The following is a 57,671-nucleotide window of genomic DNA, read 5'->3' on the forward strand; positions in this document are numbered from 1 at the left end:
GTCAAGAAGTTACTATCACCATCACCGATGTTGATGGCAAGTCAGAAAATTATACCGCGACAGTCACTGGTGGCGAATGGACTCTCACAAGTCAAGATTATTCAGCCTTCGCTGAAGGCACTTTAACGGTAGAAGCCACGGTTACAGACATTGCGGGCAATACAGCGACCTCCAGTGACACAGTTGTCAAAGATACGTTGGCGGACATCAGTGTCAATTTCGATGGTTTTGGTGACGAGTATTATAACTCCGCCGAGGTCAGTAATGGCGCATTAGTTGGTACGGTGACCAATGTTGAAGATGGTCAAGAAGTTTCAATCACTATCACTGATGTTGATGGCAAATCAGAAAATTATACCGCGATAGTTTCTGGTGGTGAATGGACATTAGTCGGCCAAGACTATTCGGGTTTTGCAGAAGGCATTTTAACCGTTGAAGCAAGTGTCACGGACGTTGCAGGCAATATTGCTACTTCTAGCGATACCATCGTCAAAGATACGTTGGCGGACATCAGTGTGGATTTTGATGGTTTTGGTGATGAGTATTACAACTCTGCCGAGGTCAGTAATGGCGCATTAGTTGGCACGGTGACCAATGTTGAAGATGGTCAGGAAGTTTCCATCATTATCACCGATGTTGATGGCAAGTCAGAAAATTATACCGCGACAGTCACTGGTGGCGAATGGACTCTCACAGGTCAAGATTATTCAGCCTTCGCTGAAGGCACTTTAACGGTAGAAGCTACGGTTACCGACATTGCGGGCAATACAGCGACCTCCAGTGACACAGTTGTCAAAGATACGTTGGCGGACATCAGTGTCAATTTTGATGGTTTTGGTGATGAGTATTATAACTCTGCCGAGGTCAGTAATGGCGCATTAGTTGGTACGGTGAACAATGTTGAAGATGGTCAGGAAGTTTCAATCACTATCACTGATGTTGTTGGCAAATCAGAAAATTATACCGCGATAGTTTCTGGTGGTGAATGGACTCTCACAGGTCAAGATTATTCAGCCTTCGCTGAAGGCACCTTAACGGTAGAAGCTACGGTTACCGACATTGCGGGTAATCCAGCTACTTCTAGCGATACCATCGTCAAAGATACGTTGGCGGACATCAGTGTCAATTTTGATGGTTTTGGTGATGAGTATTACAACTCTGCCGAGGTCAGTAATGGCGCATTGGTCGGCACGGTTACCAATGTTGAAGATGGTCAAGAAGTTACTATCACCATCACCGATGTTGATGGCAAGTCAGAAAATTATACTGCTACGGTCACCGCTGGTGAATGGACATTAGTCGGTCAAGACTATTCCACTTTTGCTGAAGGCACCTTAACGGTAGAAGCTACGGTTACCGACATTGCGGGCAATACAGCGACTTCCAGTGACACAATAGTCAAAGATACGTTGGCGGACATCAGTGAGGATTTTGATGGTTTTGGTGATGAGTATTACAACTCTGCCGAGGTCAGTAATGGCGCATTAGTTGGCACGGTGACCAATGTTGAAGATGGTCAGGAAGTTTCCATCATTATCACCGATGTTGATGGCAAGTCAGAAAATTATACCGCGACAGTCACTGGTGGCGAATGGACTCTCACAGGTCAAGATTATTCAGCCTTCGCTGACGGCACTTTAACGGTAGAAGCCACGGTTACCGACATTGCGGGCAATACAGCGACCTCCAGTGACACAATAGTCAAAGACACGCTGGCGGACATCAGTGTCGATTTCGATGGTTTTGGTGACGAGTATTACAACTCTGCCGAGGTCAGTAATGGCGCTTTAGTTGGCACGGTGACCAATGTTGAAGATGGCCAAGAAGTTTCAATCACTATCACCGATGTTGATGGCAAGTCAGAAAATTATACCGCGACAGTTACTGGTGGCGAGTGGAGTCTCATTGGTCAAGATTATTCAGCCTTCGCTGAAGGCACGCTAACAGTAGAAGCTACGGTTACGGACATTGCGGGTAATACTGCAACTTCTAGCGATACCATCGTCAAAGATACGCTAGCGGATATCAGTGTCGATTTTGATGGTTTTGGTGATGAGTATTACAACTTAGCCGAAATTACTAATGGTGCCTTGGTTGGCACGGTTGAGGATGTTGAAGACGGTCAAACGATCACTATTACCCTTACCGATAGCCTTAATGTCTCCCAAGTTTATACGACCACAGTAGTTGGCGGAAATTGGACGCTGACAGGTCAAGACTATTCGGGGTTTGCAGAAGGAATCTTAACCGTAGAGGCTAGCGTTACGGATGTTGCGGGCAATACTGTTACTTCTAGCGATATAATCGTTAAGGATACTCTGGCAAGTATCACAGCAAAATTCGATGATGCCGACAACATACTCAACACTGAAGAGGTTCAATCTGTTCGTCTACAAGGTGTTGTTAAAAATGTAGAAAATGGACAGCCTATTACCGTCACAGTTTCGGATAGCAATAATCAGTCTATCACGTTACAAACCGTAGTTGTTGCAGGGGCTTGGAGCATCGATGATGTCGATCTGTCTGCATTTGCGGATGGCAACATTACCGTAGAAGCAGTTACCGTTGATATTGCAGGTAATGAAACAACGGGCACAGACTCGACAGGAAAAATTGATACCGTCCCACCTGTTATCGATATTGATACCTTATCTGGTTTCAACATCTTAGATTTTCGTAGTGGTGATTTAACCACCATGCAGGGTACAACCAATGTTGCAGAAGGTTTACCGGTTTACATTGAAGTAAACGACGGGACTCAGACACTGGTGTTCGAGGGAGTTGTTGATTTCGCAGGTAACTGGGTGGTGGAGAATATTGATATATCTACCTTAAATTCTTCTGCGGAATGGACGATCGACGCAAAAGTTTTCAATACAGTCGGCAACGAAGCCATCGATGACATGCCGACGATTATTCTTCCTGAATCAGTGGTGTTTTCGGAAAACATCATCGGTATTTTTGGAGACGAAACACAAACTTCTGATATTAGGATCGATTTTGCGGACTTCTCGTTTAGCGCAGATCAAACTATAGCTGAGTCATTAACCTCTCAAAGCCTGTCGATCACTATCGCGGTATCGTCTAACAAGCAAAGCCTTATTGGAACCCGAAGCGATGGCCAAATTGTGTTCGACGCTTCAATTTCTGGCAGCAACGTAAATATCAATTTTTATAAGGCGATTGACCAAGAAGCAGGATTAGATTCAATTCAGACTGCGCTGGTTATTGAAGGTTTACAAACGGATGCGGACGGCACTACTGAGCTCGTCATCGGTCATCTACCTATAGTGGTCAAAGACTCGGAACCACTCATTTTTGATGAGTCTTATGAAGTAATTGAAGGTGAGGTCACGTCAGGAAATGTACTGAATAATGATATCGATCTTGATACACAGCTGACAATAAAAAGTGTTGAAGTTGATGGGACGACACAAACAATATCCGGGAGTGCGCCAGTTTCTTTTACTTTGGATGAAGGTGTTTTGACCGTTTTTTCCAATGGTCATTGGACGTTCGTCGCCAACAGAAATTTGGACCACACCGTAGCTCAAAACATCACTTTCAACTATGTTGCAGGCGACAGCAGTAATGACTTCGGAAGTGGCACTGCGGTGATCGATATTTTTGATGGTGATGCAGGGTTAGTTGTTGATGGGACAACAACCAGCTCTGAAGGTGATGTGTCTGATGGAGTTCAAACTGTCGTTGGTCAGTTTACCGTTTCCGCTGGCTCAGATAATCCAGATCCTGCTTCTATTGTATTTAATGCTAATACTCTGGTGCAGCTAGACGCCTTGGGCTTGACGACCGGAGATGAGAAGTTCCCTCTAACCTACACGTTAGCGAATGATGGTAAAACGATTACCGCGCAAGCAAACGGTGAAACGATATTCACGCTAACGTTGAGTGCAGTCGCTAGTGGTATCGATGTTCTAGCAGATGTCACATTAGTGTTAGAGCAGCCTATAAACCACCTGTTCAGCAATGACTCCATCACCCTGCCACTTATTATTGATGGAACGGATTTAGATGGTACTTCTTTAGAGCAAGGGCAATTCGATTGGATCATCCAGGATGGAGCCGACCCAATATTAACTTCAACTAGCAATGCTGCTGTGGACGAGTCAGATCTTATTCACGGCAGTGTTTCAGATACTGGCACTTTCAACCTCAACGTCGGAAGTGACTTTGTTGAGTCTGTATTTTTTGATGTTGGAGATCAGCCGCAGTTGTTTAGTGGGGGCGTACAGATCATCTATGTAGTCTCTGCAGGCGGAAATGAACTTACTGGTTATGTTGGCTCTGAAAGTGCTGAAAATAAAGCGTTTACCTTGAGCTTCACCTCTTTGTCAGGTGAGGCCGATACTGATGTCACTTACACCTTTGAGCTATTCAAGGGGCTCGACCAAACGAATGGAACCGACCAAATTCCTTTTGTCATCACAGCAAAAGATGATGACAACGATGAAACCAAATTAGCCTTAAATGTGTCAGTGACTGATGGCGGTGAGCCAACGATTGGTTCTGGAACGGTTGAACTGAGTGAAATCCCTGTAGCTGATAGCACGCTGTCGGGAGTTGGATCAACAGCAAACGTGAGCTTGGCGGTTACCGCTGGTAATGACCCTCTTGTTTTCTTAGGGTTGGATGTGATCACTGGCCAAGCTGTTCTTGATAGCGATGGTGTTGCGGTAACCAGCAATGGTGAAGCGTTGACTTGGCGTGACAACGGAAATGGTACATTTGATGCTGTTCTTGGCAATGGTGATGCTGTTTTAAAAATCAAGCTTCCAGATGACTTTAGTCTTGAATCAAATGGTTCGACAAATGTTGATGTTGTTATTGAGCTATATCAGTCCATTGATCACGGCTCTGGTACAAAAGACACCGAGCTGACAATACCAGCTGCTATCGTCACGATTGACTCTGATGGATCAAGAGATACGCAAGAATCCGACATCAAAATATACGACGGTAAGGATCCTGCATTCTCGATTGTAGGCAGCATATCTGTCGATGAAGATGGACTCATTGGTGATAAGGAACAAACAGGGACTGAAGAACCAAGCCCATCGATAGCGATTATTCAAGGATCGGACGATATCGCATCCGTTTCAATCAACATCGATGCTTTTGATGCCCTCGGTTACAGCAGTGGCGGACGAGCGATATCCTTGCAAGAAGCGAATGCCGATGGTTGGTATTACGCTCAAGATACGTCGGGTAACGATATCTTCCGAATTCGTTTTAACAACGATGGCACAACAGAGTTCAACCTATATGCACCTCTTGATCATGCAAATGCTGATGGAGAGAATAATCTAGCCCTCAATTTCGAACTGACAGTCAACGATGCGGATGGAGACAGTTCTGATCCTGCCATTTATATAGTTAATGTCACGGATGCCATTCCAACTTCACGAAGCGGTTCTATTGAAATGGTTGAGGGTGATGACCTCAATGGACAGTTCCTAACGGAAGAGTTCGCAGGTGCCGATGGAGCAACTATTGTAAGTTTCGATTATCGCGGTACTACCTACACCTTTGTGGATGCTGATACTCCAATAACCATTGATCTAATCAACGATTTTGACAGTGGTAGCGTATACGGCCAATTTACCCTTTCACCTGATGGTAGCTATCAACTAACCACGAATCCCAATGTAACGACCAATCCTGCCGATCCTAAGATCGTCGATGATATTGATTATTTGGTGCGAGATGCCGACGGCGATGAAGTGGTAAGTAACGCGGAGCTCATACTGGATGATAACGAAGGCTTTATTCGTTATGAAGATTCAGAAACCACAGAAGATAACGACGCCATTATTGTTGTGAGTGTTTCTACTGGAGACGTGGACCAAAGCGAAACTGTTGCTGCTATTGAATTCTCAGAAGATTCTTTGCAAGGCGGTAGCCTGTATTTAGATGGCGTATTGCTTCAAGTGGTTGATGGCAAGGTGACGCTTTCAGGCAATCAGTTAACAGCGATTGACAGTCAGTTTACCGGCCCGAATGGCCAGTTGACTTATCGACCAGCACTTCATGAATCGAATACGACCTCAACGGTTATTCTAGCGATCAACGCGATCATTAGTACTGACACGGTTCCAAAAGAGCTGACCGCAGATGTTTCTGTTTCTGTTTTACCCGTAGCGGATGCCCCGGATTGGTCCGATTCTGTATTTACATACCAATCCGTAGAAGACGACGCAGATCCAATTAAATTAGATATCGCCGCTCAGTTGGTTGACCAAGATACATCTGAAGAACTGTCTTATACCATTAGCGGAATTCCAGATGGGTTGAATATCACCTTGAATGGTAGCGCCGTTAAAGAGGGTAAGGAATACACCCAGACCCAAATCGACAAAATGGAAATCAGAGCCGATGAAAATCTAGCGGGTCGATTCGAGTTTGAGATTACTGCGATTGCAACCGAAGCGGGAAACACCTTCGCTGACCCCGATGATAAAACTGCCGATATTGTTAATACCGTAGTTGTCGAGATTTCAGCGGATGCGGATACCCCAATTTTATCTGTCAAAGATTACAAAGGTCTGGAAGATGAAAGCATCTTCCTAAAGAACGTAATCAATGGTGCGTTGACTGATACTGACGGTTCTGAATCGTTAAGTTACCAAATTGAAGTACAAGACGGTTGGGTAATTCAAGGTGGATTGTTTGACTTAATTGGCCCTAATACTTATCTCGTTTCTGCTGAAGCGATAGAGAATGGCACCGCTTATCTAATACCAAAAGAAGACATCAGTTCCTTTACGGAAAACCTATTTATTAACGTGACTGCCGTTTCTTATGAATCGACAGTTGACTCGTTAGACCCTGTTAATGTGACCGCACTTAGCGATACCAAAACCATCAATATTTTCCTCAAAGGTGTCGTCGATGAGCCGATTGTTGTGGATGGTGGCAATGCGCACTGGGAATATGACAGCGATACAAAAATTATCAGCAATCAATCTGTCCTCAATGAAGATGGTTTGATTCGTCTCGATTTTGTAGTCCAAACCTCAGATGACGATGTTTCAGAAGAAATTAATATACTCTTGACCAATATTCCTGATGGCACCTTGCTGGTGGATTCATTGGGTGAGCCAGTGTCATTAACCATCGCCTACATTGACGATGTAACAGGGCCAGTATTCCAAGTCTCTAACGCCCAACTGAATGATTTGTATCTCAAGCCAATTCCGGATTTTAGTGGCGAGCTAGAGCTAACTGTTACTGCTATCTCGACAGAGCCTGATGGTGATTCGGGCGAGTTTCCGATGACGTTGAAAGTAGAGTTAGCGCCCGTTGTTGATCAAGAAGATGGTCAAACAGTTAGCACTCAAGGTATTGAAGACAGCCAAATTGGATTGAATCTAGAGCCATCAGTGAATCAAGATGTTGATGGTAGTGAGTCTTTAACGGGTTATGTGATTGATAGCCTTCCTGCTGACCTGACTCTCTATTTCGATGGCAGTGTTATTGATGTGCCGGTTTCAGGGTTAGATTTAGAAAGTTTATTAGACTCTACGACGCCAACACTGTCCGAACTTTTAAGTAGCGGAAGACTATCCGTCACCGCTACTGAAGATTTGAGCGGTACATTTTCGGTCCCAATTACCTATGAAGTTACCGACACTTCGCCGACAGGCGCGACTGATGTAAAGGATATTTTAGGATCAATCAGTGTCACTGTAGATGCAAGGGTCGAGTCAGATACTCGTTTGGAAAGTTCTGGTCAGCTATACCTCAGTGAGGACGGTTCTCCAGTCAACGTGTCGGATGCAGTTACTTTTGTTGACGCAGATATGGATGGCTCCGAGTACTTAGATTATATCTTGATCGATGTGCCTGATGGCTATTCGCTGATTATCGATCACCCCAACGGAGCCGCTCAAGATGTTTCAGGAAACTGGATTATCTCTGCGAACGGTCTTACGAGTGACTCGATCCAAGAGTTGGCGCAAGAAGTCTTGAGCGGTATGACGATCTCCAGCCCAAGCGATACACCCGTTTTAGATATTGTGGTTCGTGCTCGTGTGATTGATGGTGAAGATTCAAAGTATATTGATACTTCATTCCAAATCCAGATCACTGGCCATGACGGCGGTGGCGGTTCTTGTGACCCTGTTGGCCCACCAAGCCCGATTCAACCCGATGGCGAAATTAAAACACCTGAAGGGGAAGATATTGATCTCACTGGCTTGCTAAACACCGATGTTGGCAGTGACCCAGACAATACGATCTCTTTCTATATTCCTGCCGATTCTCTTCCTGAGGGCGTCGAGATTTCTGGTGATGGCGTTATTGCTGAATATGATGCATCTGGCGAAGTAGTCGGTTACTCGATTACTGCCGATGGTCTCTCGAAACTGACGTTAACTGGATTGGATGAGGATTTCGCTGGATGTATTGATTTCACGATAGAGACGATTGAAACCTCACCGTGTAATGGTGAAACCGTAACGACAGCTCAAACTATTAGTATTCAAGTCTTGCCTGTTGTGGATGACATCACCGTTGCCACGGATTCGACAACGATTCAAGAAGACATCGCCACGGATCTTAATCTTGAGCTTGTTCTTGGAGATAGCGTTGAAGACGGTCAGTTAATCACGGGTGAAGGCAATAGTGCTACTGGCAAGGAGACAGTTAACTCTCTGACCATCACAGTATCAAATGGTGTAACACTATCGGAGAGTCCTGCTGATACTGGCTTGTTGGTTGATAACGGCAATGGTACTTGGACGGTAACGGATCCTAGCCGCTTGAGTGATGTGTTGGTAACGCCACCTGAGCATTACAGTGGTGAAATTACCCTCACTGTGACAGCAAATATTACCGACAAAGCGGATTGCGTAACAGAAACGGATACGCAAGATAAAACGACTGTGGTCACGATCACCGTTGAGCCAGTTGCTGATGCGGCGAACTTGGTGACAGAGGATATAGTCGGCGACGAGGATAACTACATTTCATTGTCATCACTTAGCGCAGAGCTCATTGACCAAGATGGTTCTGAAAACATGTCGCTTTCGTTAAAGGGAGTTCCTGAAGGCGCAGTTGTCGCTATTAAAATCGGAGACAACTATGAGTTGGTTCCAAACAATGGTGCTGATGGCGGTACCTTCGATGGAAACCCTACCTATAAGTGGCAGTTAGATCCAAGTCAGTTATCTAATCTAGTCATTCTGCCACCAAGAGACTTTAGTGGTGACATTAATCTGTCTCTAGAGGCGATTACTCAAGAAATTGGTACGACGGATATCCGTTATACACAATCTGAATTTACTGTAGGTGTTAACCCTATAGGTGACAAAGTTGAGTTCTTCGATTTACCTGAACAGCTCACTGGAAGTGAAGATGATGGCATCGTGATTCCTCTTGATGCCAATAGCTTTGAAACTAACAGTGATGAGTTTTTAGCAATTACGGTAACAGTGAATGGAACTTCGGACCCATCAGGGTTAGTTGGGTTAGACCGAATTCGAATTGGATCAGAAACCAGTTCTTTCACCAGTGTTGGTGGCATCATACAGGCGACTATCCTCGTTAAAGCAAGTTCTGTTGATGAGCTCGAATTCTTTGCAGGCGATGCGTTTGGTAACCTCGATATTACGATTACCGGCCGAACGGTTGATCAAAATACGGTACTCGGTGAGCTAGTGGTCGACACGGGTGACCCGAGCTCGCAAGACATGACGCTTATTATCACACCAGAGCCTGATGCACCGTTATTGAGCGTTGAATACTCTTCGATCGTGGCAGAAGCAAGTGGCACGATTCCTCTTGGTTTAGACCTTTCTCTTGTAAACCCTGCTGATTCAGAAGTGGGCTTCATTACAATTTATGATATTCCCGCAGGTTTGACGTTCTCACACGGCTCTATGGTCGATGGTCAATATGTGGTGGACTTGGCAGATGTACCGAATCTAGCGATGACAGGTGGCTATGATGGCGTTGACCCATTTGAACTCACCATCGAACCTTCTGCTGAAATAGGCAACAACCAAGCGGTAGGATTACCTCAAACGGTATCGGTTGAATTTGTTGCTGAAGGGGACTCTACGATTACCGCGACAGATGATAACGACCTGCTGATTGGCGGGACGGGCTCAGATAATTTTGTGTTCGCATCTTCAGGTTTAGGGAGTGCTGAAGCACCAAGCTACGATGTGATTCAAGATTTTGATGCGTCTCCAGATACTGATGCAATTGACCTCTCGGGTATTTTGGGAAGCCTAGGGCTTAATACAGGGCTAGGGGCAACACAATATCTAGATTTAGAAGAATCTGGTGAAGGCGTGACCATTTCTATTAAACCTAATGGCGACGAAGACGTTCAACAAAACATCTTAATAGCCGATGTCACGTACGACGATCTGTATCAAGGTGACAGTAGCAGTGCATTAGAAGCACAAATTTTACAAAAAATGATAGAAGACAATAATTTAACGCTGTAAGTTGGATGTACAGTCTATAAAAGGAAGTTTAGATTGGTAGAACAAAAAGACAGCTGGCTAGGTTGTGTTGAATGGTTATGTGAGCATTTTAATGTTCGCAGCCATCCTTCCAAAATAGTGTCTGGCCTACCTTTAAATGAAGGAAGGCTCAATGAATCCCTTTTCCCAAGAGCCATTGAGAAATCGGGGTTAACTTTGAGCCACGTTAAAAAAGAATTACTGACTCAATGTCAGTTCCCCGTTGTTGCTGTTAATTCTGCGACAGGGAGTCCCTTTGTCGTCACTCAAGACTCCGGTGGCCACTTTCAAGTATTGGATTGTGAAACCAATTCAAGCCAAGAAACATCGTTAAAAGACTTGGTTGCTCAAGTGGAATCGTATGTGTGGCAAGTGGGTGCTCAAGCGCTTGATGATGCGCGTGTTCAATCCCATGAACGTAGCGAGAATAAGTCCAACACCCGTTGGTTATGGCGTGTTGTCAAGGAAGTAAAACCCTGGTACAGAGACCTGTTTATCGCTTCATTCTTGATCAACTTGCTCGCGCTAGTCGTGCCTCTTTTTACCATGAATGTGTACGATCGTGTGGTGCCAAACCAAGCGTTTAACACGCTTTGGGTGTTGGCGGCAGGCGTTGGTATTGTCGTTATTTTTGATTGGGTGTTGAGAAGCTCACGAAGCTCTGTGACCGACATGGCTGGGCGCTATATTGATAACAAGTTGTCTTCTCAACTGTTCTCTAAAGTCCTTGGTATGAAGCTGGAAAATCGACCTCAATCGGTAGGCGCATTTGCCAGACAGCTTCAAGATTTCGATAGCGTGAAAGATTTCTTCACTTCTATTTCTTTGGTTACTTTAGTCGACCTGCCATTCACCTTGTTATTCCTATTCCTTATCGGCTGGCTCGGTGGTGCGATGATGTTCATCCCTGTCGCGATCATGTTGGTCTTGATTGTGCTGAGCATTGCGATGAAAGGCAAAGTAGAGAAAACATTCGATGAAACCGCACGTCTCTCTACACAAAGACAAGCACAGCTGTTTGACTGCTTAACAACCCTTCCGGACATCAAGCAAAACAACGCTGAGGGAATCACCCAGAAACGTTGGGAACAGACGATTTCATCGCTCTCTCAATGGCAGACTCAATCTCGTCATTACTCTAACATTGTGACTCATTCTATTCAGTCGAGTCAGCAGATCGTCACCATTACTCTCATCATATTCGGTGTGTATCAGATCTCTGAAGGCTTGCTGAGCATGGGTGGCTTGATAGCGGTGGTGATGTTGAGTGGGCGTGCTGCGAGCTCAGTGAATCAACTTTCTCTTTTAATGTTGAGGTTCCAACAAACCCGTTCGGCAGTTGAAGGTCTCAACCAGATCATGGACTTACCGCAAGAAGAATCTAAGCACCAAGTGATCGACAAGGGTGATTTTGCTGGTGGAGTTAGATTAGATGATGTCACGTTTACCTATCCTGATACTCAAAGCCCTGCATTGAAAGAGATTTCTCTTGATATTAAGCCGGGCGAGCGAGTTGGTCTTGTCGGTGCGGCAGGCGCCGGAAAAACCACACTTTTATCGATTGTGGCTCGTCAGTATTTACCAACAACAGGGCAAGCTTTTTACCAAGAGATTGATGGACAATTATGGCCTACCAGTGTCTTGCGTAGCGGTATGGGGTGGGTTGGACAAACCACTAATCTTATCTTTGGCAGTGTTTACGACAACGTTACTTTGGGTGCGATCAACGTTGATGAAGAAAAGCTAAGACAAGCGCTGCAACAGTCGGGTTTGAATGGTTACATGGGGCGCCTAAGCAATGGCCTTGAAACACCTGTCGGTGAGAGTGGTCGGTTACTTTCTGGTGGTCAGCGCCAAGCTGTGGCTATCGCAAGGGCGCTTTATCGCTGTCCAAAATTACTGATCATGGATGAGCCAACCAGCGCACTTGATAATCAAGCCGAGATACAGTTCTTCAATGCACTTCAAAGTATGCCAAGAGAAACTTCAATGCTGATCAGCTCACACAAATCTTCATTCTTGATGATGTGTGACCGAGTGGTTGTGTTGGATAAAGGTCAAATCGTAGCTGAGGGTGAGCCAAAAGATATCCTCTCTCTACAGAAGAAAAGTGTACCTAAAGGTACGAGCCGCTTTAAGACGGTATCTGTGGTGAAGGGAGGTCGTCATGAGTAATGATATTCAATGGACCAACAACCACTTGGCATTCCGCTCTCGTAAGCTGATTTGGTTGAGTGCTCTACTCATTGTCTCAATTATCGGTTGGGCTACGTGGGCAACATTAGAAGAAGTCGTGATCGGTGAAGGTAAAGTCGTTCCAAGCCTTTCGGTGCAAACCATTCAGAGCTTAGAAGGTGGACTGGTTCAAGAGATCATGGTGCGACAAGGCCAATCTGTAGTGAAGGGGCAACCTCTAGCTAAGTTAGAAGACACACGTTTTAAGGCGGCTTTTTTAGAGTCGGCTCAACAAGCGGATACCTTACTGGCCCAACAATTAAGATTGAAAGCAGAGCTGTCGACCGTTGTTTTAAATAACGATGCAAAACAGTGGTTTGAACGAGTTATCTTGGTGCCACAAGATATTGTCATCGATGTATCGAGCCATCCGGCATTAATGAACGCCAAAGCCAACTATCGAGAACGTTTAGGTCAGTTGAAATCGGAACTGGAAGAGGCGGCACTTCGCATTGAGCAACAAGACCAAGCTCGTGTCGATACGTTTAACAATATCCAGACTCTTGAAAGCAGCCTCGAGATTGTGATTCGTGAGCGCAACATGCTGAAAGACGTGGTAGCGAGCGGTGCTGTTGCGGAAGTTGAGCTACTTAAACTCAACCGTGATGTAGTCAAACTCAAAGGTGATATTGCTAGCTCAAAAGTAGCAGCGCAGAAGCAGATAGCTGCCTACTCAGAGTCGATAGCGGATCATCGAAGTATCGCTTTAGATTTTCGTACCAAAGTGCAAGGCCAGTTGAATGAAGTGGCGAGCAAGATAGCGCAGCTGAACGAAAGCCAGCAGGCGATTGCCGACCAACTCAAGCGTACTGAAATTGTCGCGCCCGTTGATGGCACAGTCAAAGAGATCTTTGTGCGTACCATTGGTGGTGTAGTTCGTCCCGGCGAGCCGATCATTGAGATCATTCCATCAAACAGTGACCTGATTGTTGAAGCGAGAATCTCTCCGCAAGATATTGCGTTTGTTCATAACGGGTTAGGTGCAACAGTGAAATTCACGGCCTACGATTTCGTCATTTATGGCGGACTTAAAGGCGAGGTGATTTACGTGAGTGCCGACGCCTTACAAACGGAAGACGGAAACGCCTATTATCGTGCCCATATTCAGTTAAACGAAGACCAGCAACAAAACTCTGCCTTTAGCATTATCCCAGGGATGCAAGTCGCGGTCGATATATTAACCGGAGAGAAAACAGTATTGAGTTATTGGTTAAAACCTATTTTACGAGCTAAGGAAAACTCACTTCGTGAACGATGAAGTGGGTTAAAGCATAAATATAAAAGGAAGTGTAATGCATTCAAAATTCTTACTCTCTTCGTGCTTGCTAATGAGTGGGCTGTCTCAAGCAGCTTCATTAGAAGAGTCCGTGGCCTTTGCCATCGACTATAGCCCAGAGATATTGGCGCAATACTCCCGATACCAATCGGTGGTCAGAGACGGAGACGCGGCGAGTGGTTTGTATATGCCGCAAGTGAACTTGTACGCGGCAGCAGGTTATGAAGAAACGCGCTACAACAGTGGTAGCAAACTTGATAGCGATGATAGAGGCCTAACGAGAACGGAAATTGGCGTTAAAGTATCCCAGTTACTATTTGATGGTTTTAAAACCACATCGAATGTCGATCGACTGACGTTCGAAGCAGAAGCTGAGCGTCTAACTCTGATTTCGCGAGCTGAAAACGTATCGTTAGATGTGGTGAGAAATTACCTCGATATCCTAAAAGCAGAGACGCTACTTGAATTGTCTAAGCGTAATGTAAAAGAGCACCAAGAGATCTATCAAGATATCCAAGATAAAAAGAGCAAAGGCTTGAGTAGCAACTCGGATCTGGCTCAAATCTCCGCCCGTGTCGCGACCGCGCAGTCTTCACTTATCGCCGCTCAGAACAACCTGTTTGATTTGCAAACTCAGTATCTACGCTTGGTTGGCAAACCTGCGGTGAACTTGGTTTACCCCCGGTTTGATTACGCTCTATTACCAAGCTCAGCACAGGTCGCACTTGAACAAGCTGTCGAGAATCACCCTGAAATCAAAGCCTCTTTGCTTGATATCGACGCGGCTCGTAAAGAGATGCGCCGCGAGAAAGGGGATTACTACCCAGAACTAAAACTTGAGCTTCATGCCAATAAGAATGACAACGTATCTAACCCGCCAGGCGGTGTCGATGAAGATGCACGTATCATGTTGACGATGGATTATGACCTGTTTAATGGCTTCTCTACCGACTCCAGGGTTGAATCGTCAGCTTGGCGAGTGGAAGAGGCAAGGGCGATCCGATTACGAACAGAGCGTGAGGTTCGAGAAGGTACACAACTGGCTTGGAACGCTTACAAAATGCTTGAGCAGCAAAAATCCTTACTTCAACAGAATGTTGATGCAGCGAAAATTGCAGAGCTTGGCTATATCCAGCAATTCAATGTTGGCAGACGAAGCCTTCTTGATGTACTGGATGCAAAAGTAGAAGTGTTTTTGGCTCGAAGAAACTTCATCAGCACTGAATATGATCAAACGTTAGCGGCTTATCGAGTGTTAAATGCGATGGGTATGTTGACGTATGCGTTGAGGATTGAACATCCAGAAGAGTGGCAAGGGGAGAATAAGTAATGAGATATTTTAAACTAGCGCTACTTAGCTCTATCTTGCTAATGGGATGTGCAGAAACGCCTGATACGACAATGACACGCCACCAAATTGATGACTTAGCGGATAATGACCGAGATGGTGTGATTAACCAGCGAGATCTATGTGCCGATACGCCAGAAGGTGTAACGGTAGACATTAAAGGGTGTGCTAATTGGAAAATTGTCGAAGATGTTGAAGTATTAAGTGTGGCATTTGATTTTGATAAGTATGACCTTAAACCTGATCATACCGCTGTATTAAATGAGTTGGTGCGTTTACTAGGAGAGCAGCCTGATGCTTCGGTTACCTTGGTCGGAGATACCAGTGCTGAAGGTACAAACGTGTATAACAAAGCATTGGCCAAGAAAAGAACGGGCGTGATTCGAGACGCATTGATTGATAGAGGCATCAATGGTGAGCGAATCTTTGAACAAGAGTTTACTCAGATAACCAGCTTAACTCAGCATCTTCACAAGCGTAAGCGTAGAACGATCGCGGTGATTAAAACAGAAAGCATGGAAGTGAACCCATCTTGGAACATCTTCACTTCAGAAATGCAGCTCGATAGTAATAGCGATGTTGAGTCTAAAACGTCGATTGATCCAGTAGGAGGCCAGTAATGAAATGTCTAGCTAATAAATCGGGCTTGCTGCTTGCTGCTGTACCTGCGTTGTTCTCTGTATCGACATTTGCGAATGATGCCAGTGACATTGGTTTGGTCGCGATTGAGCCGAATATGCAGGGGCTTGTAGAAGATCTGCTTAAGAGCCAAGAGATCGACTTAGAAATCTTGTTGAGTGACAGCGTCCCAGAACAGATGATCATGCAGCGCTCGCGTGTTGGTATCACTTCCAAAAAGTGGACTGACAAAGAGATGGCAAGGTTTGATATGCGTTACGGTTATAGGCCAACAGAGCTGATGTTTACCGCTGACGTGATTGCGATTCTAGCCAATGAAAATAACCCTGCGACATCAATCACCGTCGCTGAATTAATTGATGTGTTTGGTTGTTCTAACGATCCTAAACATCCAAAATGGTCAGCAAGTAGTGATATTCGTAACGGTGAAAGCCTAGATACTCATATGTTGCCCTTTGCCATTGATCACAACCTGAAAGGCCATACTACCTTTTCAAGTTGGGTCGAATGTGGAACAGAAGGAGAATATGCCCATACTCAGTTCTTAGCGGATTTACCTGATCTGATTAATAAGATTGAAGACGAAGATGCCGCCATTGGTTACACCGTTTACTCAGATCAGATCTCTGATGTGAAATGGTTGAGCGTGGTTGATAACCTAGGTGTGAACTACGACCTAAACAAAGAAACGATCCTCTCTGGTCGTTACCCGTTAGCAACGGTTTATTACATGTACTTGAATATTCCAGCGCATCGCAAAGGCTTTACGGAACAAGAGGAGTTTTTTGTTGGGCTTACCTTGTCACAAGATCATCAAGTCGTTTTGAACCAATACGGCTTCATCAGCTTGCCGCCAGAAGCTATTCAACGTAACAAAGTCAGATTGTCGCTTGAAGAGCCTGCTATTGAAGGTGGCTACAAGTAATGGGTATGTCATGTTGTAACTGTTGTGGGAGAGTGATATTCTCTCTTTCGTAATGGTTCTCAACGTGACGGATTACGTTATTCGGTGATGAAATTATCTAGCGGGCATGTATGCCCGTTTTTTTTCGCCTAAAATTTGCGACTCGAGCAGTTGTTTGTCGTTTGGTCACGTATAATGGACACTTCATATAGCGCTAAATAAGCCCAGTCGATGAAAATCTTTCAAGTTCTAATCTTGCCTCTAATGCTGTCCCTCAATGCTATTTCATTTTCAGCGCAAGCAACCGAAAGCTGGTGGCTAAGAACAGTATTTAACAGCAGCCCAAGTCTGCCGAATTCTCAAAACTATATTAATGATATCGAGTTGATGGATTGTGGTGAGATCGAAGGTACTTTGTTGTGCAGTGACTTAACCCAATATTACGACCTGGATGTGTATGTTGAACTGGAGTTGGGGGACTCAAGTGTCGAAACGGTTCGCTTAAACCTGCCATATTCGGACCTAAGTTACACAAAGCTTCAGGCATACCTTCGCCAAGATGGCTTTGCTCTCAGTTCAATTCGTATTGGTGAAGATGAATTCGATGTTACAGCTCAACTCGAACAAGCTCGAAATGAAGGTGTTGGTTTCGATAAGGTGGATAAACAGCTGGTCGAATTCATCAACGCGCCTCACGGTTCAGCAGAGCAACTGAGTGTGTGGAATGTGCCTAGCTTATCTTCTTCTAGCTCTACTTCTCCTTGGATTCAGTTACAGAGTGATGGTGACAACTTAACGGTTGAACTTAATCGTTTTTAATTGCTCAAATTTATAGATAGTTTCGTTATTTATTAGGCTAAACAAGCCTTTCAGGAGAACGGCTCGCGGGCAGACAGCAAGTTATAATTCATTTAAGTGTTCGTTTTTCTGCGGCTCTCACATTTTTAATAAGCGTTTAGCTTTGCCATTTGTTATACGTTGAGCCTTCGGTAAAACGAGCTTAGGATACGTTCAGTATTGATAAAGGAGACAACCCATGGTTGCAAGAGTAACGATAGCGCCACAAGGCCCAGAACTTTCTGAGCTGGTGCAAGGATACTGGCGTACAGCAGAGTGGGGCATGACCCCGCAACAACGCCTGACTTTCCTGAAGCAACATATTGATCTTGGCATCACAACTGTTGATCACGCGGATATTTACGGTAACTACCAATGTGAAAAGTTGTTTGGTGAGGCGTTAGCGCTTGAACCAAGCCTTCGTGATGATATTCAAATCGTCACCAAGTGCGATATCAACCTATGTGGTGACCACACTCCAGATCGTAAGATCAATCACTATGACACCAGCGCGCAGCATATTTACCAATCAGTAAATAACTCATTAGAGCACTTAGGTGTTAACGATATCGATGTATTGTTGATTCACCGCCCTGACGTGTTAATGGATGCCGATGAAGTAGCAGAAGCGTTCGCAGAGCTACACAAAGTAGGTAAAGTTAAGCACTTCGGTGTTTCTAACTTTTCACCGCGTCAGTTCGAACTGCTTCAATCTCGACTCGGTAAGCCGTTAGTGACCAACCAAGTTGAAATCAACCCATTGAACTTCGAAGTGGCTCATGATGGCACGCTAGATCAACTGCAGATGAACCGCATTCGCCCGATGGCGTGGTCTTGTCTCGGTGGTGGTAGCATCTTCAGTGGTGATTCAGCGCAAGCGGTTCGCGTTCGTGATGAGCTAGAGGCGATTCGTCAAGAAGTCGGTGCAGACAGCATTGATCAAGTGATTTACGCTTGGGTTCGTCGTTTACCATCTAGTCCAATTGCAATTATTGGTTCTGGTAAGATTGAGCGTGTGAAGACGGCCGTTGATGCACTGAAAATCGAGCTGACGCGCGAACAGTGGTATCGCGTATGGGTGGCATCTAAAGGTCACGGTGTGCCATAGAAAGCAATTCGTATAGAAGTCAAAGCCAGTTAAGTAAGCTGGCTTTTTTGTGTTCGCCTAACATGTTTCTCCAAAACTGTGATTAAGGTGGAATAATTTTCAAAAACACTCATAATGCACTCTGTTTTTCACCAGTTGGATATTTCCATTGAGCACTTCAAAATTCTCTTCAATCGCCCTTAAACCAGAGCTTCTAAACACGTTAGATTCTCTTGGTTATACTGAAATGACGCCTATCCAAGCGTTAAGTCTTCCTACTATCCTAAATGGCAAGGACGTTATCGGTCAGGGTAAAACGGGTTCAGGTAAAACAGCTGCTTTCGGTTTAGGCGTGCTGCAGAACCTACGCGTTAAGCGTTTCCGTGTTCAGTCTTTAGTGTTATGTCCGACTCGTGAGCTTGCAGACCAAGTAGCAAAAGAGATTCGTACTCTTGCTCGTGGTATTCACAACATTAAAGTGCTGACACTATGTGGCGGTATGCCAATGGGCCCACAGATTGGTTCACTAGAGCATGGCGCACACATTCTTGTAGGCACACCTGGTCGTATTCTTGATCACCTAGAGAAAGGCCGCATTGACCTGTCTGAGCTGAACACACTTGTGTTAGATGAAGCGGATCGCATGCTAGAGATGGGTTTCCAAGACGCTTTGGATGCTGTGATTGAAGCGGCGCCAAAAGAACGCCAAACTCTGCTATTCAGTGCGACTTTCCCTAAACAGATCAAATCTGTTGCAGACCGCATTATGCGCAATCCAGAAATGGTGAAGGTTGAATCAACACACGATCACTCAAGCATCCAACAACACTTCTACAAGTTAGAAGGTTCTGAAGCTCGTGATGACGCTCTAGAGCTGCTGTTGTTGCATCACCAACCGGAGTCTGCGGTTGTGTTCTGTAACACTAAGAAAGAAGTGCAGAACGTAAACGATGAGCTAAGCCACCGCGGTTTCAGTGTTATCGAACTTCATGGTGACATGGAACAGCGTGAACGTGACCAAGCTTTGGTTCAGTTCTCAAACAAAACCATCTCGATTCTAGTGGCGACAGACGTTGCGGCTCGCGGTCTTGATGTTGATAACCTAGATGCTGTGTTCAACTTTGAATTGTCTCGCGACCCTGAAGTTCACGTACACCGTATTGGTCGTACTGGCCGTGCAGGAAGCAAAGGCGTAGCGATCAGCTTTTTTAGTGAAAAAGAGATGTACCGTGTTGCTCAAATTGATGAGTACATGGACATGCCAATCGAGCCATCTGAACTGCCAGCAAAACCAATTGCTAAGCCGTACTACTCAAACATGGTTACCATCCAAATTGATGGCGGTAAGAAAGCTAAGCTTCGTGCTGGTGATATTCTTGGTGCACTGACGGGCCAAGGCGGCATTGATGGTAAATCAGTAGGTAAGATCAATCTGTTTGCAATGCGTGCTTACGTAGCGGTAGAAAGATCTGTGGCTAAAAAAGCACTGAACAAAATCGAATCAGGTAAAATGAAGGGTCGTCAATTCCGCGCCCGAATCCTGAAGTAATTCGAGACTGAATCCCTTTGCTGCGATATGTCTAATTAACGACATTGCTAATTAATGGCATTGCAGTAAAGGGTGTTCCACAAAATGCCACTTAAGTTTCTTATCTTAGGTTTATCGACCTAGTCCTCTATACCAAAGCATTATTCATCGGGTCTTATCGAATAAAGATCGTTGATATGTTTTCCTTCGCTAAGATACCAAGTCATCGCTTCCTGTCGATTGTGAACCAATATCGTGATTGTGGTTATTGAACCATCATCAAAATAACAAAGCTCATATTCTAAATCGCTTGGATGATCAGGAATAGCGGCCATAGCTTCCCTCCCAAATATCAATCATTTTAAATACGTCAACCCAACTCATTTATAGGGTTCGTATCACGTCAAATGAGTAATAAAATCAAGTCACATCACTGCCATTAATTATTTTTAGTTTAATCATTTGCCTAAATAGCTAGATTAGCAAGTTTGGGTCTCAATTTATCTCAAAGTTCTTACGACCACTGTTTATTAAGACTACTTTTATAAGAGCTAGAATTAGCGTTATAAAAACTGGGCTAACCTTAAAGGGATGAGTTAATCGGTTTGTGGCTTTGTTGAATGTCGTGAGAGGGTAGAATGAGAAAGTGCCGGTGGTTAGTTTTAGTGATCTGTTTTCTATTTACTGGGTGCGGGACCAAGTTCGCCTATAACAATATAGGTTGGTTTGTCGTTAGCTATATAGAAGATTTTGTTTCCCTCTCAAATAGCCAAGAATCAGAGCTTGAAGAGCGATTAGATATATTACAGAAATGGCATAAAGAAACTCAGCTACCTCTGTATATTTCGCAATTAGAAGCGATTCAAAACGTAGAACGGTCGGATATGAATCCCGCTTTTATTGTTGGCCAAAGTGAAGAAACGAAAGAGCATATTCGCTCAATCGTCAATAAGTTCGCTCCAGATATTTACGCCTTGAGTATGCAGCTTAGCCCTAAGCAAGACAGGGAGTTTTTAAAGAACTTTCGTGAAAAGCAGCAAGACTATTATGAAGAAAGGTTGTCGTTGAACGATGCCGATTCGAGAGAGCGATACCGAAGCAGAATAGAAGAGCGCGCAGAACGGTGGTTAGGTTCAGTATCGAAAGAACAAAAACAGATTATTTTGGCTTGGTCTAAAGAGTGGGTAAATACCAATAGCAGTTGGCGACAATATCAAAACAACACCTATCAAGAGCTAACGACGCTGATGGCAAAGAAGAGCGATCTGCATATTGCTCAGCCGATTATCATGAAGTTGCTTTTAAACAATGAAGCTTATTATCCTGATGAACTTGAGTCACAACTCAACCAAAATATGGAAACATCAGCCAAGTTTTTAGTAGATATCGCCGCGACCAGCAGTAACAAGCAGTGGGCGTATTTTATGAATGAATTAGAAAGCCTCAAAGGAACGTTGAAGTCATTGCAAGAGTAGAGCGTCCCTTTTAAAGGCTAGCGGTTATTGTCGAGCTAGCCTTTCATCCCACTTTAAGGTGAATTTCGGAACCTAACCCCTGTTGCTCATCAGTAGTTTTGGAATCGAACTTTTGGCTGTCTTCGATATTTTCTGCATTAATTGGAAGCTCGGTTGTTGAATACCGTGGTCACTCTTCAGCTCATCGATCATTAATAACCACAACCTTGCTGTCATTTCTGAATCGGCTAATGCTCTGTGGAAAGTGCCGTCGTTATCTATGCGCTTGAATCGAACTAGGTCGCCCAACTTATGGGTCGGAGCGTCTTGGATTAGCCGACGAGCAATCAACATTGAGCATGCAAACTGTCCATTGTAATCACGTCCAATATTGTCTAATTCTGCGTCGAGAAAGCGTTTATCAAACGAGGCATTATGAGCCACAAGCTGACTGCCTTGGATAAAGTCTGCAAACTCATCCATCACTTCGCTGCAACTGGCCGCAGTGCTTAACATACGGTTACTGATCCCGGTATAGCTTTCAATGAAGCCACTCACACGAAACCCTGGATTCATGAGTTGTTGGAAGGTGTCGACGACTTCGCCGTTAACGAGTTTTACCGCACCGATCTCAATCGCTCGGTCGCCCATATTGGGTGATAAGCCTGTGGTTTCGAAATCGAGAACGATAACGGAATCTGCGGAGTTTGGAGCCATCGTGTTTCCTAATTGCTGTTTGGTAGTATCGCTTTGTATGGGGCGTTTGGTGTTGCTATGGGTAAATCAGTTATTTGCTATTGCTGATAGTAAGTTCAGTGTAACCCGTCGAATCGTCATGCTCTCTGTTGAAGGTCAAGGTATCGTAGCGGTGAACAAGCAATTCAGCCGTGGTCGCGATAATCGTCCCTTCAAGCAAATGCCCACCAATTACATTGCCATTCTCATCAGCAACGGAGATATGAATATGCTGGTGGTTTGGGGTTAGCGTTGCCATCACCGAGACTATTTCGAACGGAGCTTGAACTAGCTTGGTGTTGTTGGCATTAGCTAAGCGAATATTGAGTTGAGAAACACATCCGACACAAGACGCAATAGAGCCCGCGGAGATATTGTGCGCTGTCACTAGCCTCTGGATCTCTAGCTTTAGGTCTTGGCCGCGGGTTAATCTCGTTGCGATAGGAGTGATCATCTTATTGCCTCAACGTTATATGTATTTCAAAGAACAAAACGAAGCCACATAGGGCTTCGTTTTATTTTCATTTTGGCTAACGCGACTTTTCTTTTGGTTAATGCAACTTTGCATTTTCTGTCGCTGAAATTACTTAGTCTTGTTGCTGTTCTCTTTTCTTCTTAGGAACGAAGTTCAATACTGAAATGGGTACTTCTTTGCGTGGTTCGAAACCTTCAACAACGCGACGTTCAATCAAGTGACCAAGACGCTTTTCAATAATGCACAGGTTTTTGAAGTTATCTTTTGATAGGAAAGAGATCGCTTCGCCAGATGCATCAGCACGGCCTGTACGACCAATACGGTGAACATAATCATCTGCTGGGAATGGCATGTCGTAGTTCACTACGCGGCTTAGGTTGTCGATATCGATACCACGAGCAGCAACACCCGTCGCGACTAAGTATTTTAGGCGACCTTTCTTAAAGTCAGCCAAGATTTTTTCACGAATCGCTTGGCTACGTCCACTGTGGAAAGCTTCCGCTTGAATACCACGTTTCTCAAGTTGAGCAACCAACTTAGCCGCGCCGTGCTTGGTTTCGATAAAGATAAGCGCTTGGTCCCAGTTACCTTCGGTAATCATGTGGCTCAATAGTGCTGACTTACGGTCTTTATCTACCGTTACCAACCATTGCTCAATGTTCGCTTTAGACGCATCAGTCTTGGCAATCGAAATCTCTTCCGCTTCACTGATTGCACTTTTCGCTAGTGCACGCACTGGCGTTGAAAGCGTTGCCGAGAACAGCAGGTTTTGGATGTCTTGTGGTAGACGCGCGATGATCTTGTTGATGTCTTCAATGAAACCCATGTCTAGCATGCGGTCAGCTTCATCTAGAACCAGTACTTCCACTTCATCAAAGTGAACGGCACGTTGTCCGTACATGTCGATCAAACGACCTGGTGTTGCCACAAGAATATCCACGCCTTCAATAAGACGATCTTTCTGGTGTTGGTAAGACACGCCACCGTACATCGCTAGTGATGTTAGGTTTAGGAACTTCGCGTACTTAGTGATGTTCTGTTCAACCTGAACTGCCAGCTCACGCGTTGGTGTCAGGATAACTGCGCGGATACGTTTTTTACGCTGCGTTTCACCTTTGCTTAGCATTTCTAAGATAGGGAGAACAAAGCTCGCAGTTTTACCTGTACCTGTTTGTGCTGCAGCAATAAGGTTCTTACCAGAAAGAACAATCGGAATTGCTTTTTCTTGAATAGAGGTTGGCTTTTCATAGCCTTGTTTTGCAACGGCTTTAACAATAGGTGAGCTTAATCCAAGCTTGGAAAATGGCATAAGTTTCTCGGTATGATTTGGCTAAATAGCGATGGAAAGGTTCAACAATCTTATATGAGGATAAGATTAATGGCTGCATTCTACCATGTTGCTTGCTCACCGCTAGTCACATGCACATAAAAAAATCCAGTGTCGACAAGACACTGGATTTTCAGTTTTGGGTGTTCGCTATTTAGCTTGGGTTTATCGAAAGCGTTTAAGCGATCTCAATCTTCTCAGCTTGGTTCTGCTCTACCATTGATAGTGCTAGCGCTTCTGCGGCCTTAATGCCGTCGATACCAGCAGACAGGATACCGCCTGCGTAGCCTGCACCTTCACCAGCCGGGAAGAAGCCCTTCAGGTTGATGCTTTGGAAGTCTTTGCCACGTTTGATGCAGACAGGAGAAGACGTACGAGTTTCAACACCTGTTAGTAGGCCGTCTGGTGTAGAGAAACCTTTGATCTTCTTCTCGAATGCTGGGATTGCTTCACGAATCGCTTCGATAGCAAAATCAGGCAGCGCTTTTGAAATGTCTGTTAGGTGGATACCCGGCGTGAATGACGGTTGTACTTCACCGATTGCACTCGGATCGCGACCTTTCAAGAAGTCACCGATTTTCTGAGCTGGTGCATCGTAGTTTTCACCACCAAGAACATAAGCGCCACTTTCAAGTTCACGTTGTAAACGGATACCAGCCAGTGCGTCACCTGGGTAATCACGCTCTGGGTCGATACCTACAACGATCGCGCTGTTTGCGTTACGTTCTGCACGAGAGTATTGGCTCATGCCGTTCGTTACTACGCGGCCTTCTTCAGACGTTGCAGCAACCACAGTACCACCTGGGCACATACAGAAGCTGTATACAGTGCGGCCATTCTTACAGTGGTGAACGAGTTTGTAGTCCGCAGCACCTAGGATTGGGTTACCTGCGTTCTTACCGAAACGAGCTTCATCGATCATCGATTGCTTGTGTTCGATACGGAAACCAACAGAGAAAGGCTTCGCTTCCATGTAAACGCCACGATCGTACAGCATTTCAAACGTGTCACGAGCACTGTGGCCAACAGCCAATACCACGTGACGAGATTTGATCTCTTCACCGTTAGAAAGCGTTAGGCCAGTGATTTGACCATCTTCCATATGAACGTCGTCAACACGAGTGCTGAAACGGATTTCGCCACCAAGTTCAATGATAGAAGCGCGCATCTTTTCGATCATGGTAACCAGTTTAAAGGTACCGATGTGCGGCTTACTTACGTATAGAATTTCTTCTGGTGCACCCGCAGCAACGAACTCTTCAATTACTTTACGGCCGTAGTGCTTTGGATCTTTAACTTGGCTGTACAGCTTACCGTCAGAGAAAGTACCTGCGCCGCCTTCACCAAACTGTACGTTTGATTCTGTGTTCAGCGTACGCTTACGCCAGAAACCAAAGGTATCTTTCGTACGCTCACGAACTTCTTTACCACGCTCAACGATGATTGGGTTGAAACCCATTTGAGCAAGCACTAGGCCAGCGAATAGACCACATGGGCCAAAACCGATAACCACAGGGCGCTCAGTTTGGTTCTCAACCGCTTTAGCAACAAACTTGTACTCCATATCAGGAGTCACTTTTACGTGCGGGTCGCTAATGAATTGTTCTAACAACTCAGCTTCGTTTTCAACGAGAACGTCAAGCGTGTAGATAAGTAAGATCTTTGATTTCTTACGAGCATCGTAGCCACGTTTAAAGATATTAAAAGAGAGTACCTGATCAGAGTTAATACCAAGTTTCGCTTCAATAGCGTCTTGAATAGCAGACTCTTCATGGTCTAGTGGGAGTTTAATTTCGGTTAAACGTATCATTTCGATGTCTCGTTTTTATAGGTGTCTTAGCTAGATCGTTTCTTAATACAGAGTTTGATGGAAACGCTGATGTTCAAAGAAGCGATAAGCTCACAATGGCGCGCATTTTACGAGAAATTGATTTATCTGTCATACTAATTTGGAAACATGGAGCAAATAGACACGATATTAGAGCCGTATGATGTTGAATTTTGCTTTGGGATGAGTATTATCCCCATTCTTCAATTTTGACTAACTTATAGAGCAGAGCATCATGGCATTTGTCGTAGGCGATAATTGTATTCAATGTAAATACACAGACTGTGTGGCAGTGTGTCCCGCAGATGCGTTCCATGAAGGCCCAAACTTCATGGTAATTAACCCGATCGAATGTATCGATTGTGGTTTATGTGTACCTGAATGTGATGCTCAAGCAATCTTCCAAGAAGATGAACTGCCTGAAGATCAAAAGATTTTCATTGAAGTGAACGCAGAACTTGCTGAGATTTGGCCTGTGCAAACGGAAGTAAAACCAGCGATGGATGATGCGGAAAAGTGGAATGGTGTGTCTGATAAGTTGGCAATGCTAGAAAAGTAATTGTTGAAAAGAACTCAAATAAAAAGGCGTACTGATTTAATCAATACGCCTTTTTTAATATTTGAACATTGTCGACTGGATCGTTAGCTTATGAGACCTAGCTGTGCTGACGACGCATGTTGTCGAGAATGATGCCAGTCGCCATTGCAACGTTCAAAGACTCTGCGCCACCGAATGCTGGAATCGTAATCTTATCTGTCACGTATTTAGCGGCGTGTTCACGAATGCCGTGAGACTCGCTGCCCATCAGCAAAATGCCATTTGCAGTGAAGTCAGTCTTATGAACACTTTCGCCTTCCAAAAATGCACCGTAAACCGGTAGATTCGCTTGCTCTAAGTAAGCTGGTAAGTCAGTTTGACTTACGTGTACTCGGCCAAAGCTGCCCATAGTCGCGCTGATAGTTTTAGGGTTGTATGGGTCTGCGCAATCGCTGCTCGCAACGATATGCTTGATGCCATACCAGTCTGCGACGCGAATAATCGTACCTAGGTTGCCTGGGTCAGATACACCATCCAGCGCAATCATCAATCCAGTTGCTTTTGGTAGTTCAAATGTTGGGATCTCAACAACTGCAATCGCTGCGTTGTTACTCACCAAAGTACTTGCTTTGGTTAGGTCATCCAGTGAAGCTTCAACACAATCAAACTCAAATAGTGATGCGTGATTTTCAGATAAGAAATCAGCGGTAGCAAAGACATTCTTCACCACTAAGTCACTATTGAACAGCTCAAGAACGTTCTTTTCACCTTGAACTAGAAACAGGCCGTGGGCTTTACGTTGTTTCTTTTGACCCAAAGCACGAAGGAGTTTTAATTGGTTTTTTGAAATCATGTTTTTATCCTAGATATAAGCCCGCGCATTATAGAGCAAAGGTTAGCGAACCAAAAGCGTGATAGCTCAATGCGATCCATATAAAAAGCAAAAGCGATCCACTTAAAAAAGAAAAGCGCACTAAATAGCGCGCTCTTATGGGATTTACTTGCTTAAGTTAAGCTGAACTGACAGCCTAATACGGAGCAGGGTAGCGCTTAAAGACAGTGTTGATATCAGTCAGGATCTCTTCTGATAACGGTTTACTGAAAGCGGCTACGTTCTCTTTTAGCTGCTCCATGGTCGTTGCACCAATGATAGTGGACGTCACGCCATCAACTTGATTACACCAAGCCAATGCCAGTTGGCTTGGAGTGAACCCGTGAGCATTCGCCACTTCAACATAGCCTTTAACCGCTTCATTGGCAGTTTCAGTATCACGGAAGATGCCTTTACGTTGCATGTAAGTCCAACGGCTGCCTTCCGGTCTTGCGCCATCAATGTACTTTCCACTCAACATGCCTGCAGCTAAAGGTGACCATGGCAGATAAGCGACATCTTCATGCACACAGTTCTCAATCAGATATGGCCAGTCTTTTGCGTGCAGCAAGCTAAATTCATTCTGAATCGAAACCATACGTGGCAAATCGTGTTTCTCGCTCAGCTTGAGGTATGTGTTAATGCCCCAAGTAGAATCATCTGAAAGCCCGACATGGCGAATTTTCCCCGCCTTAATGCAGCTTGCCAGTGCTTGTAGGATTTCCAACATCTCAGCTTCATGCTGCTTTCGGTCAATATCACTGAATCGAATGTGATTCGGGAAATGCTTACCAAAGTGAGGCGTTGTACGATTTGGCCAATGAAGTTGGTAAAGGTCGATATAGTCTGTTTGTAGGCGTTTTAATGATGCGTCAACGGCTGCGATCACCGCTTCACCCGTTATCGGGCCGCCATCTCGAACCCAAGGAAGCCCTGGCCCGGCAATTTTGCTCGCAATGATCAACTCTTGTCGACGCTGTGGGTTACGCGATAACCAGTTACCAATGATCGCTTCTGTTTTTCCGTAGGTATCTGGAGAAGGTGGAACCGCGTACATCTCTGCAGTATCGATAAAGTTAATACCTTGGCTTAATGCGTATTCGATCTGTTGGTCGGCTTGCTGCTGCGTATTTTGTAGCCCCCAAGTCATGCTGCCAAGACAGATACGGGAAACGGGAATTTGACTACTTCCTAGCTTTGAATATTCCATTGAATTCGGGGTTCCTGTGGTTAGGTTCTCTGGTACTCGCATTATAGTTTTGAAAAGAGGGCGAGTGAGGAATGAAAACGAATATGAATTATTAGCACAAAATGACACGACAAGGTATGGCATCGGGGAGTTTAGTGAGTCATTTCTCAGCGCCGCAAGCTAGTGTGTGCAATGCGTGAAAATACATTCGCGAGAAACTATGAGCCAATTGGTGATCGAGAAGTGAAGAACAGCAAGCAATGAGCGAAGGTTTAATGTTCAGCTTGTTTGGGAGTGGGGGAAAGGAGAACAGATCAAAAATAAAAAAAGCTCTACCGGATAGAGCGTAGAGCTTTTTTATAGGGGTCTTAATAGTGCTAGGTATTCATTGAGTTACGAGGTCGCGTTTGTGTCTAATCCACCCTGGATCTGCGCCTGTCTTAGAGCTTCCTGCCTTTGAACTTCTTTCTCAGTTAATACTGGTCGAAGCGTTTCCTCAGAGGCTTGAGGAGAGAAAATGAAATATTTATTAATCGTCATAACTGTGTCTCCGTGTAACGTATGACAGATTCTGCATCAAGGATAAATTGTGATCATCATCCACTTTGTACTTTTGTTAGGCTGAGAGCGGAGGGCGTAGAATGCGTACAAAGCGATCTCTTATCATCCGTATGCAATATTGAACTGACGAAACCCTCTGTTTTCAAGTATAGGAAGCGCATCTAATTTCGCACAATAATGATTTAGAGCAATTACATACATGGTCAGGGGCGTAAGATGAAAACCCTCGCTACTGACTCTGTGCTCGTATTTATTTAACGATGTATCACTTATCGACATAATAATTAAGTCAGTAAATCAATTACTTAATCCATGGTGAGATGAATTATGGAAAAGCTTGTAGAACGTTTTCTGAATTACGTTACTTTTGATACCAAATCCGATCCTTCTAATCAGCAATGCCCAAGTTCACCGGGTCAAATTACCTTTGCTGAAGCCTTAAAGTTAGAATTGGTGGCATTAGACTTAGTTGATGTGTCTTTAGATGACAATGGATACTTGATGGCGAAACTGCCGTCGAATGTCGATTACGATGTGCCTGCGATTGGCTTTGTGGCGCACATGGATACCGCTCCTGACGCATCAGGCGCCAACGTGAAACCACAAGTGATTAAAGATTACCGAGGTGGAACGATTGAATTAGGGGAAAGTGGCGAGAGTTTGAACCCAAGCCAGTATCCAGATCTTGATTCTTTACATGGTCACGACCTGATTACGACTGACGGCACAACTCTGCTTGGTGCCGACAACAAAGCGGGCATCGCTGAAATCATCAGTGCAATTGCTTACCTGAAAGCGAATCCAGACATCAAACACGGCGACATCTGCATTGGTTTCACGCCGGATGAAGAGATTGGTCGCGGTGCGAACCTGTTTGACGTTGAAAAATTTGGCGCCGAGTGGGCGTACACCATCGATGGTGGCCCAGTAGGGGAGTTGGAATTTGAGAACTTCAATGCCACGAGCGCCGATGTTATCTGTCATGGCGTGAACGTTCACCCGGGCACCGCAAAAGATAAAATGGTGAACTCGATGAACATTGCAGCGCAATTCCAATTGATGATGCCTGCGCAAGAAACACCAGAGTGCACAGAAGGTTATGAAGGCTTCTACCACCTGAAATCGGCGGAAATGGGTGTGGCTCGCTCTGAACTGGGATACATCATCCGTGATTTTGAACGTGAGGGTGTAGAAGCGCGTAAAGCATTCATGCAGCAGAAAGTCGATGAGCTGAATGAGCGCCTTGAGAAAGGCCGTGTTGAGCTGGTGCTAACCGATAGCTACTTCAACATGAAAGAGATGGTTGAACCGCATCAACATATTATTGAATTGGCCAAGCAGGCGATGATTGAGTGCAATGTCGAGCCAATGGTTAAACCAATCCGAGGTGGTACAGACGGTGCTCGCTTATCTTTCATGGGGCTACCATGTCCGAATATCTTTACTGGCGGTTACAACTTCCACGGTATTCATGAGTTCATTACCATTCAAGGCATGGAGCAAGCGGTAAAAGTGATTGTTGAACTGTCTCAACGTACAGCAACGCATTACCAAAAATAGAACATCAGAGCGTTATATCTCTTTGTATTTTTGAGAGTATTCAATAATACTCTCTTTAAGCATAAGGGAGTACGCGATGAAAAAGTTAGTTTTACTTTGCACCCACTTAGCCGTGGGTGCTGTTGGTTTTGGGCTAGGTGTTTACGCATTGCCTATCTTGATTGAGCCTGATTCTCCTTCCTCAAGTTCTGTTGAAGCGATCAGTGAGCAGGCTATCTACACGGGTGAGTTCACTAAAGATCGACAAGACAGTGACTTCTTGCACTGGGGAGAAGGTATCGTTTCTGTGTCTGAAAGTGCGATCGCTTTTGAAGGTGAATTGGCGCCGGGGCCTGATTACAAGGTCTACCTCTCACCTAAGTTCATTGAAACCGAGCAAGCTTTCAATGACAGCAAGAGCGAGTTACTGAGAGTCGGAGATGTGAAAACATTCGACCGTTTTATGGTTGAGCTTCCCGAAGGTACTGATCTTAATCGATTTAATACGGTTGTGATTTGGTGTGAAACTTTTGGTCAATTTATTACTTCTGCCAAGATAAAATGATAGCCTTAGCTAGGCTAATACCAGATTGTAAACGAGCGCTCAGGAGTTGAGCGCTTTTTCATAGAAAAGATATTAGCGGCTTTCTTGTAGAGCTAACCGTTGTAAAGCTAACTGTTGTAATGCTAAGGAATAAGTAATGGAAAAGTTGTGGCAAGTAATTGATTTTCTACTCGCTCATAAGTTTATTTTTAGTGCGTTGATTATCACTCTTATATTAATCATTCGCCGAATCACCTTATCTCAAATAAGAGGTGATGTTGCTTTCCTTAGTGAAGACCAACGTAACTGGATGTCACGAACCAAAAACGGCACATTCGCGATTATTGTTGTAACGTTATTTGTGTTGTGGAAATCCGAAATCAGCGAGTTTGCGCTATCTGTCACGGCCATTGCTGTTGCGATAGTAGTGGCTTCAAAAGAGATCATTTTGTGTTTCACCGGTTCTATTCAGCGTGCGAGTTCTCGCTCATTTAGAATCGGCGACTGGATCGAAGTGGGTAAAATAAGCGGTGAGGTGATTGAGCACAATTTGATGGCGACTGTGATTCAAGAAATCGATTTGTATCATGGGCAATATCACTTCACTGGTAAGACAGCCACGCTGCCTAATAGTATGTTCTTCACCTATCCGGTAAAGAACCTCAACTTTATGAAGCGCTATGTTTATCATAACTTTTTTGTGACGGTGAAAGACTTTGTAAACCTATACCCTATGGTGCCGGGTCTTATTGTGAAAATTGAAGAGCATTGCGAAGAGTTTATCGATGTTGCTCGCCGTTACAACGGTGTGATCGAAAAGCACGCTGGTGTTGACCTTCCGGGTTCTGAGCCTCACATCCATATCACAAGCAGTTCGACAGGTGAGCAAGAAGTCCATTTTATGATTTTCTGTCCAACCGAGAAGGCGGTTCATCTAGAGCAAGAGATTCGTAAAGATTTCATGGAAGCATACGCTGAAGCATTTCCTGTCAGTGCTTAATCCTGCAGTCCGCTGAGCCCCAAACAAAAGAAAGCCGAGAGCGATAATATCGACTCTCGGCTTTTTTGTTCTAACTATCTGTTCGTTTAATCTAGGTCAGCCAGTGGCAACCAATCGACTTTTACGCCTGCTTGTTCAAACATATCTTGGCTCACTTTGATTTTGTCTCCCCAGCGAGAAAGAAAGTCTTCACTTTGCTCTGGGCAGTGAACCGCAGAAATACCGGTTTGGATGATTTTCGCTGCGCAGTTTGGGCAAGGGAAGTGAGTCACCCAGATTTCACAGCTGTCCAAATCACGCTTGGCGAATAAGATCGCATTTTCTTCAGCGTGAAGTGTCTTGAGGTACTTCATCTCTCTGTCATCAGTATCCGCACTATCAGACACGCCATGTGGGTAGCCATTAAAACCAACAGAAACAATGCGGTTGTGCTTAGTGATTACGGCGCCGACTTGAGTTGAAGGATCTTTACTCCAAGAACCGACCAATTCCGCCATTTGATAGAAACGTTTAGCCCATTTTGAAATCATGAGAATTCCTTAACAATTAAATGTGAATGCTTATCTGTCTGACAATACATTATGTTAGACAATATCCATAGAGAACAAAAGCTGAGAGATTGATTTACTTAGGAATTGTAGCGTGTTTGTAATCACTTTATAAGCACTTGGTTTCAATTAACATATTGATACACTTTGGCCAGTTATAATTGATATTCCTCGGACAATGGTAACAGAGGTGTTACGTAAATTTTATGCTGTTCAAATACTAATAAGTGACGGTATAACCATGCGTAAAAAGTTGATCCTTACTGCTCTTGCAAGCTCTCTTATTCTTGCTGGGTGTGGGCAAGATGCTCAAAATGCCAAGCAAGCACCTTTACCTCTCGTAGCTGTACAGGATGTTAGCGTTGTTTCTCACCAGCAAAGTAAGTCGTATATCGGTCGTATAGAAGCCGTTGAAGACACGGCTATTACAGCGCAGGTTTCTGGCTACCTACAAAGCCGTCATTTTAATGAAGGCCAAATGGTTGAAAAGGGTCAATTGCTTTATTCGATTGAACCTTCTTCGTTTGAAGCCGAAGTAGCAAGCGCAAAAGCGTCTGTTGCTCAAGCGAACGCGAACCTTAAAAAAGCTGAGCTTGATTTTAATCGTGGTAAAAACCTACTTCCGAAAGGCAGTATCTCTCAATCTGAATTCGATGCATTAACCGCAAACTTGTTAGGTTCTCAAGCACAGCTTGAAGCAAGCCAAGCACAGCTTAATGCTGCGAATGTTCAGCTTTCTCATACCAAAATCATCGCGCCTTTCTCTGGCCGTATTAGCGATACCAAAGTGAGCACGGGTGATCTGGTTTCGCCGTCTTCAGGTGTACTGACGACTTTGGTTAGCCTAGACCCAATCCACGCATCGTTCAGCATCAGTGAGCGAGAGCGTATTGAGCTGGGTATGGACCGCATCGAAGGCGATGGCAGCAGCGACTCTGCAGGTGTTGAAGTTCAGATCATGCTTGAGAACGGTGAAGCGTTTGAACACCTAGGTCAGCTCGATTTTTTGGGTAACCGTATCAATCTCAATACCGGTACGATCGCGATGCGCGCAATCGCTGATAATCCGAATCAACGATTACTTCCTGGTCAACACGTTCGTGTGGATCTACGTGAAAAGCAATCTATTGATGTTGTGACTATCCCACGCCGAGCAGTACAAACCGACCTAGAAGGCGACTTTGTGATGGTACTGGTTGAAGGTAAAGCGGCACCAGTTGCTGAGCGCAGAAACATCGAGATGGGTCGTCAGGTTGAAGGTGGTGTAATTGTTCATTCTGGATTAGAGAAGAACGACTCAGTCATCACTCAAGGCTTACAGCGTGTCCGTAATGGTATGTCCGTTCGCATTCAACCTTCTGCTGAACAAGCTGAGTAAGGGGGCTATTTATGTTGAGTCGTTTCTTTATTCAAAGGCCTAAGTTTGCCCTTGTTATATCCATCATATTAACGCTGGCGGGTGCGATTTCTCTCGCTATCTTGCCGGTGGCTGAATATCCAAAAATTAGCCCACCGTCGGTCAGTGTGTCTGCATTCTATACGGGCGCAAGTGCTGAAGTGGTGGAGCAGGCGATAGCCGACCCCATAGAAACGTCGGTTAACGGCGTAGAAGATATGATCTACATGTCCTCTAAAAGTGCTAACGATGGTTCATACAACCTTAACGTGACCTTTGATGTCGGTACTGATGCTGATATGGCTCAGGTCAACGTGCAGAACCGTGTTGCTCAGATCGAATCGAAACTTCCACAAGAAGTAAGAATGGTGGGTGTAACGGTCAAGAAGCGTTCTCCTGACTTGCTGATGGTATTGAACTTCTACTCGCCGAACGGAGAGTATGACGATCAATTCTTGATCAACTACGTGAACTTGAACATTAAAGACCAATTGGCCCGTGTAAAGGGTATCAGTGAAGTTAACGTATTGGGTGGTGGCGAATACGCGATGCGTGTTTGGTTAGACCCTGAGAAAATGGCTAACCTCAATATAACCACCTCTGATGTGAATCGCGCCTTGGCTGAACAGAACGTTCAGGTAGCGGCTGGTCGTATTGGTGCTGCACCTTACAACAACGCACAAGAAGTGCAGTTCAACTTGGTAACCAAAGGCCGACTAGAAACGGCTGATGAGTTTGAAAATGTTGTACTTCGTGCAAACCAAGATGGTTCAACGGTTTATTTAAAAGACGTTTCACGCGTTGAGCTTGGTAAAAAGTTCTACGATGGCAATGGTAAATACCGTGGTCAAGACGCTTCAATCGTAACGTTGTCACTTCAATCAGACGCTAACGCGCTGGAAAGTGGTAAAGCGGTGATGGCGATGCTGGATAATTTAGGCAAAAATTTCCCTGAAGGCGTTGCTTATGAGGCGAGTTATGACACGACACTCTTCGTTGCAGAGTCGATCAAAGGCGTAGTAAAAACGCTAATTGAAGCGATCTTACTGGTTATCGCGGTAACGTATCTGTTCTTAGGTAGTGCGCGTGCGACTTTGATTCCTGTAGTTGCGATTCCGGTATCTTTGATTGGTACGTTTGCCATCATGCAGATGACGGGTTTCACCATCAACACGGTAACCCTGTTTGGTTTGATACTAGCGATTGGTATCGTAGTAGATGATGCGATCTTGGTTATCGAGAACGTTGATACCACAATGGCTAAAGACCCAACCATTTCACCGCGTAAAGCCACGCTTATTGCGATGAAAGAAGTAACGGGGCCGATCATTACGTCGACCTTGGTTCTACTTGCGGTATTCATCCCTGTTGCAATGCTTCCTGGTATTACTGGCATCATGTACCGTCAGTTCGCTCTGACTATCTGTATCGCGGTTGTTATCTCTTCAATTAACGCATTAACGCTATCACCTGCATTGTGTTCACTGGTTCTTAAGCAGGGTGGTGGTAACACGGCTCGTTGGTACCAAGCGTTTAACCGTGGTCTTGAATCAGTAACCAACAAATACGGTCAAATTGCAGGCTTCCTTGTGAAAAAGGGTGTTCTGCTGTTTACCTTCTTCGTTGTGGCGCTAGCAGCGGTAACTTACTTCGCGAAAACCACGTCTACGGCGTTTGTACCTCAAGAAGATAAAGGCATTTTGCTGGTTAACGTTCAGCTTCCTGACGCGGCATCCTTGTCTCGAACCGAAGAAGTGACTAAGCAGCTGCTTGAAATGGTTGAACAAGAGCCGGGTGTTGATGGCGTAACACTGGTTAACGGCTACGCATTTATGACGGGCGCTTCTGCGTCGAATGGTGCGTCAATGTTCATCAAGCTTCACGATTGGGACATGCGTAATGCACTGGATGGTCAACACTCTGCTCAGGCTATCTCACAGCGTATTAATGGTCGTGCTGCGACTGAACTTCCTCAAGCTGTCGTGTTTGCGATGGGGCCTCCAGCAGTACCGGGTATGGGTGCAGCGTCTGGATTTGAGTTTGTTCTAGAAGATACATTAGGTCGTAGCCGTACTGATCTAGCGATGGTTATGAATGACGTGATTGCTGAGGCCACTAAACAGCCTGAGATTTCACACACATTCAGTACTTTCCGTGCGAACGTACCTCACTACTATGTCGATATTGACCGTGAGAAAGCGCAGCAATTAGGTATTCCGTTGTCGGAAATTTTCCAAACACTACAAGGTAACCTTGGTTCGTTGTACGTGAACGACTTCACCATGTTTGGTAAGAACTTCCGCGTAACCATGCAAGCTGACAGTGAACACCGTAGCAGCATGGACGACCTACAACGATTCCACGTTCGTTCGTCTAATGGCGAGATGATCCCGTTAAGCACATTGGTGACTTACGATCAGATCTTCGAACCAGATGTAGCATGGCGTTACAACATGTACCGCAGTGCCGTGATTCAAGGTCAACCTGCAGAAGGTTACTCAAGTGGTGATGCGATTGCGGCAATGGAACGCGTAGCTGCAGAAGTATTGCCTCAGGGGTATCAGTACGAATGGACAGGCATGGCTTACCAAGAAGTACTAGCAGGTAACCAAGCGATCTTTGCTTTCGCACTGGCTCTGATCTTCATCTACCTGTTTATGGTGGCTCAATACGAGAGTTGGACAATTCCGATTGCGATTATCCTCGTGGTACCTGTCGCAACCTTAGGCTCCTTCTTGGCATTGAATCTAACGGGCACTCCGCTGAACCTTTATGCACAAATAGGTTTGGTTCTCTTGATAGCCTTGGCCGCGAAGAACGCAATCTTGATTGTGGAATTCGCAAAGGTAGAGCGTGAAGAGAAAGACGCACCGATTGAAGATGCAGCGGTGAAGGGCGGTACACTGCGTTTCCGTGCTGTGAACATGACGTCTTGGTCGTTCATCTTAGGTATCTTCCCGCTTATCTTCGCTGCGGGCGCAGGTCACGTGAGTCAGAACTCTCTGGGTATTTCACTGATCGGCGGCCTGTTATGTGTATTACTGGCGGGTACGTTCCTAATCCCTGGCTTCTACGCATTCGTGCAACGTAAGCGTGAGAAAGCACACGGTGGTAATACCAAGCTGGTTCCGCTTGATGACGAATAGAGGATTGAGTGTCTTGTAAGATTCGTCTCTTACAAGACCAACCCTCGGAAAACTAATTCCTTGTAAAAACTAAGGTTTAGCATTGCGCTAAGCCTTTTTTTATTCCACTTATGAATAAAAACGCCTTTTATATAAACAAATGTTTGTCATGTGATAGAGCTAACACTCTAATTTGGGTTTTGTAATAAAATGATGTTTTATTGGTAAGTATATGTTTAATATGATTTTAACAAGGTTCAGCTAACGGTTGTATGCTCGAAAACATTTGCACAATAGTGTGAAGTGTTTCAAAATTACGAAGTTATATTGAAATTTTTTGTGCATTGAGGTTCTTATGAAAGTCATTGATTTATTTAAACACCGAGGCGATAGCATGTCTTCGCAACACTCAGAGTTTATGCAATGGATGTCTCCAGCTCTTAGAGATTACTGGGGCGACTTTCTTAATCGTACGCAAAATAGCCATTTCTTTGCGTGGGTTCGTGATCACCACAAACCTGCTGTCAATGAAGATGCACCAGAGATGCCGGTGGAACAGCCGATCGTACTTAAGCCTGAAGCACAACTTGTGTTTGATGAGCTTAATCAGCAGATCGGTGAAGTCATCCATACTGGCGACTGGATCAATGTAAGTCAAGACCGTATTAACCAGTTCGGCCTTGTTACTGAAGATATGCAGTGGATTCACACTGAACCTGAAAAAGCGGAAACAGACTCTCCGTTCAAAACAACCATCGCACATGGTTTTTTAACTTTATCTCTGCTTCCTCGATTGACTGACAGTGTTGACCCTGACAAGTCTCAATTCCCAACAGCGAAGATGGTCGTAAACATTGGTCTTAACCAAGTACGTTTCCCATACCCTGTTAAATCGGGCAGTAACGTTCGTGCTAAAAGTACGCTAACAAAAGTAACGCCAATTAAGAAAGGCCTAGAGATTGAACGCGAAATCCGCGTAGAAATCGAAGGTATTCGTCGTCCTGGCGCTGTGATCGTTTCAGTGATTCAACTTCACTTCTAAACGAACCATATAGATTCCAAAAAAAGAGAGAGCTTAATGCTCTCTCTTTTTTTTCATAAGATAAAACTCACTCACTTATTTAATGCGAGTGTAGCCGTACTCTTCGATAAGGTCTTGCCCTTGCTTTGACTTCACGAACTTGATGAAGTCTTTGCTCTCGTCAGAAACTGAGTCTGTCTTGTGCAGCAACAAGAATGGGCGAGCCAATTCATAGCTGTGGTTAGCAATGTTCTTAGATGTTGGCTCTACGCCTTCAAATGTAATTGCTTTAATCGAACGGTCGATTGAACCAACAGAGATAAAACCAATCGCGTGTGGGTTATGGTTAACAATCGTTTTAACCATGCTGTTGCTGTTTACAACCAAGTTATTTGGGTTGATGTCAGACACTAGACGGTCATTAATGATCTTCGTTAAACCAAGCAAGCTTTCGAAGCTATAGCGTGAGCCAGAAGACGCTTCGCGAGTGACAACTGCGATAGGCTGATCTGCGCCACCCACAGCTTTCCAGTTCGTGATTTTGCCTTTGTAGATATCGAACAGCTGCTCACGTGTAACGTTGCTTACAGCGTTTGAGCGGTTAGTTACTACAGCTAGGCCGTCAAAGGCAATTGGAAATACCTTCAACTTCTCGTCTTGTTCGCGGTCGGTTAAATAACGCGAGCTCATACCGATGTCAGAGACACCTTTATTAACCATGGTAATACCTGCTGTAGAACCAATGCCCTGAACCGCAATATAGTTATCAGGGTGAGTCTTGTTGTACTCCTCAGCTAATACATCCATCACTCGTGATACTGAAGTGGAGCCCGAAATAGTGGTTTCTTGTGCTAAAGCAGCATGAGAAGACAGGGCTAAGGATAAAAGAGAGGCAAGCGCGACTCGTAACATAAACAACTCCTAGTTAATAACATTTGTCGCATATGATAGGTCGGTTATATGACACTTTTGTGAAATTCCATACTCTCGATGTATAGCTGTTCGCTTGATGAGTCGTAGCTTTCTGGGTTTCCGAAAGCAAGATTCGTTTCTGGGAGCAGGGCAGGTATTTTGATTACGCTTGTTCGCTAAAATGTTTGTTGAGTCCTAAGCTAAGTAGAGGAATTCACTACTTAGAAGTTTCTATGAAGTTTCTATGAAGTTACAAGGGGTGTTATGTCCGTCATTCATATCGAGCTGAATCGTCTTTTAATTGGGGCCGAGAGGCTCTGTACATCTCGAAATCGAAGTTTACCTGTCGAGCTAGGCAAATCCCTATATGAAGAGTGTGAGGGTGGTGTGCTGTTTTCTCAGGCGCATTATCTACTCGACTCATCTCACAGTGATTATACAAACGAGATCGTCTGCGTGACTTTTGATGAGTCGCTGTCTTGTTGGTTAGTGATGGTGCCGCTTGAAGGGGATGTCGAAACCGACTCTGTGAATTGGGGGCCGTATCCGTACCTTCCTAAATCGAAGGATCTTGATGCTATTTTGGCGGAAATAGAAAAAGACCCTAAATCGTACTTCTGGTCATAGTCACTCTGTTTTCACGTTTGCTGGTGGCCTGCTCGCAAAGCTGAATCAATGAGTATCAAAACTCAACCACTGAATCCCAAAGCCAAATCATCTCATCCCACACCCAAGTGGCTTAATATTGAAGCCACTTGGTTTACACCAGTTCCCAACTAAGACGTCCACATCAATCTATCGCTTTGTTTCTTTAAACTTGCGGCTTTACGCTCTGCAGTTGTGCTTGTGCCACTAGCGATCGGAAGTCTTTTGGTGTTTTTCCGTGATACGTTTTAAAGGCCGTGCTGAAGTGAGCGGCACTTTTAAAGCCTGACTCATACGCGATTTGAGTGATCGACTTATCCGATGTTCTTAGCTGAGTGGCTGCATGAGCAATACGTTTTATCTTTAATAAGTTTGAGAACGACAGATCTTCAGCCGATAAGCGACGTTTAAGCGTAGCCGGTGACATTCCCATGTAACTGGCGAGCGTATCCAAAGAGATATTGTTTTCAATGTTTTGCTCGATGTAATGAATGACTCTTTGGGTCACGGTTAACCTTGAAGCTCGAGCAATAATAGCCAATAGAGCTGGGTACTGTTCCACCATCAAAGACAGCAAACTTAAGCCTAATTGAGTGAGTGCGTAGTCATTCTGAGAAGAAGAGTTGGCCAGTGACATGATGAGATCTTTCAACTGACAGAGCTCAGTATCCGTTTGATTGAACTTAATGTACTTGTCTGGGATTCGAGCGGACTCTAAATCGCTGAACTGATTAATGAACTTTTGAAAGATAGCCAAATCAAAATCTAAGCAGGTTGCGCTGAATTCGCCATTTTCAGTGTTAACCGTGATGTCTTTAATCTGACCAGAATTGTAAAGGGTGAAATCTCCCGCTTGCAACGAGGCTTGAGTACCATTGGGCAACACAAAAGAAATGCTGCCTTTCGACACTATAAAGATACCGTTTTTAGAGGCAGGATAACGTTCTCGTCTCCTGGGAATGAAGTTTCTGAACTGAGTAACTGTGATTGATGACATAGTGAGCTTCTTTGACGTTGTAAATTGATTGCTTATTGATTGTTTTTTTTAAGTATTGTTTAAGCATGAGACATTTACAAAAAAGGCGCTAATAATTAGCGCCTTTAGAAGTGAACCTTTGAAGCTTTTGACCTTGAAAGCTTTGACCTTGAAAGCTGTAGCTGTTAAAGCCTTTAAGCTTCGGTTTCGTTTGTCGTTTCAGGCACGCTAGGCAAGTCCGCAAATACTTGAGTAGGTTTTGCTACTAAGTTACGGTTTTCCTGATTAACTTCAGAGAGAACTACTTCTAAAACGTCTCCCAGTTTGTATACCATTTCTTTATCGATAGATACAGTACCCATATCACCGTTGCACTCTATTCTTTCTTTATTATTAAGAATGAGAGATCCAGGGATAAATGCAGCAGCACCATTTTCAAGTAAACGTACACGCATACCTGCACGGTTAATATCGAAAATCTCAGCTTGGAAACGAGTTTCTTCTGCTGGAGCATTGGCTAGAGTGCGAGCATACAACCAATCGCCAACATTACGCTCAGCCATGCCGTGGTGACGGCGGTGCAGGGCAAGTTCATCACCGATAGTTTCATCTGGTGTTTGAATTGGCGCTTTACCTAAGATGTGTGCTTTAAGCATACGGTGGTTAATCATGTCGCCATATTTACGAATTGGAGAAGTCCAAGTTGCGTAAATATCTAATCCCATCGCGTAGTGCGGTGCAGGCTCATTGCTGATCTCGCTATACGCTTGGAATTTACGAATACGGTTGTCGTAGTAGCTGTTATCTAAAGAACCTAACCAACGACGTAGAGTAGCAAAACCTTCTAGAGAAATGATTTGCTCTTCAGTGAACGGCGTTTCCGCTTGCGGGTTTACCAGTTCAAGAACGTCGGAGATTTTCTCAGCCTTGAAACCAGAATGGCAGTTAAACACACCTTGGTTGAAGCTCTCTTTTAGTACTCGGCCCGCACAGATGTTCGCGCTGATCATTGATTCTTCAACCAGCTTGTTTGCGCTACGACGCATGTCAGCGTGGATAGCGACAACATCGTTATCTTCGCTCAGTTCAAAGCGGTAGTCAGGGCGATCTGGGAACACAACAGCGTTTGCTGAGCGCCATGCTGAACGTGCTTGAGCAAATTGGTGAAGATCAGAAACAATTGCAGCAATCTCTTCTGATGGTTGCCATTTCTCTGATGCACCTGTTTCTAGCCAGTCTGATACGTTGTCGTAAGCAAGACGAGCATGAGATTTGATGTTTGCAGCGAAGAAGTTAATGTCATCACCGATAACGCCATCTTTAGATACCGTTACTGTGCAGCAAAGTGCAGGACGAACTTCGTTCTCGATCAGTGAACATAGGTTGTCAGCAAGATCACGAGGCAACATTGGGATGTTGCGACCAGGAAGGTAGATAGTGAAACCGCGCTCGCGTGCCACTTTATCCATCGCATCATCTGGAGAGATGTAAGCCGTTGGATCAGCAATTGCGATAGTCAGTTCAAAATCACCGTTCTCTTTCTTCTTCGCGTAAAGCGCGTCATCCATATCTTTTGTGCTTTCGCCATCGATAGTCACAAAAGGGACGTGCGTCATGTCTACACGTTCAAGATCGGCGTCATCGTTGATTAGCCAGTTGTCGATGCCTTCAGGCTCGCTGTTTGGTAGATCGTTTTGTGCCAGCGTTACCCACCAAGGTGCAATCTTGTCGTCAGCGTCTGTGATTTTCTCAGAGATCTGAGCCAAGAAACCATTGTCACCTTTTAATGGGTGTTGAACGATATGAGCAACAACCCAGTCACCTTCTTTAAGCGTTTCAGGGTTTAGACCCTTCATTGCTTTCGCTTTAAGTTGCAGTTTTTTGAGCTGCGGGTGATCAGGAACAACGTTCAATCGGCCTTTGAAAAGCTTAACTCGTGCAATAAAGCGAGTAAGACCTTGTTCAACCAATTCCTCAGGCTCTGCTACTTCGCGCTCTTTCTCTGTGCGAATGATGGCAATCACCTTGTCACCGTGCACACATTTCTTCATGTACGGAGGCGGGATAAAGAAGCTTGTTTTGCTATCAACTTCGAGAAAACCAAAACCTTTTTCAGTGGCTTTGATGGTACCTTCCTTTTTAGGGAGGGTTTCTTGGATTTGCTGCTTGAGCTGAGCGAGTAGAGGATTATCTTGAAACATTTTGACTTTTATCTATCGAGGACAATTGAGCACACTATAATCATTGCGAGGCTTGATTACTACTTAAAGGCGAAGTGAGCGTTAATTAATTGCCCTCTTATTTAACTAGGTCAATTTGCTAGGAGATGGGTGCTGTGACGAGATATTCATCAAGTTTTGACGATATGATAACCAGTATTGATGTAAAAGCGAAAAATATGTGATGTATTTCAATTTTTTCTGGATTTTTTTATGCATTTAGGGAATAATCCGCCTCCCTTAGACGTCCCTAATGGCTTGAAGTGTTTTATTACTGCTTCGTAACTCTGAATGGAATCAGTATCTGATTGGATCAGTATTGGAATTGATAGAGCTCCCGGGACCTTTTGTTTACTTATATATAGTGGGATCCCAATGTCCGAATCTGTAATTCAATTTAATGAATTAGCCCTAAACGATAACATTCTTTCAGCTCTTGATAGCATGGGTTTCGTTTCTCCGACTCCAATCCAAGCAGCAGCTATTCCTCTTCTTCTTGAAGGCCGTGACGCACTAGGTAAAGCACAGACTGGTACTGGTAAAACAGCAGCATTCTCTCTGCCTTTACTTAACAAAATCAACCTGAACCAACACAAACCACAAGCAATCATCATGGCTCCTACTCGTGAGCTAGCGATTCAAGTTGCTGCGGAAATCAAAAACCTTGGCCGTGATATCAAAGGTCTTAAAGTTATTGAAATCTACGGTGGTGCTTCAATTGTTGACCAAATGCGTGCTCTAAGCCGCGGTGCTCACATTGTTGTTGGTACTCCAGGTCGTGTTAAAGACTTACTAACTCGTGACCGTCTACACCTAGATGAAGCACACACATTTGTTCTTGATGAAGCAGATGAAATGCTGAAAATGGGCTTCGTAGATGACGTTACTTGGATCCTAGAGCAAGCTCCAGAATCTGCACAACGTGTACTTTTCTCTGCAACTATGCCTCCAATGGTTAAGACTATTGTTGACCGTTACCTACGTAACCCGGCTAAAGTTGACGTTGCTGGTACTAACCACACAGTTGATAAAGTAGCGCAGAACTTCTGGGTTGTTAAAGGCGTAGAAAAAGACGAAGCAATGTCTCGTCTTCTAGAAACCGAAGAAACTGACGCGTCAATCGTATTCGTACGTACTCGTCAAGACACTGAGCGTCTAGCTGATTGGCTATCTGCACGTGGCTTCAAAGCTGCTGCACTGCACGGTGATATTCCTCAGTCTCTACGTGAGCGTACTGTTGATCACATCAAACAAGGTGTTATCGACATCCTAGTTGCAACTGACGTTGTAGCTCGTGGTCTTGATGTTCCACGTATCACTCACGTATTCAACTACGACATCCCATTCGATGTTGAATCTTACATCCACCGTATTGGTCGTACTGGCCGTGCTGGACGTAAAGGTAAAGCGATCCTACTAGTTCGCACTAACCAAATTCGCATGCTTCGCACAATCGAGCGCGTAACTAAGTCTCAAATGGAAGAAATTCAACTTCCTCTACGTGACCAAGTTGCTGCTGCACGTGTTGCTAAGCTTGGCGCTGAACTTGAAACTGAGAAAGAAAGCAAAGCACTAGAAAACTTTGCAGGTCTTATCTCTACTCTTCAAGAGTCTCTAGAAGTTGATGCTGCTACTCTAGCTGCAATGCTTCTTAAGCGTCAGCAAGGTAAGAGCCCACTATTCTACGTTGGCGAAGACCCAATGATCGCTGCTATTGAGCGTGATAAGAACCGTCGCAAAGAGCGTCGTGAAGATCGTGACAACGGCCGTGACGGTGGTGGTCGCAACTTCAATACTCAAGATTGGGATACTTACCAACTACAAGTTGGCCGTGAGCAAGGCGTTCAGGTTAAAGACATCGTTGGCGCACTAGCAAACGAACTTGGCCTAACTAAAGGTTCTATCGGTGCTATCAAGCTAGACCAAGGTTCTACTTACGTTCAACTGCCAAAAGCAATGAACTCTGAAACTGCTGGTAAGCTAAGCAAACTTCGCATTCGTCAAAAAGAAGCTGGCGCTGTAGTTGTTGATTTCAATGACTTCCGTGAGCCTCGTCGTGGCGGCGGCGGTCGTGATGGCAACCGTGGTGGCAACCGTGGCGGTCGTGATGGTGGCGGCTACCGTGGTAACCGTGAAGGCGGCAACCGCGAAGGTGGTAACCGTGAAGGCGGTCGTGGTGGATACCGTGGCAACCGTGATGGTGCTCGCGATGGTAACTCTGCTGGCGGACGTGATGGCGAACGTCGTTTCGACCGTAACCGTGGTGGCGATCACCGTGGTAACTTCCGTGGCGAACGTGGCCATGGTAACGGCAATGGCGGTGGTAACCGTGGTCGTCGTCCAGAGCGCAACGAAGGTTAATCAACCTGTCGCTTAGACGCTTTAGGTCTAGACACTGAATTTAAAAGCCGAGCGTAATGCTCGGCTTTTTTGTGCCTGTTATTTGAACTTAAGCTTTGGTTGGCTCGATATTCGTAGCTAACTTACTTTAATCAAGCTTCGTTCCTGTAACTATGCTTCGTCCATGAAACTAAGCATCGCGCCTAGAACGAATGTTAGTGCCAAAACTTAGCTGTATCGCGTTCTAAGCCTATACCAAAAGAACGTGCTACAAGATGCTGAAACGAAGAGTGAAGGCTATCTAAGCGTCGTTACAGTGCATCTATTCGTAGAGTTGTGCTCGAAGGCAATCAAAATAAGATCAGATCACTATTCTCAACTTCAGTGAGCTTTTTGATGCAAACACTGAGCAATTGAGAAATCGAGCAAAAAGTTATCGGTAATGATAAGCAGACGAAAGGGAAGGGTGGTTGTTTTTCAAGCGGATCACCTGCATTTGTTCAAGTCGCTTTAATTAACTGAATCAAGTTAAAAATAACGTGAGCACTCGTTTGCGTCACCTGTTCATTAATTTTCTTATTCAACTATTTTTTAATTCCGCTCTCGAAATAAATAATTTAATGACCAAGATCAACTTAATTGTGTTCATTTAGTGATTTTTTCAAAACAAAAGTTGAAAGATTCAAAAATTATTGAATAATGGACTTAACTAAAATTGAAGTAAACACTTCATCCAATTCGTACTGAAACAGGATCCATATCCAATGTCTAATTCGTTTGTTCTGGTTATTAACTCGGGTAGTTCATCCCTAAAATTTGCTGTAATCGATTCTGTTTCTGGTGAAGCAGTATTAAGTGGCCTAGGGGAGTGTTTTGGTCTTGAAGATGCTCGTATGAGCTGGAAATTCCAAGGCGAGAAAACTGAAATTGCCATTCAAGGTGAAGATAACCACCACAAAATTGCCATTGGCAAATTGGTTGGCCTGATGGAAGACCTAGGCTTCACGGCTGATATCGTGGCTATCGGTCACCGTATCGTACACGGCGGTGAGAAGTTCACTCAAACGGTTCGCATTACTGAAGAAGTAACGAACGAAATTGAAAGCCTATCTGACCTAGCTCCACTTCATAACCCAGCAGGTGCTATCGGTATCCGTGCTGCAATTGAAGCTTTCCCTTCTCTACCTCAGTTCGCTGTATTTGATACTGCTTTCCACCAAACAATGCCTCAACGTGCATTCACTGGTGCAATCGCAAAAGAGCTATACACAGACTTCGGCGTACGTCGCTACGGTTTCCACGGCACTAGCCACTACTTCGTTAGCCGTGAAGCTGCGAAGATGGTTAACAAGCCAATCGAAAAATCGAGCTTCATCTCTGTTCACCTAGGTAACGGCGCATCTGTATGTGCTATTAAAGATGGTAACAGTGTTGATACTTCTATGGGCTTCACACCACTTTCAGGCCTAATGATGGGCACACGTTGTGGTGACCTAGACCCTGGCATCATCGAATACCTACTTAAGAAAGGCTGGTCACAAGAGCAAGTATTTAACTCTCTAAACAAGGAGTCTGGCTTCCTTGGCGTGTCTGGTCTTACGAGCGATGCTCGTGGCATCTTAGAAGCAATGGAAGAGGGCCATGAAGGCGCTAAGCTTGCGTTTGAGGTGTTTACTTACCGCGTATCAAAATACATTGCTTCTTACCTTGCAACGCTAGATTCTTTAGACGGCATCATCTTCACTGGTGGTATCGGTGAGAACTCTCTACCAATTCGTCGTGAAATCCTAAACAACCTTAAGATTCTAGGTTTCGTTGAAGATGTAGCAGGTAACGAATCTGCTCGCTTTGGTGCTGAAGGGATCATCGCTAAGTCTGAAATGTTAGACGCAGTAGCAATGGTTATCCCAACCAACGAAGAATTCGTGATCGCCCAGCAGTCGGTTGAACTGCTGTAATTTTTTCAAAAACAGATAGTTAAAAGCGAGCTTAGTGCTCGCTTTTTTTGTGCTCATATGTTGGATAGACCATCGCTAAGTGGCCTTATAGCGAGATAGTCAAAACTCATTCTATTGATTTCGGCAAATCATTTTGTAGCTTCAAACTAGTGATGTTAGGGCTGGCTTGTGATGCCCAGACTTTTCTAAGCGCGATCATTGCTTGCCCCATTTCATATATGGAATCCACGTATTTACAAAGTGATTTTGGCAATAAAAGTTAAGATGCGGTCGTATATTCGGCTTCTTATTGAAGGAGCTACCCTCTAGCCTTTGATGTTTTGCGCACCTACTGTCCTTATCGCGTTAGCAGCTTTTTACAGCATGACAGAATGGCCAGGTTCTCAGTAGGTTGGTCTTACCTTTTATGCATCATCATTTTGTAAAATTTAAAAATTTGGTAGTGATTAATGAGTGAGTAATACTGGTTTATATTCAGTCTCATACCGAAGCATTGCCCACGCAGTACGTACCACTTTGTTAGCCAGTGCAATGCAGGCCTTCTTGAAGCCGATACGATCTATGATGTTCCTCAACCAAGCGTCCTTCTGAGTCTTCGGTTTTTCGGGTAGTCGCCCAACGTATGACATTGCGCCAAGATAAAGAAGCGAGCGTAGCTCCTTCACACCACCGCATTTATCGATCCCAATCATAAAAACTTTGCCTCCTGAACTGTGCTGTTTAGGTGTAAGACCAACAAATGCTGAAGCTTGTCTTCCATTCTTGAACTGCTTTCCATCACCAAGAGTTGTATAGAGCATCGCAGCAGTTGTTTCACCAACCCCTTCAATGCCCATTAATCGTTGGCACGGCTCTATCTGACGGGTTAAAGCATTTTTCTCTTTTTCGAATGCGATGAGTTTTGCTTTAAGTTCTTTATATTGCTCCCAAAGCATCGACAGAACGGATACGATATTGGAGGGTATTGGTGTATCGCCATCAAGCACGGTTTGAACCGACGCTTTTAAGCCTTTTTCACCTCTAGGGTTTGCTATCCCGTAGCCCAAAATTGTCCCTCTAATGTGAAGAGCTAGGGAAACAACACTACGAGATAAGAATCTACGGCTAGTTTCTAAAGAATGCATAGCTTGTTGTTCCAATGACTTTGGACGACTGTACTTGATACCAATTTGTATAGCGGCGTTAGCGATGGCGAGAGCATCATTATGATCCGTTTTATGACCTTCTAGGTATCCTTTCACCTTCTTAGGGTTAATGATTCGGACTTCATGCCCAAGTTTTTCTGCTAATTGCCCCCAGTAATGGCAACCGCAACAACCTTCCATGGCGACAATCGAAGGCTTAGCCTTTGCCAAGAACTCTTTCATCTTCTGGCGACTCAGAGGTTTATTGGACATTAGCTCACCATGAATGCTGATATGGCAGGCTTGAAGAACATTTTTTGCTAAGTCGATAGCGATAACATTTTTAGTCAACATATTGGAACCCTCGGTCTTTTCTCACACTCCTAAGTCTAGATTGCTAAGGAGGGAGTGGATTCCATACATCACGTTAAAGTATTTACTCATTCCAGAGTAAGATCGCAGTCGTTCCTTAGGATATGTAATGTGACCAGCCATAGATGCAGGCAATATCAATTTATAGGATCTCATCGTCATCCCAATCCCAGTCAATTTTGGAAATGTCACGGGAGACTTTGTGTAAATACCACCCGAGCAAAGCGACAATAGAAAGGATTAAAACTATAAAGGTTAAAAGCATATCCTACCCTTAGAGTTTGTATGAGACGTAACTACTAGGCTTACCATGGCAATTGAGTGCCATCGTAGACAAAAAATGAACCTGAATGCTTAAGTTTTAAATTGTCGATAACATTAAGCATGCCTGTAACACTCTCTTTTACTGTTACCTTGCCTTCCTTTCCACCCATATCGGTTTTTACCCAACCTGGATGAATTGCCATGGTCTTCACTCCCGCTTCGGATAATTCACAGGCTAGAGATTTAATTATTTGGTTGAGGGCCGCTTTTGATGCTCGATAGCTGTATCGTCCCCCTGAGCGGTTATCATCAATACTGGCCAGTATTGAGGTCATCCCGATTATGGTTTTATCTTGGCCGGCTAGAATATTATTGAGCAAGGCCTGCGTGATTAACATGGGTGCGATGGTATTGACCTTTAACACCTCTAGCCATCTTTGCTGATCCATATTGCCTAAGTTGTCACATCCTTCACCACTCACCCCAGCATTATGAATAAGTACATCAATAGGTTGCTCTTTAAACACCTCAGTTAAAGCGAGAATATCTGTTTCATGACTAACATCTAGAGCATAAGGGCGAATGGTTGAATACTGTTGTGCTAACAGGGTTAACTCATGCGCTGAATCAATATCGCGACAGCAAGCGATGACCTTGTAATGTCGCTGTGCATATTGCTTTGCAAGCTCTAATCCTAAGCCACGATTAGCTCCAGTAATAAAAACGGTTTTCATTGAGTGCCTCTTATCAGTTTCAATCTTGTCTAATACCAATCAATATAAGTTGCGAAAAGCTGGCCAATGCTGCTGCATTGACCAGCTCTAAGGGTAAGAGTCGTGTTTATTTCATTAATACATTTTTACCATTAACTTTCTGCACGCTTATCAAGACGGCCACTAAAGCGGGTCAAAGCAAGCGCTATCAGTACAACTACTGCACCTACCCAAGGTGTATGCATTAAGCCTGCTTCAGCGACAACCATCCCTCCGCCCCATGAACCAAGTGCAATACCAACGTTAAAGGCGGCAATGTTTAAACCGGAAGCAACATCCACTGCATCTGGTGTATATTTTTCAGCAAGTTTCACTACATATACTTGTAAACCTGGAACATTACCGAATGCAAATGCCCCCCAAACTAAAATCGTGGCTACCGCGGCAATAGGGTTAACGGCGGTAAAATTGAACACGATAAGCACAGCTGCAAGACCAGTAAAAATAATGCTAAGGGCTTTTATTGGGCCAATTTTATCGGCCATTTTTCCGCCCCAAATATTACCAATCGCAACTGAGACTCCATAAACCAACATAATTAAACTAATTGCATTCGCACTAAAGCCAGTTTCTTGCTGCAAAATAGGAGCAAGGAAAGTGAATGCTGTAAAAGTGCCGCCATAACCCAGTGCAGTAATCGCATAAACCAGTAATAATCTAGGTTGAGTTAATACCTTAAGCTGCGATGAAAGCTTAGCTGCAGCAGGTTGTTTTAAGTTATTTGGTACTAAGAAAGCACTACCAATTAATGCGATTAAACCTAATAGCGCAACAACTAAGAAGGTTGATTGCCAGCCAAAGGTTTGACCTATGTATGTCCCAAGCGGCACGCCTGTGACTAACGCCACGGTTAAACCAGTGAACATAATCGCAATGGCGCTGGCGGCTTTTTCTTTTGGTACCAGACCGGTAGCAATGGTTGAACCAATGGAGAAAAATACACCATGGGCTAAACCTGTCAAAATACGAGCGATAATCAGGGTGTTATATCCAGGTGCTTGCCATGCAACTAAGTTACCGACAACAAACAGTGACATGACGGTAATCAATACGTGTTTACGATTCCACTTTCCTGTTAAAGCCGTTAAAACCGGGGCGCCAATGGCAACACCAAGTGCATAAAGGCTAACCAGCAAGCCTGCTGAAGGCAGTGATATATTTAGGTCGGAGGCCATGGTCGGGAGTAGCCCCACGATCACAAACTCCGTTGTTCCAATAGCAAAGGCGCTGAGCGTCAATGCAAGAAGTGCTAAAGGCATAATATTTACTCTCTGTTGTTTGAAAATGACCAGCAATAGCCGATGTATTGGTCGCTATGCCGTCGCGTTGTTAATTGATGGGGGGCATTTTGCATTAAAGATGTTTTGTGAAAAACAGAGGTTTTTACAAATGATATTTGTTATAAATGCAATAAAGCTGATGAGCGATTGGATAAAATTGAGGGAAATAGCATGCGAACAAAATCTGATGATTTAGCCATTTTACTAGCTGTAGTCGATACCGGAGGTTTTTCAGCGGCAGCAGAGAGCCTAGATATCCAAGTCGCGCGAGTATCCAGAGCGGTCAGTAAAGTGGAGAGTCAACTTGGGGTCACTATTCTAAACCGAACCACTAGACGTATTGAATTAACCGATGAAGGACGCCAGTTCATTGACTCTATGCGGGTGGGGTTAATGCAATTACAGCAGGCGGAAGAAGATATTATTTCCCGTGGGGAATTGCCCAAAGGCCGTTTACGTGTCGACGCGGCTAGTCCGTTTGTGTTTCATCAACTGGTGCCATTGGTGCAGTCATTTAATCAAGCCTATCCCGATATTGAGCTAGAAATAACTTCCAATGAAGGCATTGTGGATTTACTAGAAAAGAAAACCGATTTAGCAATCCGTATTGGTACGTTGAGCGATTCAACGCTACATGCTCGGTCGCTGGGTCGAAGCCCCTTGTATATTGTAGCTTCACCAGAATATATCTCAAAACGCGGGCTCCCCACTAAAAGCAGCGATCTTGCTCAGCATAATCTCATTGGATTTGTCGCCCCCAAAATTTTGAATGACTGGCCTTTAAAAGGTTTTACCCAACTAGACGCTTTGATGTCATCAAGTAATGGCGAAACCATTCGACAAATTGTGTTGGCAGGAAATGGCATTGCATGTCTATCAGGGTTTATGGTGAATAAAGATATTGCCGAAGGACGTTTAATCTCGCTGTTGGAGAGCGAAAAAATCAGTCATCCACGAAGAGAACAAGTCAACGCTGTGTATTATAAGACTTCTTCTGTGGCCAAGCGGATCTCCGCTTTTATTGATTTTATTAAGCCAAAGCTAACCCTGTAACCCGCTTAAACAAGCTGATTGTTGCAATTTATACAAATATTATTTGCCTTTATTGCTATAAATGATTGGTGACTCATTTGCTAGTATGCCCTTATCAAATGAAGAGGGCTCAACTATGTCACTATCACTATTTAAACCATTCACATTGGGTGGACTCACACTCAAAAACCGCATTGTCATGCCACCGATGACGCGTTCAAGAGCCAGTCAGCCTGGTGATGTCGCAAATGATATGATGGCAACCTATTACGCTCAGCGTGCCAGTGCAGGATTGATTGTGTCTGAAGGTACGCAAATTTCAGCGACGGCAAAAGGCTATGCATGGACCCCAGGTATTTACACACCTGAGCAGATCGCAGGCTGGCGTAAAGTAACTCAAGCAGTGCATGCAGAAAATGGCGCAATTTTCGCTCAGCTCTGGCATGTGGGCAGAGTCACTCACACAGATAACATCGGTGGTGAGCAACCGATTTCTTCATCAGCGTTAAAAGCGGAAAACGTAAAAGTATTCGTTGATAATGGCAGTGATGAACCAGGTTTTGTTGATGTCGTGCAGCCTAGAGCAATGACAAAAGCAGATATTCAACAAGTCATTGCAGATTATCGTCAAGCGGCATTGAATGCGATTGAAGCAGGTTTTGATGGCATTGAACTGCATGCGGCGAATGGTTATTTGATCAACCAATTCATTGACTCCGAAGCTAACAACCGCAGTGATGAATACGGCGGTAGCCTGGAAAATCGTCTTCGTTTTCTTGATGAAGTCGTTGCAGCAATGGTGGACGCAATTGGCGCTAACCGCGTTGGTGTGCGCTTGGCACCTTTAACAACCTTAAATGGTACTGTTGATGCTAACCCTATTGAGACTTATACCGCTGCCGCAGCGTTACTCAATAAACATCATATCGTGTACCTACATATTGCTGAAGTCGATTGGGATGATGCACCAGATACACCCGTCTCATTCAAACGTGCAATGCGCAATGCTTTTCAAGGCGTGCTGATCTACGCAGGTCGTTATAATGCGGAAAAAGCAAAGCAAGCTATTGATGACGGACTGGCTGATATGATCGGCTTTGGTCGACCTTTTGTGGCGAATCCCGATCTTCCTGAACGTCTACTTCACGGCTACCCATTGGCAGAGCATGATCCAAACACCTTGTTTGGTGGTGGTGAGAAAGGTCTGATTGATTATCCAACGTATAAAGCTTAAGGGGGTAAGTATGTTTAAGGTATTTAAAGGTCACGGACTTGAGACTAGAAACCGTATCGCGATGGCGCCGATGACTCGTTCACGCACGTCTCAACCTGGTGATGTACCAAACGAGATGATGGCAACCTACTACCGTCAGCGTGCCAGTGCTGGACTCATTGTATCAGAGGGCACCCCGATCTCAGCGGCTGCACGAGGTTATTCGATGACTCCGGGCATTTATACCCCAGAGCACATCGAAGGCTGGAAAAAAACCACCCAAGCTGTGCATCAAGATGGCGGGAAAATATTTACTCAACTTTGGCATGTGGGGCGACGCAGTCATTCTGATATTTCAGGTACTAAGCCGTTAGCCCCATCAGCGATTAAAATCCCAGATCAAGTATTTGGCCCACTAGCTGAAGGTGGCTTTGGGATGATTGAAACTGAAACGCCACGGGAGATGACGCTGCAAGACATTAAGAGCACGATTGCGGATTTTGTACAAGCGGGCAAAAACGCCATTGAAGCTGGTTTTGATGGCGTGGAAATTCATGCTGCGCATGGTTACTTGTTTGATACCTTTTTACGCTTAGAAAGCAACCAAAGAAGTGATCAATATGGTGGCAGCCAAGAGAATCGCATGCGCTTTTTGGTTGATACGTTGCAAGCACTTACCGACGAAATTGGTGGGGAAAGAGTTGCGGTTCGTCTGTCTCCTCATATCGGAGAGGGTTTTGCTGGGGATGATGTTGAAATTGTTCCGCTAACGTTAGCATTGCTGGAAAAACTACAACTGATGAACCTTGCGTATGTGCATTTTTCAGAAAACATATCACGCTATGTAGAGGTGCCTGAAGAGTTTCGCCAGCAAGTACGCCGAATATACTCTAATCCAATCATGGTTGCAGGAAAGTTGACCAAGCAATCTGCCCAACAGTTGCTAGATAAGCAGTATGCTGATTTCGTTGCCTTTGGTACTCCTTTTGTAACGAACCCTGATTTAGTCGCCCGATTTGCTCATGATTTACCATTGGCCGAGTTTGATGCCGATGCTAGGTTGACCTTGTATGGGGGCGGAGCCGAAGGCTACGTCGATTATCCAACTTATCAAGCCTAATACACCAGGTACCAAGGACGATAACTCTTTGGTGCCTTACCTTTTCATTAAGCGAGTGGAAGTGATATGGAACCCTATCGAATTTGGCAATATCAAACTGAGAAACACAGTCTTGTTTTAGGTAAGGCTGAAAGAGCAGCTTTAGATGACAGCGAAATCTTAGTACAAAACAAAGCGATTGGTATTAACCCTGTGGATTGGAAATTTATTAAAGCCAATCCTTTAAATTGGCCGAATGGCCATGTTCCAGGTGTTGATGGTGCCGGCGTCGTCGTACAAGTAGGTTCTAAAGTTGATCCCAGTCTAATTGGCCGTCGAGTGGCATATCATGGTTCACTAAATCGCCATGGTAGCTTCGCTAAATATACTGTTTTGAACGTTGAGCGAGTGATGACACTACCTGAGAGCCTATCTTTTGAACTTGCCGCGGCACTGCCTTGTCCGATGCTAACTGCGTGGCAAGCATTTGAAAAAATTCCATTAACCCAACAAAGAGAAGTGCTTGTCGTTGGTTTTGGCGCGGTGAATAATTTGTTATCCCAGATCCTTGTCAGAGCGGGTTATATCGTTGATGTTGTCTCCGCGAGTCTGAGCGAAGAGCGAGCCAAAAGCTTAGGTATTCGCCAAGTTTATCGGGAGCAATCTCAAATCGACATGAAATACTTCGCCATTTTTGATGCGGTGAGTGGGGAAAATGCCGCCCATTTAGTGCCGCTGTTAAGAGCGAATGGACATATTGTCTGCATTCAAGATCGTATTGCTAAACCCATTGACCCTCCATTTACGCGCACTATTTCTTACCACGAAATAGCCCTTGGAGCGTTACATAATTTTGGTGATAAAGATGATTGGCATACATTAATGCAAAATGGTGAAGCGCTGCTTGAGCGTATTGAAAATGGGAGTGTTGAAGTTAGTATTCCTGTCACTTTTAAATTCGAGCAGATGCTTGATGCGTTGAAACACAGTGAAACCACAAAACGAAAAACCGTGATTACATTGAGTTAGACTGCGCAATTTATCCTTTTGCTGGGAGTCACATAGCGCTTACTTCCTACACTTTGCTTGGATAGTTGTTCTAATTGCTGATATTGAGTAAGACTCATCTTTGCAACGTCGTTTAAAATTGTGGTCTAAATAATTTTGACCACACTCTTACTAGCAGATGCGATACTAATAGCAATCTAACCAACGAAGAATTCGTGATTGCTCAATAGTCGGTAGAACTACTGTAATTTACTTTAAAAACAGATGGTTAAAAGCGAGCTTAGTGCTCGCTTTTTTTGTGCTCATATGTTGGATAGACCATCGCTAAGTGGCCTTATAGCGAGATAGTCAAAACTCATTCTATTGATTTCGGCAAATCATTTTGTAGCTTCAAACTAGTGATGTTAGGGCTGGCTTGTGATGCCCCAAAAACGCCTAGAATTGAACTTGCAAGGTTTCAGATACAAAAAGTAATAGATGCGACGATCTAGCCCCATCGCCCTCAATGAAATTAAGACTATTGCTTGAATGTAGTGCGCCACTGAATCGGCGATACATGAAAAGCCGATTTAAAGTGCTTTCTGAATACACTGTCAGAGCCAAAACCCGCTTGCTCTGCAACTTGAGGTATCGATAGTTTCGTGGTTTCTAATAGACGTTGGCTAAGCTCCAAACGTCGGTTTTGCAGCCATTCACCAAATGTACAGCCATAGGTGGATTTAAACTGGCGTGTGAAGGTACGTTTACTCATCGCACAGCGCTCAGCGACTTCATCTAGTGAGTGACACTGATTAAGGCTCTGCTCCACCAGCTCAATCACAAGGCTAATACTTGTCTCTGTAAGAGGTTTTATGTTGACTGGTGCTGGTATGTATTGCTGCTGTCCACCAGTACGAGATGGCGCAGTCACCATCTTACGTGCGAGATCATTCGCGAGCTCACTACCACACAAACGGCGCACTATATGTAGACAACAATCGAGTGAAGCAGCTACTCCAGCAGAGGTAATGATAGTCTCATGTTCAACAAATAGAGGGTTTGGGTCAAAATCCACCTTAGGAAATTGCTGCTGAAATTGTTCGGAAAACGCCCAATGGCTTGTGGCACGTTTTCCATCGAGAACGCCAGCACATGCAAGTACATAAGACCCGAGGCAGAGTCCTACTAGTAGCTTACCTTTCCCATGATGCTCTATTAGCGCCTCTATAAGTCGCTCACTTGGCTCTGGCAGGTCATTTGGCCAGCTTGGAACAATCACAATATCCGCCTCTTTAATAGCGCTCAAATCTTTATCGATCACCACACCAAATCCAGAGCTTGTTTCAAACTGCAAGCTGTTTTCGCAACAGATCCTCAAGTCAAACCGAACCGGCTGACCGAAAAAGATATCTTGAAACACCAGACAAGGCACAGAGAGATGAAAAGCACTGATGCCTTCAAAGGCTACCATCGTAATTTTAATTAGCTCGGTTGATTTGTTCACAAGTGTCTCGATTTGCGCGAATGTTGACTTTCAAGACAGTATCACAAGAAACTAGAAAGAAGCATACTAAATCTCATAGAGAACATGGCTTGTTAGTGAGTTTAGAGAGGCATTATGAAGATCCACCACCTACGTAGCGCAACATTTATTATTGAATCTGGCGAAAAATTTATCCTTATTGATCCTATGTTGGGGAAAAAAGGCTCTATGCCTCCGTTTTCAGTCATTAAGGCTAAGGCCGCGAAAAATCCAACCGTTGAGATGCCAAGTAATGCCGATGAGCTACTAAACAAGGTTACTCATACCTTAATTACTCACAGTCAAACACTTGGTATCAAGGCATTACAACATGGAGATCACCTAGATCCGGCAGGTGAGATGTTTTTAACAAGTCGTAATATCCCAGTTGCGACACCAGCCAAAGATAAGGCTTACCTAGAAAAATATGACTTAACGGTAAATTGGGGAATTGAAG

The 57,671-nt window shown here is 44.5% G+C and carries 41 protein-coding genes and 1 pseudogene (1 of these 42 running past the window's edge); 26 read left to right on the forward strand and 16 right to left on the reverse strand.

Translation table 11 applies throughout. The features are described 5' to 3' along the window. Window positions 1–20: 20 nt before the first annotated feature. From AB6E30_RS05850 to dbpA, 10 genes and pseudogenes are all read left to right on the forward strand, one after another. A pseudogene (locus tag AB6E30_RS05850) lies at window positions 21–176 on the forward strand (Ig-like domain-containing protein); the annotation flags it as partial. A 21-nt stretch (window positions 177–197) separates the two neighbouring features. Next, a complete protein-coding gene (locus tag AB6E30_RS05855) occupies window positions 198–10,475 on the forward strand; it encodes an Ig-like domain-containing protein (protein ID WP_372102968.1) in 10,278 nt (3,425 codons plus the stop codon). 33 nt (window positions 10,476–10,508) lie between these two features. Continuing rightward, window positions 10,509–12,668 carry a type I secretion system permease/ATPase gene (locus AB6E30_RS05860; protein ID WP_372102930.1) on the forward strand — a complete coding sequence of 720 codons (2,160 nt, stop codon included), beginning with the start codon at window positions 10,509–10,511 and terminating at the stop codon, window positions 12,666–12,668. Next, window positions 12,661–13,986, forward strand: a complete 1,326-nt coding sequence (locus AB6E30_RS05865; protein ID WP_372102932.1) for an HlyD family type I secretion periplasmic adaptor subunit — start codon at window positions 12,661–12,663, stop codon at window positions 13,984–13,986. The genes AB6E30_RS05860 and AB6E30_RS05865 overlap by 8 nt, the downstream gene beginning before the upstream one ends. Window positions 13,987–14,020: 34 nt before the next feature. Beyond that, the gene (locus AB6E30_RS05870) at window positions 14,021–15,334 is read left to right on the forward strand and encodes a TolC family outer membrane protein (protein WP_102321358.1); all 1,314 of its coding nucleotides are present in this window, start codon (window positions 14,021–14,023) and stop codon (window positions 15,332–15,334) included. Continuing rightward, window positions 15,334–15,972: an OmpA family protein gene (locus AB6E30_RS05875; RefSeq protein ID WP_017059473.1), complete on the forward strand. Its 639-nt coding sequence runs from the start codon at window positions 15,334–15,336 to the stop codon at window positions 15,970–15,972. The genes AB6E30_RS05870 and AB6E30_RS05875 overlap by 1 nt, the downstream gene beginning before the upstream one ends. Next, the gene (locus AB6E30_RS05880; RefSeq protein WP_017059474.1) at window positions 15,972–16,916 is read left to right on the forward strand and encodes a PstS family phosphate ABC transporter substrate-binding protein; all 945 of its coding nucleotides are present in this window, start codon (window positions 15,972–15,974) and stop codon (window positions 16,914–16,916) included. The genes AB6E30_RS05875 and AB6E30_RS05880 overlap by 1 nt, the downstream gene beginning before the upstream one ends. A gap of 210 nt (window positions 16,917–17,126) precedes the next feature. Continuing rightward, on the forward strand, window positions 17,127–17,714 hold the full coding sequence (locus tag AB6E30_RS05885) for a hypothetical protein (RefSeq protein WP_017071598.1): 588 nt from the start codon (window positions 17,127–17,129) through the stop codon (window positions 17,712–17,714). A 217-nt stretch (window positions 17,715–17,931) separates the two neighbouring features. Further along, on the forward strand, window positions 17,932–18,840 hold the full coding sequence (locus tag AB6E30_RS05890; RefSeq protein WP_017064347.1) for an aldo/keto reductase family oxidoreductase: 909 nt from the start codon (window positions 17,932–17,934) through the stop codon (window positions 18,838–18,840). Between the two features lie 148 nt (window positions 18,841–18,988). Then, the gene (gene dbpA / locus AB6E30_RS05895) at window positions 18,989–20,368 is read left to right on the forward strand and encodes an ATP-dependent RNA helicase DbpA (RefSeq protein ID WP_017064348.1); all 1,380 of its coding nucleotides are present in this window, start codon (window positions 18,989–18,991) and stop codon (window positions 20,366–20,368) included. 140 nt (window positions 20,369–20,508) lie between these two features. Here dbpA and AB6E30_RS05900 read toward each other — a convergent pair whose 3' ends face one another. Then, window positions 20,509–20,682, reverse strand: coding sequence for a hypothetical protein (locus AB6E30_RS05900; protein ID WP_017064349.1), 174 nt, complete (start codon window positions 20,680–20,682; stop codon window positions 20,509–20,511). 303 nt (window positions 20,683–20,985) lie between these two features. Here AB6E30_RS05900 and AB6E30_RS05905 point away from each other — a divergent pair, with 303 nt between their 5' ends. After that, on the forward strand, window positions 20,986–21,822 hold the full coding sequence (locus AB6E30_RS05905; protein ID WP_136973986.1) for a DUF6279 family lipoprotein: 837 nt from the start codon (window positions 20,986–20,988) through the stop codon (window positions 21,820–21,822). A 72-nt stretch (window positions 21,823–21,894) separates the two neighbouring features. Here AB6E30_RS05905 and AB6E30_RS05910 read toward each other — a convergent pair whose 3' ends face one another. The 4 genes from AB6E30_RS05910 to AB6E30_RS05925 form a co-directional block, all read right to left on the reverse strand. Beyond that, the gene (locus tag AB6E30_RS05910; RefSeq protein WP_102320725.1) at window positions 21,895–22,518 is read right to left on the reverse strand and encodes a PolC-type DNA polymerase III; all 624 of its coding nucleotides are present in this window, start codon (window positions 22,516–22,518) and stop codon (window positions 21,895–21,897) included. Window positions 22,519–22,588: 70 nt separating this feature from the next. Next, on the reverse strand, window positions 22,589–22,990 hold the full coding sequence (locus tag AB6E30_RS05915; protein WP_137002372.1) for a PPC domain-containing DNA-binding protein: 402 nt from the start codon (window positions 22,988–22,990) through the stop codon (window positions 22,589–22,591). A 133-nt stretch (window positions 22,991–23,123) separates the two neighbouring features. Then, complete coding sequence (locus tag AB6E30_RS05920) at window positions 23,124–24,320, reverse strand: DEAD/DEAH box helicase (protein ID WP_017064352.1); 1,197 nt, start codon at window positions 24,318–24,320, stop codon at window positions 23,124–23,126. Window positions 24,321–24,516: 196 nt separating this feature from the next. Next, entirely contained in the window at window positions 24,517–26,148 is a 1,632-nt protein-coding gene (locus AB6E30_RS05925) for an NAD(P)/FAD-dependent oxidoreductase (RefSeq protein WP_048606003.1), read from the reverse strand. 253 nt (window positions 26,149–26,401) lie between these two features. Here AB6E30_RS05925 and fdxA point away from each other — a divergent pair, with 253 nt between their 5' ends. Then, window positions 26,402–26,725 (forward strand): ferredoxin FdxA, encoded by a 324-nt coding sequence (gene fdxA, locus AB6E30_RS05930; protein WP_136982565.1) that lies wholly within the window; start codon window positions 26,402–26,404, stop codon window positions 26,723–26,725. Between the two features lie 97 nt (window positions 26,726–26,822). Here the strand turns inward: fdxA and AB6E30_RS05935 are convergent, their stop codons facing one another. The 3 genes from AB6E30_RS05935 to AB6E30_RS05945 form a co-directional block, all read right to left on the reverse strand. Next, a complete protein-coding gene (locus AB6E30_RS05935) occupies window positions 26,823–27,557 on the reverse strand; it encodes an RNA methyltransferase (protein ID WP_372102934.1) in 735 nt (244 codons plus the stop codon). Between the two features lie 175 nt (window positions 27,558–27,732). After that, window positions 27,733–28,785, reverse strand: coding sequence for an aldo/keto reductase (locus AB6E30_RS05940; RefSeq protein WP_372102935.1), 1,053 nt, complete (start codon window positions 28,783–28,785; stop codon window positions 27,733–27,735). 372 nt (window positions 28,786–29,157) lie between these two features. Then, complete coding sequence (locus AB6E30_RS05945) at window positions 29,158–29,304, reverse strand: hypothetical protein (RefSeq protein ID WP_017059486.1); 147 nt, start codon at window positions 29,302–29,304, stop codon at window positions 29,158–29,160. Window positions 29,305–29,652: 348 nt separating this feature from the next. On the opposite strand from AB6E30_RS05945, the gene pepT reads away from it, so the two are divergent. The 3 genes from pepT (at window position 29,653) to AB6E30_RS05960 (ending at window position 32,408) form a co-directional block, all read left to right on the forward strand. Continuing rightward, window positions 29,653–30,885, forward strand: a complete 1,233-nt coding sequence (gene pepT, locus AB6E30_RS05950) for a peptidase T (protein ID WP_017059487.1) — start codon at window positions 29,653–29,655, stop codon at window positions 30,883–30,885. Between the two features lie 76 nt (window positions 30,886–30,961). Next, window positions 30,962–31,429 carry a DM13 domain-containing protein gene (locus AB6E30_RS05955; protein WP_136979234.1) on the forward strand — a complete coding sequence of 156 codons (468 nt, stop codon included), beginning with the start codon at window positions 30,962–30,964 and terminating at the stop codon, window positions 31,427–31,429. Window positions 31,430–31,565: 136 nt separating this feature from the next. Continuing rightward, window positions 31,566–32,408, forward strand: a complete 843-nt coding sequence (locus AB6E30_RS05960) for a mechanosensitive ion channel family protein (protein ID WP_102320731.1) — start codon at window positions 31,566–31,568, stop codon at window positions 32,406–32,408. 86 nt (window positions 32,409–32,494) lie between these two features. On the opposite strand, the gene AB6E30_RS05965 is transcribed toward AB6E30_RS05960, so the two are convergent. After that, the gene (locus tag AB6E30_RS05965; protein ID WP_017059490.1) at window positions 32,495–32,938 is read right to left on the reverse strand and encodes a dCMP deaminase family protein; all 444 of its coding nucleotides are present in this window, start codon (window positions 32,936–32,938) and stop codon (window positions 32,495–32,497) included. A 259-nt stretch (window positions 32,939–33,197) separates the two neighbouring features. Between AB6E30_RS05965 and AB6E30_RS05970 the strand changes: the two genes are divergently transcribed. The 3 genes from AB6E30_RS05970 (at window position 33,198) to AB6E30_RS05980 (ending at window position 38,519) form a co-directional block, all read left to right on the forward strand. Beyond that, window positions 33,198–34,334, forward strand: coding sequence for an efflux RND transporter periplasmic adaptor subunit (locus tag AB6E30_RS05970; RefSeq protein WP_372102937.1), 1,137 nt, complete (start codon window positions 33,198–33,200; stop codon window positions 34,332–34,334). An 11-nt stretch (window positions 34,335–34,345) separates the two neighbouring features. Next, on the forward strand, window positions 34,346–37,498 hold the full coding sequence (locus AB6E30_RS05975; protein WP_137002375.1) for an efflux RND transporter permease subunit: 3,153 nt from the start codon (window positions 34,346–34,348) through the stop codon (window positions 37,496–37,498). A 334-nt stretch (window positions 37,499–37,832) separates the two neighbouring features. Beyond that, window positions 37,833–38,519 carry a MaoC family dehydratase gene (locus AB6E30_RS05980; RefSeq protein WP_017059493.1) on the forward strand — a complete coding sequence of 229 codons (687 nt, stop codon included), beginning with the start codon at window positions 37,833–37,835 and terminating at the stop codon, window positions 38,517–38,519. A 75-nt stretch (window positions 38,520–38,594) separates the two neighbouring features. Here AB6E30_RS05980 and AB6E30_RS05985 read toward each other — a convergent pair whose 3' ends face one another. Then, the gene (locus AB6E30_RS05985) at window positions 38,595–39,410 is read right to left on the reverse strand and encodes a phosphate ABC transporter substrate-binding protein (protein ID WP_017064361.1); all 816 of its coding nucleotides are present in this window, start codon (window positions 39,408–39,410) and stop codon (window positions 38,595–38,597) included. Window positions 39,411–39,674: 264 nt separating this feature from the next. On the opposite strand from AB6E30_RS05985, the gene AB6E30_RS05990 reads away from it, so the two are divergent. Next, on the forward strand, window positions 39,675–40,037 hold the full coding sequence (locus AB6E30_RS05990; RefSeq protein ID WP_017059495.1) for a DUF3024 domain-containing protein: 363 nt from the start codon (window positions 39,675–39,677) through the stop codon (window positions 40,035–40,037). Window positions 40,038–40,221: 184 nt separating this feature from the next. Here the strand turns inward: AB6E30_RS05990 and AB6E30_RS05995 are convergent, their stop codons facing one another. Further along, window positions 40,222–41,052 carry an AraC family transcriptional regulator gene (locus AB6E30_RS05995; RefSeq protein ID WP_017064362.1) on the reverse strand — a complete coding sequence of 277 codons (831 nt, stop codon included), beginning with the start codon at window positions 41,050–41,052 and terminating at the stop codon, window positions 40,222–40,224. Between the two features lie 173 nt (window positions 41,053–41,225). Then, window positions 41,226–43,232, reverse strand: a complete 2,007-nt coding sequence (gene rnb / locus AB6E30_RS06000) for an exoribonuclease II (RefSeq protein ID WP_372102939.1) — start codon at window positions 43,230–43,232, stop codon at window positions 41,226–41,228. A gap of 309 nt (window positions 43,233–43,541) precedes the next feature. Here rnb and AB6E30_RS06005 point away from each other — a divergent pair, with 309 nt between their 5' ends. After that, a complete protein-coding gene (locus tag AB6E30_RS06005) occupies window positions 43,542–45,611 on the forward strand; it encodes a DEAD/DEAH box helicase (protein ID WP_080582207.1) in 2,070 nt (689 codons plus the stop codon). A 743-nt stretch (window positions 45,612–46,354) separates the two neighbouring features. Further along, the gene (locus tag AB6E30_RS06010) at window positions 46,355–47,548 is read left to right on the forward strand and encodes an acetate/propionate family kinase (RefSeq protein ID WP_372102941.1); all 1,194 of its coding nucleotides are present in this window, start codon (window positions 46,355–46,357) and stop codon (window positions 47,546–47,548) included. A 446-nt stretch (window positions 47,549–47,994) separates the two neighbouring features. Here AB6E30_RS06010 and AB6E30_RS06015 read toward each other — a convergent pair whose 3' ends face one another. The 3 genes from AB6E30_RS06015 to AB6E30_RS06025 form a co-directional block, all read right to left on the reverse strand. Further along, a complete protein-coding gene (locus AB6E30_RS06015; protein WP_372102943.1) occupies window positions 47,995–49,026 on the reverse strand; it encodes an IS110 family transposase in 1,032 nt (343 codons plus the stop codon). A 323-nt stretch (window positions 49,027–49,349) separates the two neighbouring features. Then, window positions 49,350–50,042 carry an SDR family oxidoreductase gene (locus tag AB6E30_RS06020; RefSeq protein WP_017068416.1) on the reverse strand — a complete coding sequence of 231 codons (693 nt, stop codon included), beginning with the start codon at window positions 50,040–50,042 and terminating at the stop codon, window positions 49,350–49,352. 131 nt (window positions 50,043–50,173) lie between these two features. Continuing rightward, window positions 50,174–51,340 carry an MFS transporter gene (locus AB6E30_RS06025; protein WP_102398644.1) on the reverse strand — a complete coding sequence of 389 codons (1,167 nt, stop codon included), beginning with the start codon at window positions 51,338–51,340 and terminating at the stop codon, window positions 50,174–50,176. A gap of 192 nt (window positions 51,341–51,532) precedes the next feature. Between AB6E30_RS06025 and AB6E30_RS06030 the strand changes: the two genes are divergently transcribed. The 4 genes from AB6E30_RS06030 (at window position 51,533) to AB6E30_RS06045 (ending at window position 55,734) form a co-directional block, all read left to right on the forward strand. Further along, window positions 51,533–52,414: a LysR family transcriptional regulator gene (locus AB6E30_RS06030; RefSeq protein ID WP_102398645.1), complete on the forward strand. Its 882-nt coding sequence runs from the start codon at window positions 51,533–51,535 to the stop codon at window positions 52,412–52,414. A 115-nt stretch (window positions 52,415–52,529) separates the two neighbouring features. Beyond that, complete coding sequence (locus tag AB6E30_RS06035; protein WP_102321231.1) at window positions 52,530–53,627, forward strand: alkene reductase; 1,098 nt, start codon at window positions 52,530–52,532, stop codon at window positions 53,625–53,627. A 10-nt stretch (window positions 53,628–53,637) separates the two neighbouring features. Then, window positions 53,638–54,726 carry an alkene reductase gene (locus AB6E30_RS06040; protein ID WP_017062693.1) on the forward strand — a complete coding sequence of 363 codons (1,089 nt, stop codon included), beginning with the start codon at window positions 53,638–53,640 and terminating at the stop codon, window positions 54,724–54,726. A 66-nt stretch (window positions 54,727–54,792) separates the two neighbouring features. Next, entirely contained in the window at window positions 54,793–55,734 is a 942-nt protein-coding gene (locus AB6E30_RS06045; protein ID WP_017062694.1) for a zinc-binding dehydrogenase, read from the forward strand. A 496-nt stretch (window positions 55,735–56,230) separates the two neighbouring features. Here AB6E30_RS06045 and AB6E30_RS06050 read toward each other — a convergent pair whose 3' ends face one another. Next, complete coding sequence (locus AB6E30_RS06050) at window positions 56,231–57,196, reverse strand: GlxA family transcriptional regulator (RefSeq protein WP_102393298.1); 966 nt, start codon at window positions 57,194–57,196, stop codon at window positions 56,231–56,233. 114 nt (window positions 57,197–57,310) lie between these two features. On the opposite strand from AB6E30_RS06050, the gene AB6E30_RS06055 reads away from it, so the two are divergent. Continuing rightward, window positions 57,311–57,671: the beginning of an MBL fold metallo-hydrolase gene (locus AB6E30_RS06055; RefSeq protein ID WP_102427727.1), read on the forward strand. Its footprint extends 431 nt past the window's final position; the window shows 361 of its 792 coding nt (coding positions 1–361); the start codon lies at window positions 57,311–57,313; its stop codon lies off the right edge, out of view.

Source organism: Vibrio sp. 10N.247.311.12, from assembly GCF_041467515.1.
Classification (GTDB): Bacteria; Pseudomonadota; Gammaproteobacteria; order Enterobacterales; family Vibrionaceae; genus Vibrio; species Vibrio crassostreae_C.

Coding starts and splice junctions, on each gene's coding strand:
- AB6E30_RS05935 (WP_372102934.1), bottom strand. CDS start 27,557: ATGATTTCAAAAAACCAATTAAAACTCCTTCGTGCTTTGGGTCAAAAG.
- AB6E30_RS05995 (WP_017064362.1), bottom strand. CDS start 41,052: ATGTCATCAATCACAGTTACTCAGTTCAGAAACTTCATTCCCAGGAGA.
- AB6E30_RS05925 (WP_048606003.1), bottom strand. CDS start 26,148: ATGATACGTTTAACCGAAATTAAACTCCCACTAGACCATGAAGAGTCT.
- rnb (WP_372102939.1), bottom strand. CDS start 43,232: ATGTTTCAAGATAATCCTCTACTCGCTCAGCTCAAGCAGCAAATCCAA.
- AB6E30_RS05875 (WP_017059473.1), top strand. CDS start 15,334: ATGAGATATTTTAAACTAGCGCTACTTAGCTCTATCTTGCTAATGGGA.
- AB6E30_RS05915 (WP_137002372.1), bottom strand. CDS start 22,990: ATGATCACTCCTATCGCAACGAGATTAACCCGCGGCCAAGACCTAAAG.
- AB6E30_RS05900 (WP_017064349.1), bottom strand. CDS start 20,682: ATGGCCGCTATTCCTGATCATCCAAGCGATTTAGAATATGAGCTTTGT.
- AB6E30_RS05870 (WP_102321358.1), top strand. CDS start 14,021: ATGCATTCAAAATTCTTACTCTCTTCGTGCTTGCTAATGAGTGGGCTG.
- AB6E30_RS05910 (WP_102320725.1), bottom strand. CDS start 22,518: ATGGCTCCAAACTCCGCAGATTCCGTTATCGTTCTCGATTTCGAAACC.
- AB6E30_RS06035 (WP_102321231.1), top strand. CDS start 52,530: ATGTCACTATCACTATTTAAACCATTCACATTGGGTGGACTCACACTC.
- AB6E30_RS05965 (WP_017059490.1), bottom strand. CDS start 32,938: ATGATTTCAAAATGGGCTAAACGTTTCTATCAAATGGCGGAATTGGTC.
- AB6E30_RS06015 (WP_372102943.1), bottom strand. CDS start 49,026: ATGTTGACTAAAAATGTTATCGCTATCGACTTAGCAAAAAATGTTCTT.
- fdxA (WP_136982565.1), top strand. CDS start 26,402: ATGGCATTTGTCGTAGGCGATAATTGTATTCAATGTAAATACACAGAC.
- AB6E30_RS06005 (WP_080582207.1), top strand. CDS start 43,542: ATGGAATCAGTATCTGATTGGATCAGTATTGGAATTGATAGAGCTCCC.
- AB6E30_RS05960 (WP_102320731.1), top strand. CDS start 31,566: ATGGAAAAGTTGTGGCAAGTAATTGATTTTCTACTCGCTCATAAGTTT.
- AB6E30_RS05980 (WP_017059493.1), top strand. CDS start 37,833: ATGAAAGTCATTGATTTATTTAAACACCGAGGCGATAGCATGTCTTCG.
- AB6E30_RS06020 (WP_017068416.1), bottom strand. CDS start 50,042: ATGAAAACCGTTTTTATTACTGGAGCTAATCGTGGCTTAGGATTAGAG.
- AB6E30_RS05945 (WP_017059486.1), bottom strand. CDS start 29,304: ATGACGATTAATAAATATTTCATTTTCTCTCCTCAAGCCTCTGAGGAA.
- AB6E30_RS05940 (WP_372102935.1), bottom strand. CDS start 28,785: ATGGAATATTCAAAGCTAGGAAGTAGTCAAATTCCCGTTTCCCGTATC.
- AB6E30_RS05970 (WP_372102937.1), top strand. CDS start 33,198: ATGCGTAAAAAGTTGATCCTTACTGCTCTTGCAAGCTCTCTTATTCTT.
- AB6E30_RS05880 (WP_017059474.1), top strand. CDS start 15,972: ATGAAATGTCTAGCTAATAAATCGGGCTTGCTGCTTGCTGCTGTACCT.
- AB6E30_RS06040 (WP_017062693.1), top strand. CDS start 53,638: ATGTTTAAGGTATTTAAAGGTCACGGACTTGAGACTAGAAACCGTATC.
- AB6E30_RS05890 (WP_017064347.1), top strand. CDS start 17,932: ATGGTTGCAAGAGTAACGATAGCGCCACAAGGCCCAGAACTTTCTGAG.
- AB6E30_RS06045 (WP_017062694.1), top strand. CDS start 54,793: ATGGAACCCTATCGAATTTGGCAATATCAAACTGAGAAACACAGTCTT.
- AB6E30_RS05865 (WP_372102932.1), top strand. CDS start 12,661: ATGAGTAATGATATTCAATGGACCAACAACCACTTGGCATTCCGCTCT.
- pepT (WP_017059487.1), top strand. CDS start 29,653: ATGGAAAAGCTTGTAGAACGTTTTCTGAATTACGTTACTTTTGATACC.
- AB6E30_RS05990 (WP_017059495.1), top strand. CDS start 39,675: ATGTCCGTCATTCATATCGAGCTGAATCGTCTTTTAATTGGGGCCGAG.
- AB6E30_RS05955 (WP_136979234.1), top strand. CDS start 30,962: ATGAAAAAGTTAGTTTTACTTTGCACCCACTTAGCCGTGGGTGCTGTT.
- AB6E30_RS05975 (WP_137002375.1), top strand. CDS start 34,346: ATGTTGAGTCGTTTCTTTATTCAAAGGCCTAAGTTTGCCCTTGTTATA.
- AB6E30_RS06030 (WP_102398645.1), top strand. CDS start 51,533: ATGCGAACAAAATCTGATGATTTAGCCATTTTACTAGCTGTAGTCGAT.
- AB6E30_RS05885 (WP_017071598.1), top strand. CDS start 17,127: ATGAAAATCTTTCAAGTTCTAATCTTGCCTCTAATGCTGTCCCTCAAT.
- AB6E30_RS06025 (WP_102398644.1), bottom strand. CDS start 51,340: ATGCCTTTAGCACTTCTTGCATTGACGCTCAGCGCCTTTGCTATTGGA.
- AB6E30_RS06010 (WP_372102941.1), top strand. CDS start 46,355: ATGTCTAATTCGTTTGTTCTGGTTATTAACTCGGGTAGTTCATCCCTA.
- AB6E30_RS05905 (WP_136973986.1), top strand. CDS start 20,986: ATGAGAAAGTGCCGGTGGTTAGTTTTAGTGATCTGTTTTCTATTTACT.
- AB6E30_RS05920 (WP_017064352.1), bottom strand. CDS start 24,320: ATGCCATTTTCCAAGCTTGGATTAAGCTCACCTATTGTTAAAGCCGTT.
- AB6E30_RS05985 (WP_017064361.1), bottom strand. CDS start 39,410: ATGTTACGAGTCGCGCTTGCCTCTCTTTTATCCTTAGCCCTGTCTTCT.